Origin of the sequence: Dickeya undicola, from assembly GCF_000784735.1 — a bacterium.
In the GTDB taxonomy this organism is placed as follows: Bacteria; Pseudomonadota; Gammaproteobacteria; order Enterobacterales; family Enterobacteriaceae; genus Dickeya; species Dickeya undicola.
The window spans coordinates 1-57,671 of the sequence record NZ_JSYG01000025.1 but is presented as its reverse complement, the minus strand read 5'-3'; the positions used below and the strand labels follow the sequence as shown (position 1 = coordinate 57,671).

Here is a 57,671-nt window from a genome sequence, read left to right as displayed (position 1 = left end):
CTTACCGCAGTATCGGTAAAGTGTTGATTGATCGTGGTGAGGTGCCCAAAGAAGATATGTCGATGCAGGCCATTCGACAATGGGCTGACCGGCATACCGAAGCAGAAGTTCGGGAATTGCTGGTGCAGAATCCCTCTTTCGTGTTCTTTAAATCGATGGCGTCAATGCCGGTGAAGGGCGCTAGCGCGGTGCCGCTGGTAGCTAAAGCGTCTGTGGCGTCTGACCGTTCGCTGATCCCGGCCGGCACCACGTTACTGGCGGAAGTGCCGCTGCTGGATAATCAGGGCAAGTTTACCGGCAAATATGAGATGCGTTTAATGGTCGCGCTGGATGTCGGCGGTGCGATAAAAGGACAACATTTCGATATCTATCAGGGGATTGGGCCTGATGCCGGGCACGCCGCCGGGTTCTACAATCATTACGGTCGGGTGTGGGTATTGAGAAACGCGCAGTCTTCTTCTGCCATGCCGTTGCTCAGCGCTGGCAACAGCAACGGGGCTGTCGGGCTGGTTAGTCACGCCAATTAAATCAGTTGGTCCCGCCATCATATGTTGATGGCGGTGGCTGTCAGCCAATAATTTTAACCATCGGGATACAGGGCAGTGAGAAGCCCCGTGGTGAGTGGTAGAGGCTGACTTCATCGCCGGAAAAGCCCAGCGAGCGGTAAAACGGCGCGGCGTTCAGGCTGGCGTCGAGCCGAACTTCCGCCAGACTTGCTGCGCGAGCCAGCGTTTCCAGATGTTGCATCATTCGTTTGCCCACCCCTTGCCCCATCGCCTCCGGGGCAACAAACACCGCATCGATCATACCGGTGTGGAGGTTGACCATCCCTGTTGCTACGATCTGACCGCCTTTCTCCGCCAGGTGAAAATGGTGGGTGACGGTATTCTCGAAAGCCTCACTGAGGGGGCCGCTGGTCCAGCGCTGTAGCTGCTCTGGTGTATAGTCATGGCGGCAGCCGTGCAGAATGGCGCGGTTACGCAGGTCAAACGCCGTTGGCGCATCGCTCCGTCGGGCTTTACGCAGCGTGATCGCGGGAGGTTGCATCAACCGGCTCCTGTTGCGGTGTTTCGGCTGGGGGTAAAAAGCGCCGGGTCGTTGACCAGGTTGGCGGGGCTGCCAGCGGCAAATGCTGCCACATTCTCAAACGCGGTTTTAAAATAAAGCTCGTAGCTGTTGCGCTCGACATAGCCGATATGCGGTGTGGCCAGCACATTAGTTAGCGCCAGCAACGGTTCGTTTTCCGGTGTTGCGGGTTCGTGGTCGAAAACGTCCAGCGCGGCCTGTTTGTCGGGATGGGCGGACAGCTCGCGCCAGAGCGCGCCCGGCTCCACCAGTTCGGCCCGGCTCGTGTTGACGAACAGCGAACCTGGCTTCATCAATGCCAGGTCCGACTGCGTTACGCTATGGCGGGTAGCGTCGTTCAGCCGCAGATGCAGCGACAGGACGTCAGCATCGGCAAAAAATGCCGCTTTGCTGTCGGCGGTGGTAAAGCCGTGCTGGCGTGCCAGTTCACGTGACGTCTCGCTGCCCCACACCAACACCGTCATGCCGAATGCCGCACCGTACCGGGCGATACGCTGGCCGATTTTGCCGTATCCCCAGATGCCGAGCGTCAGGCCATGCAGCGTTCTTCCCAATCCCAACGTGCCGTTCTGTTGCCAGTGGCCTTGAGCTAACTGGTCGCGATAACCGGGCAGATGGCGCGACGCCGCCATGATCAAACTCCAGCACAATTCGGCGGGTGCCACCGGCGAGCCGGTGCCTTCGGCCACCGCGACGCCATACCGGGTACAGGCGTCGACGTGGATATGTTGGCTTACTTTGCCGGTCTGGCTGATTAGCTTCAGGTTCGGCAGTTGGGCCAGCAACTCATCAGTAATACGGGTGCGTTCACGAATTAGCACCAGTGCTTCAACCTCTTGCAACTGTGCCGCCAGTTGAGCGGTATCATAGGTTTGCGTCAGAATTTGTACCTGATGGCCGTTCAACAGCGAAAAGCAACCCAGCTGTCTGACGGTATCCTGATAGTCATCCAATATGGCGATGTTCATGCAGGGAGTCCTTGTCTGTTTTTATTGTGACTGAGGGCGGCAGGTCATGATGAATTCCCGGTCGGTTTGGTCGGTGACCCGAAACCCCAGCCGGTGATACAGGCGGCGCGCCGGATTATTTTTCAGCACGCTCAACACCACCGGTTGACCCCGCGCCGATGCCTGCGCGAGCAGGGTTTCAATCAATAACTTGCCGAGGCCGCGGTTTTGAAAATCCGGGTGGATCTGAATCTGCATCAGATACCAGTGCTGTTCCTGCGGCATAAAGCGATATTTGAACAGCCCGGCGGGTTGCCCTTCCACCCGCACGAGATGAGCGTGTTCAAATTCGTAGCGAACACGCTGCATCAGGCTGTCGCTGTCTGTCGATGCGCCGATGTCCGCCAGATATTTCCCCATGGTTAGCCTGCGCAGTTGCAGCAGGAACTCGATATCCGATTCGGTAGCGGGGATCAGTTCAGGGTGCATGGTTTCCTCCGGCGGAACGCCGCCTAATGAGCGTTATCCGTTAAAGTGCCACAGCTCACCTGACGTCGTCACCTGTCAAAACGGTAAATAATGGCGGCAGGAGACAGGCCGCGCCTGTGGAGAGAAGTCACGAGTGAGATAGATTGCCGTTATCCGCTGCGCAAAGGGTTCTAACTGGGGTATCATCGCAGCCGTTTGTGATTGAGCGAAGGTGGACGATGAGTACGCAATTATCCGATGGTTTTATGCAATCCGATAGTTTTCTGCAATCCGATAGTTCTCTGCAATCCGAGAGTTATCTGCAACGTTTTGGCGGTACGGCGCGTTTGTACGGTCAGCGAGCGTTGTCGCTGTTTGCCGGTGCGCATGTGTGCGTGATCGGCATTGGCGGGGTTGGGTCCTGGGCGGCTGAAGCGCTGGCTCGCACCGGTATCGGCGCGATTACCCTGATTGACATGGATGATGTGTGCGTCAGTAACACCAACCGGCAGATTCATGCTCTGCGTCAGCACACTGGGCAGTTGAAAACCGAGGTGATGGCGGAGCGAATTCTGGCGATCAACCCGGAATGCCGGGTGACCTGCGTCGATGATTTCATCAGCGCCGATAATGTGGCGGAACTGCTGGACAACAATTTCAGCTATGTGATTGACGCTATCGATAGCGTGCGCCCCAAAGCCGCGCTGCTGGCCTGGTGTCGCCGCAATAAAGTGCCGGTGGTGACCACGGGCGGAGCGGGAGGGCAGATTGACCCGACGCGGATTGAGGTCGCTGATCTGGCGAAAACCATTCAGGATCCGCTGGCCGCCAAGTTGCGTGAGCGGTTGAAGCACGATTTTAATATCGTTAAAAACAGCAAGGGCAAGCTCGGCATCGACTGTGTGTTTTCCAGCGAGCCGCTGATGTACCCACAACCGGATGGTTCGGTTTGTGCGTCTCGCAGCACGGCTGACGGCGTGAAACGTATGGATTGCGCCTCTGGTTTTGGCGCGGCGACCATGGTGACCGCCACCTTTGGCTTTGTGGCGGTTTCCCATGCGTTGAAAAAAATGATGGCGCGTGATACCCGGCAAGCGCAGGCTGCCGCGTTGAATCAGGATTCGTGACGGGCAATATCGTGGATGCGGCTGGCTAGTGCGCTCAGCCCACCAGCGCGTGATGCGCTGAGTTCGGCGCGCAGCCCCAACCGGTCAAACAAAGCCAGCGGGTCGAGCTGTTGTAGCATTGGCGCGGTTTTGCCTTCCACCGCCGTCAATAGGATTGCCAACAGCCCACGCACGATGCGGCCGTCGCTGTCACCGTAAAAATGCAGGGTGCCGTCCGGTTGCTGTTGATATCCCAGCCAGACGCGGTTCTCACAACCAGACAACTCGATATGTTCCTGACGAAGTGCGTCCGGCAGCGACGGCAGGGATTTGCTCAGCAGGATCAACTGACGATAGCGTTCTTCCCAGGAACGACAGGCGTCAAAACGCGCGGTCAGCGTTGCTTCATCAATTTCAGTGCCAAACGGATGGCGGGTAGCGTCGGTCATCATCAATTAATCCATCAGTAATTCAAGCGCTTTTTGGGTAGCCTGGACCAGATGGTCCACATCCAGCTGCTGGTTATAAGGGGCAAATGAGGCTCGCAACGTACCGGGCACACCCAGCGCCTGCATCAGCGGTTGGGCGCAATGGTGCCCGGCTCGCAGGGCAATGCCGTCCTCCGCCAGCAGAGTCACCAGATCGTGGTGGTGTACACCGTCGATGGTGAATGACAACAGGCTGGAACCAGGGGCGCGAAAGCTGCGAAAACCGGGGAACACACTCAGTTGCTGTTCTGCATCACTCGCCAGCGCGACACTGTGCCGATCCGCCGCTGAACGGTCTTGTCGCTGCCACCAATCAATGGCGGCAGCCAGACCGAGTACCCCGGCAATGTGCGGCGTACCAGCCTCGAAGCGCTGGGGAATGGCTTGTGGCGTAAAACCGTCAAACGACACGGTTGTCATCATTTTTCCACCGCCTTGCCAGGGCGGCATGGTTTCCAGCAGCGCTGGTTTGCCGTACAGCACGCCAATACCGGTAGGGCCATACAGTTTATGGCCGGAGAACGCGTAAAAGTCGATATCCAGCGCCGTCACATCGGTTGCCGTGTGTGCAATACCTTGTGCGCCATCCACTATCACCACCGCACCGACCTGATGTGCCAGTGTAATCGCTCGTTTCAGGTCCGGCATACCGCCGGTCACATTCGACATTTGTCCGATAGCCAGCAGGCGGGTGCGGGCGTTGATCAATGAGGGTAACAGCGGAAGGTCGGGCAGACTATCCGCGCCAATCGGCAGCTTTACCACTCGCGCTCCCGTTTGTTGCGCCACCATCAGCCATGGGATCAGATTAGCATGGTGCTCAGCCTCGCTGACCAGGATCTCATCGCCGGGTTGTAACCGTGGGCGGGCGTAACATTGCGCCACCAGATTGATCGCTTCTGTTGTGCCTTTAGTCCAGACGATGCCGCGTGCCTGCGTTGCGCCAATGAAATCCGCTACTTTTTCCCGCGCCTGTTCGAACGTTTCCGACAACTGTCGGGCGGTGCGATGCTGGCTGCGGTGCACATTACCCGTTTCGCTGGCGTAGTAGTGCTGAACCGTGGTGATAACCGTGTCGGGCTTCAGCGCTGTGGCGGCGCTGTCAAGATAGACACCGGGTTGGCGAAGTGCGGGAAATTGCTGGCGAAAATACGGGGCATTAAACGGTTTCATGTCGATCCTCTGTTGAGCGGCAGATCCTGTCCCATTTTTGCGACTGAAACAAGTTTAGGACGATCCTGAACGAAAACCTCGCTCAGCTTGCTACCCTTAACCTTGCTTGGTTTGGAATTTAATAATGACGAATGCCTTAGTGAAGGCATTAAAAAATACCAGGAGTTAAGTATGAAGAATAAAATTGTAATTCTTGCCGCCCTGGCTCTGACGTTATCGTTGTCAGCCTGTTCCAGCAATTATGTGCTGCAAACTTCTGACGGGCAGACCATCATTGCTGATGGCAAACCGAAGGTGGATGAAGAAACTGGCCTCATCAGTTACACCGATGCTTACGGCCATCACCAACAGATTAATCGTGATGCACTGAGATCGATGACGGAAGCGAAGTGATCGGTCAATTCATTACAGGCAAAAAAAAGCACCGCAAAACGCGGTGCTATGCAAAAATCACTTAGACAGACAGGGTAAATGTACAGGAAATGAAAAGGTAGCATCGCTACCACGTCTGAAATGCAGACAGTAAACAAATAGCAAACACAACATCACAACCACAAGCCAAAAGCACATCGGTCAATCTTCAGCACTTTTCGTTCCGGCTCAGGGAAGTGGCGCTACTATAGGTATTTGCTGGTGCATCCTCAACGGACAATTTATAATGCATCGGATTACAAAAACTAATGGCAAATCGCGGTAGTCGTTACCGGGGTAAGCCGCATACGAAGAATCCGGTTTATGTCGAAACGATTGCCGCCTCTCAATGCTTTGCGCGTCTTTGATGCTGCTGCCCGCCACCTCAGTTTTACCCGCGCGGCCGAAGAGTTATTCGTTACTCAGGCTGCCGTCAGCCATCAGATCAAATCGCTGGAAGATTTTCTCGGTCTGAAATTGTTCCGCCGCCGTAACCGTTCCCTGTTGTTGACGGAAGAGGGGCAGAGTTACTTTCTGGACATTAAGGAAATCTTTTCAGCCCTTAATGAAGCGACCCGTAAGTTACAGGCTCGTAGCGCCAAAGGCGCGCTGACGGTGAGCCTGCTGCCCAGCTTTGCCATCCACTGGCTGGTGCCGCGTCTGTCGAGTTTCAATACGGAATATCCGGGCATTGATGTACGAATCCAGGCGGTGGACCGGGAAGAGGAACGATTGTCGGATGATGTGGATGTGGCTATCTTCTACGGTCGCGGCAACTGGCCGGGATTGCGGGTGGAAAAACTGTACGCGGAGTATCTGTTGCCGGTTTGCGCACCGCAATTACTGGCTGGGGAGCACCCATTGAAAACACCGGGCGACCTGATATGGCATACGCTGTTGCATGACGCCTCACGACGTGACTGGATGGCCTATACCCGCCAGTTGGGGATAACTCAGATTAATGTGCAGCAAGGGCCGATTTTCAGTCATAGTGCGATGGTGTTGCAGGCGGCCATTCATGGTCAGGGGGTCGCGCTGGCCAACAATGTGATGGCGCAGACGGAAATTGAAGCGGGCAGGCTGGTGTGTCCGTTCAATGACGTGCTGGTCAGCAAAAATGCGTTTTATCTGGTTTGTCATGACAGTCAGGCGGAACTGGGTAAAATAGCCGCCTTTCGCCAATGGATTCTGGCTCGCGCGGCCAGCGAACAGGAAAAGTTCCGCTTCCGCTACGACAACAGTTCACGCTGAATCCGCCGGGTTCAGCTTCTTTTTCTTGATATATGGAATAGATCAAACGATGAACAGCCGTTTCATGCTGATATTCGCCGCTGTCAGCGGGTTTGCATATGTGGCGTTGGGGGCGTTTGGCGCGCATGTGTTGAGTAAATCTCTGGGTGAAGCGGAAATGTCCTGGCTGCATACCGGGCTCCAGTATCAGGCGTTTCACACGCTGGCGATTCTGGTGTTATCGGTGATGATGCATCAACGGGCGAACATCTGGTTTTACTGGAGTGCGGCATTTCTGGCGCTGGGTACGCTGCTGTTTAGCGGCAGCTTATACTGTCTGGCGTTGTCGCACCTCAAACTATGGGTATTTGTCACTCCGCTGGGGGGCGTGTGCTTTCTGACGGGCTGGCTATTACTGTTAATTGGAGCCTTACGCTTAAAGAAAAAGGCTGAGTAGCATGAATAAAGTGATTTTGTACTGCCGCCCTGGGTTTGAGAAAGAGTGCGCGGCAGAAATTACCGACAAGGCGGCGCGTTATAACGTCTATGGCTTTGTTCGGGTCAAGGATAACAGCGGATATGTGGTGTTTGAGTGTTACCAGCACGAAGACGCCGATCGGCTGATTAAGGAATTACCGTTCCAGGAGCTGATATTTGCGCGTCAGATGATGGTCTGTGGCGAATTGCTGCGTGATCTGCCGCCGGAGGATCGCATCACGCCGATCGTCGGGATGCTGACCGGGGCGCTGGAACGTGCTGGTGAGTTGCGGGTTGAAGTGCCGGATACCAACGAAAGCAAGGAACTGATGAAGTTCTGCCGCAAGTTCACGGTGCCACTGCGCGCGGCATTGCGGGAAAACCGTATTCTGCTGGCGCAGGAGAAAGCCAGCCGCCCGGTGATTCATGTGTTGTTCATCGCCCCCGGTTGCTGCTATGTCGGTTATTCCTACAGCAATAACAATTCGCCGTTTTATATGGGGATCCCTCGGCTGAAATTCCCTGCGGACGCCCCAAGCCGCTCGACATTGAAGCTGGAAGAAGCATTCCATGTTTTCGTGCCAGCAGACGAATGGGATGAACGTCTTGCTAGTGGTATGTTCTCGGTGGATCTGGGGGCTTGCCCCGGCGGCTGGACCTATCAGTTGGTGAAACGCAGTATGATGGTCCACGCCGTTGATAACGGCATGATGGCACCGAGCCTGATGGATACCGGGCAGGTCATCCACCATCAGGCGGACGGGTTTCGCTTTGAACCGCCGCGCAATAATATCTACTGGCTGGTGTGCGATATGGTGGAAAAACCGGCTAAAGTCACCAACCGTATGGCTGACTGGCTGGTCAATGGCTGGTGCCGTGAAGTGATCTTCAACCTTAAGCTGCCGATGAAAAAGCGCTATGAAGAAGTGACCCAGAATCTGGCCGTGCTGGCGCAGCGGCTGGAGGAGAACGGCATCAACTTTGAGATTCATGCCAAACACCTCTATCACGACCGTGAAGAAGTGACCGTTCATGCCCGGCGTATCTGGGGTGCAACGCCCGGCCGACGCGACGAACGTTGAGTTTCCGCTGCTGTCCGGGCGTGATGCCTGTACGTATCGGTGGTTAACGCCGCCTAACCCGATGTGGGCAGGCGGAGCTGTTGCAGGTTGCCATTGAGTATCAGATCAGTTCTGAGCGTGGCGACCTGGCGGCAGCGGTAAGCCATGTCCTGCTGAGATTCCAACTTGCGGCGCCATTTCTCCGGTATCTGCTCCAACTGCTGGTATAGCGCCTCCAGTGAGCCTGCCTGTTGCAACAGTTGAGCGGCGGTTTTCGGCCCAATGCCGCTCACGCCGGGAATTTTGCTGCTACTGATCCCCGCCAGTCCCCAGAAATCCGGCAACTGTTCGGGTTGAACGCCGAACGCCTGCTGGATGAATGGCACGTCCAACCAGCGCTTCTGAAAGTAATCCCGGATGCGAATGGTTGGTGCCAGTAACTGACAGTATCCTTTGTCGGTCGAAACAATGGTGGCTTGGTGCCCTTGCGCGGCGACCTTAAAAGCCAACGTGGCAGCCAGATCGTCAGCTTCATTACCCGGTGAGTGCCAGCTCTCTACACCTGAGGCCAGGAAGGCATCCCTGATTTGTGGCAACTCCTGCGACAAGCTTTCCGGCATGGGCGTGCGGCCAGCCTTATACTCCGGCAATAACTGGTGGCGCCAGCTCTGGTCACGCTGCTCGTCATCAAAGACGGCAACGGCATGAGTAGGTTGACTGTGCTGAATCAACTGGCCCAACGCGTGCTGGCAGGCAGTTAGGCAAGGAGAACCTTGTACCGCATGAATGCGTCGGATCAGGTTGAGCGCGTCAACAATAAGCAGATGTACGGCCATAAGCGGTAGTCATATGAGTCGCCGTCGACACACGCCGACGGCGAACGGTGGTCAGGAACAGATTTCATAGCACGGGACGTAAGCGCTGCCAGGCAGCTTCATACGTTGCTGAGAAACGAAGTCCTGCAACAGTCTGTCCATGCTCTTCATGATGTCGGCATTGCCGTGCAGTTTATACGGGCCGTGTTCCTCAATAGCCCGGATCCCTGCTTCTTTGACGTTACCTGCCACAATACCGGAAAACGCTTTGCGCAGCGTGGACGCCAGCTGTTCAGCTGGTTGATCAGGGTGCAGGTTGAGGTTCGCCATGTTTTCGTGCGTCGGTTCGAACGGCAGTTGCAAGTCCGGTGCGATGCGCAGCGACCAGTTGAAGCTATAGGCATCGCCGGTGTGACGGCGGTGCTCTTTCACCTGTGGCATGGTTTTCTTCATCTGTCGTGCCACTTCGGCAGCATCATTGATGATGATGGAATAATAACGGCGTGCCTGTCGACCCAGCGTATTAACGATAAATTCGTCAAGAACCCGGAAATAGTCAGCACTTTCCTGTGGGCCGGTAAGGATAATTGGCAACACTTGTTCGCTGTTGGCTGGGTCCATCATGATGCCCAACAGATAGAGGAACTCTTCCGCCGTACCGACCCCGCCTGGGAAAATCACGATGCCGTGCCCAATGCGCACGAACGCTTCCAGACGTTTTTCAATATCCGGCATGATGATCAGCTCATTCACCAGCGGATTGGGTGGCTCGGCTGCGATGATGGATGGCTCGGTCATGCCGATGAAACGTCCGTCACGATAACGTTGTTGGGCGTGGCCCACGGCGGCACCTTTCATCGGGGCTTCCATCGCGCCCGGCCCACATCCGGTACAGATGTTCAGTTCTCGCAAACCGAGCTGGCTGCCGACTTTACGGGCGTACAGGTATTCGGTTTCATTGATCGAATGACCGCCCCAGCACACCACCAGATTTGGCTCCTCGCCTACATGCAGCGCTCTGGCATTACGCAGGATGGAGAATACAAGATTGGTGATATGGGTGGAGTCTTCGAGATCCAGGTTTTGATAACGCCCAGCGCTGGCGATTTGGCCGTTCACAAACAGGATGTCGCGCAGCACGGCGAACAGGTTGGCCTGCAACGAGCGGATAATTTGCCCGTCGACAAATGCTTCTTCCGGCGGGTTGACCAGCTCCAGTTTCACGCCGCGCTCACGGCGCAGTACATTGATATCGAAATCCTCGTAGCGGGAGAGCAACTCCTTGCTGTTGTCCGTCTGACTGCCGGAATTCAGGACGGCGAGGGAACAATTGCGGAATAGCCGGTAAAGATCGCTGCTGGCTGTGCTTTTCAGCATATCCACTTCCAGCTGCGACAGTAAATCCATGGACCCTAACGGGCTGATATGTGTGATCATACTACTCCCTGAAACGCAGTGTGCGACGACAGTTGTTCAAGACGCTTGCCCAACACGCAGGTGCGATGCGTTTGTGTGATACGTTTCTTTGCTATCTCACCTTAACGTGTCGAATAGCCTTTTGCCAAGGCGTGGTGACCTTCCAGCGATAAAGTTGCGCGGCGTTACGCACTTTGATGCGTATTCTGTCGACGTTAGGCGTTATAGTCGGGATAGAATGTGTATTGAGTGAAACCCGACAGACTCAGATTGAGAGGAAAGATGGAGCAGCAGGTATCACAGGCGCTGAATGCATTCACCCAGCGTTATGTCGAGTTATGGCAACGGGAAACCGGCCATCCGCCAGCCAGCGACGAGCTGTATGGTGTCGCGTCACCCTGTATTGTCACCACACAGGATAGTCGGGTGCACTGGTTGCCGCAGGCACCGGCTGTGCCAGCTCGGCTGGATGGTGTTGAACGGGCGCTGGAGATCCAACTACATCCGGATGCGCATACCTTTTTCACCAGCCAGTTTGCGGGTGACATGACGGCTCGCTTTGACGATCTGGACTGCACGCTGCTTCAGGTCTGGAGTGAGGACGATTTTATACGTCTGCAGGAGAACCTGATTGGTCACCTTTTGACACAAAAACGATTAAAATTGTCACCTACATTATTTCTTGCGACAACGCATTCTGAAATGGCGCTAATCTCTTTGTGCAACCTGAGCGGCGAAGTGGTGCTGGAAGAGTTCGGTACGCGCCAGCGTCGCGTGTTGTCATCGGATCTGGTTGATTTCCTGCATAAGCTGTTGCCATTGATTCCATAATGCTGAATCGCGTTTCGCTTTTCGGTGTGTGAGAGATCTCTTACATTGCGTGTAAGCGATCTCTTATCTTTAATATTAAACTAAGATTTCCGTTTAATTTTTGCATTATTAATTAATGAATTAATGGTGTTCGTCAATAAACCGTGCTTTTTATGCGCCTATTAGGGCGTTTGGGTGGCTTGCTGATTCGGTTTAATTAATACATCTTATTATTCAGTTTAGTAACACGGTAACAGGGTATGTCGACCATGCCAGGAAGGCAGGAAGCTAACTTCTGTTACAACCAGACTCTTTTTTCAGGATGAAATGAGGGACACCTCCAGGAAGGAGAATGAGAGCCGGCTTGGGAATGCCGGTGGGGCAGGAGCCTAAAGGAATGCGATCACGGATGATTATGATGGAACGAGCGTCACGGATGAAAGAAGGATCGCCAGCAAGGATTGTGGGTTAGGACGACCAATCAAGGACAAGTTTTCAAGGACGAGCAGGGAAGCAACAAGGTAGCGGGACTGCTGCAAACGAACTAAGAGGGAACCGAGAAATCGGTTCCCTCTTTTCGTTTGCTGTGCCACTCAGTGTGCGCATTGCGGTGTGGGATGTCAGAATCAGACAACGATGCTATGCTTTGCCGCCCTGTTACCAAGCCTGATGAGACTTCGGCCCATGAGTGTAGAGATTCGCATCCGACAATCGCTGTTTGCGATAGAACATGCCCTGAGAACAAGCCCGTTATGGCCGACTTCTGCACCTGATGAGGCGGCATTTGCCAGCCAGGAACCGTTCTGCATTGATACGATGGCGGCCGAGCAGTGGCTGCAATGGGTGTTCTTACCGCGTATGCACGCATTACTGGACAGCGGCGCGCCGTTGCCGACCCGGCTTGCCATCCTGCCTTACTTCGAAATGGCGTTCGACGGGCGCTTGGATGATGTTGGCGAATTGCTGACGCAGTTGCGGGCGTTGGATGAATTGTTTGAGGAATGAGGATGCTGGAGATTGTCTATCAGGATGAGCATCTGATTGCGGTGAACAAACCGGCTGGTTGGCTGGTGCACCGCAGCTGGCTGGATCGCAAGGAAAAAGTGGTGGTGATGCAAACGGTACGCGACCAGATTGGTCAGCACGTGTTTACCGTGCACCGTCTGGATCGTCCTACCTCTGGCGTGCTGTTGATGGCGCTGTCCTCTGAGGTGGCACGGTTACTGGCGCAGCAGTTCGAGCAGCACCAGATGGAGAAAACCTATCATGCAGTGGTTCGCGGCTATGTGATGGAGGACGGTGTGGTTGATTATGCGCTGACAGAAGAGCTGGACCGCATCGCCGATAAATACGCCGACCCGAATAAAGCGCCGCAGCCTGCCGTCAGCCACTATCGGGTACTGGCGCGTGCCGAGATGCCGGTAGCGATTGGGCGTTATGACACTTCGCGCTACAGTCTGCTGGAATTAAGTCCCAAGACCGGGCGTAAGCACCAGTTGCGGCGACATATGGCGCATTTGCGTCACCCTATTATTGGCGATACTACCCACGGCGACTTGCGTCAGAACCGCGGTATGGCGGCGCATTTTGATTGCGCTCGCCTGATGTTGCACGCCAGCCGTTTGTCGCTGACTCACCCGGTGACCAACGAGCCGTTGGTCATCTCAGCACGCTGGGACGAGCCCTGGCAGGGCGTAATGACGCAATTTGGCTGGCAAGGCAATCTCCCTGAGGTTGAAAGGGTTGAGTTTCCTTTGGTGTCGGGTCAGGATAACGACCTGACGTCAGCATAAAACAGGAGAATCAGCGTCATGGCGCAAGTCGGTATTTTTGTTGGCACGGTGTACGGCAACGCGTTGCTGGTGGCGGAGGAAGCGGAGAGCATTCTTAAGTCGCACGGGCATGAGGTAAAGATTTTCGAAGAAGCGTCGGTCGATGACTGGCTGGCTTACAGCCAGCAGACGGTACTGGTGGTCACCTCCACCACCGGTCAGGGGCAATTGCCGGAGTCTATCGTGCCGTTGTACGAAGCGCTGCGTGAAAAAGTCGGTTATCAGCCTGATTTGCACTACGGATTGATTGCATTGGGTGACAGCAGCTACGAGAATTTCTGCGGTGGCGGTCATCAGTTTGATGCGTTATTGCAGGAGATGGGGGCGAAACGCGTGGGCGAGTTGCTGGAAATTGATGCCACCGAACATCCGGAACCTGAAGTGATTTCCTGCCCGTGGGTGGAATCCTGGGGCGCGCTGCTGGACAAGTAATTGCCGGGAGCCGCTGGTGAAAACGGGGCCTCCAGGCCCCGTTTCTTATGCGCAATAGGCTGTGTTGCAGCCTTATCGATGACGCGGCTTAGCGTTGCGTCAGTTTTTCCAGATCGGATTCGATTTCGCTGATCTTGTTGGTGACCACGCTTTCCAGATGACGCAGATCGGACAGAATCTTGCGCTTCAAATCCACCTCAACCTGATCGCGCTGGCAAATTTGATCAAGCTCGTCCACCACGTAACGCAGATTGGGGCTGATCTCGTTGATTTCTTTATAACCCTGCCCGGCGTTGTCTGCGACGATGGTTTTGCGCTGGCGCGGATATTTGAACTTGACGCTTTTAGCGAAAAATTCCCCTTTATCCTTGCGAAAGTAAATTTTCAGAATATCGTTGCTGGCTTCCTGGCGGAGGCTATAGCGGTCGATATCTTCCGGGTTGGAAATCCCAAGACTTTTCAGATTGTCGTACATAACGCCACCTTTCTTGTTTTACGTCGGCTTGAAAAACCGGGCCAGTATTGTTGGTCGTGACGGCTTGATGCCGTAAAAAATGGCGGGTCATAGCCCGCCATTCAGTTTAGTCGATAGTGGTATTAGTCGATAGTGCGCAATAGCTCATTAATTCCCACTTTACCGCGGGTTTTTGCGTCCACTTTCTTCACGATCACCGCGCAGTAGAGGCTGTAGCTGCCGTCTTTAGACGGCAGGTTGCCGGATACCACGACTGAGCCCGCCGGTACTCGGCCGTAATGCACTTCGCCGGTTTCACGGTCGTAAATTTTGGTGCTCTGGCCGATGAATACGCCCATTGAAATTACCGAACCTTCTTCTACGATCACGCCTTCTACGACTTCAGAGCGAGCACCGATGAAGCAGTTATCTTCGATAATGGTCGGGTTAGCCTGCAGCGGCTCCAGTACACCGCCGATGCCAACACCGCCGGACAGGTGCACGTTTTTGCCAATCTGTGCGCAGGAGCCGACAGTGGCCCAGGTGTCTACCATCGAGCCTTCGTCAACGTAGGCACCAATGTTGACGTAAGACGGCATCAGTACGGTGTTACGGGCGATGAATGCGCCCTGACGGACACTGGCAGGAGGGACAACGCGGAAACCTTCACGCTGGAAGCGCGCTTCATCGTAACCGGCGAATTTCATCGGTACTTTATCGTAGTAACGAGTCTCGGTGCCTTCCATCAACTGATTGTCATTGATGCGGAAAGAGAGCAGCACCGCTTTCTTCAGCCACTGATGCGTTACCCACTGGCCGTTGATCTTCTCAGCCACACGCAGCGCACCACTGTCCAGTTGGCTGATAACCTGATTCACCGCTTCGCGCGTTACCGTGTCCACATTGGCCGGGGTAATGTCTGCGCGACGCTCAAATGCGGTTTCGATGATGTTCTGTAATTGCTGCATCCTGTTTCTCTTTCGTGATTAATCAAACCAGGCCGCGTGCCGCTATGCGGGACGAGGCTTAACATTTAAGAAGCTACTTTATCGTTTGGGTCGAGGGCTTCTGTCAACCGTTGTTGCAACTTAAGCCGTAATTCGGGGCTTAATGCCCGTCTTTCGCTATCTGCCAGAATAAACAGGTCTTCTACGCGTTCGCCGATGGTGGAAATACGGGCACCATGCAGCGACAGATTCAGGTCGGCGAACACTTCGCCCACCCGCGCCAGCAGGCCGGGCTGATCGAGCGCGATTAACTCCATGTAACTGCGTCGGTCGGTATGCGTCGGTAGAAAACCGACTTCCGTCGGCACGCTAAAGTGGCGCAGGCGGGAGGAGGGCCGACGTGCTCGCGGATGCTGATAATCCCGTTGGGTCAGCGCCTGTTCGATGGCATGGCGGATCATGTCGTGACGATCCGGTGCCAGCGGGCTGCCGTCCGGTTCCAGTACGATAAAGGTGTCCATCGCCATACCGTCGCGGCTGGTGAAGATTTGCGCGTCGTGTACGCTCAGGTTACGTCTGTCCAGTTCACCGGCGACCGCGGCGAACAGGTAAGGACGGTCCGGGCTCCAGATAAAGATTTCGGTGCCACCACGACTGGCCTGGTGGCTGATCAGCACCATGGGTTTACTGACGTCATGCTCCAGCAGGTGACGCGCGTGCCAGGCTAATTGATTCGGGGAGTGACGCAGGAAGTAGTCGGCGCGGCAGCGGCTCCAGATGTGGTGCAGTGCCTCCTCGTCGATATTGTCCATACGCAACAGCGCCAGCGCCTGTAAGCGATGATGACGCACCCGTTCGCGCAGGTCCGGCGAGTTCTGCATACCACGACGTAACTGTTTCTCGGTCGCGAAATACAGTTCGCGCAACAGACTCTGTTTCCAGCTGTTCCACAGCGTCTCATTAGTGGCGCAGATATCCGCTACGGTCAGGTTCAGCAGGTAACGCAACCGGGTTTCGCTTTGCACCTGTTCAGCGAATTGCTGGATGACCGTTGGGTCCTGGATGTCACGCCGCTGTGCCGTAACTGACATCAGCAGATGGCAGCGTACCAGCCAGGATACCAGTTGGGTTTCCCGTGAGTTCAACCCATGCAGCGCGGCAAACTCCAGCGCGTCTTTGGCCCCCAGTTCCGAGTGGTCGCCACCACGACCTTTGGCGATGTCATGGAACAGGGCAGCTAGCAGTAACAGCTCTGGCTGCGGCAGTCGCGGGTAGAGCTCCACGCATAGTGGATGCGCCGCGCGAGTGGCTTCTTCGGTAAAACTCTCCAGTTTCAGCAGCACCCGGATGGTGTGCTCATCCACGGTATAGGCGTGGAACAGGTCAAACTGCATCTGCCCGACAATGTTGCCCCACAACGGCATATAGGCCCACAGTACACTGTGGGTGTGCATCGGCAGCAATGCCCGGCTGACAGCGCGCGGGTGGCGCAGAATATTCATGAACAGGTTGCGGGCTTCTGGAATCGTACACAGCGGCTGGTTCAGGTGACGACGAGCATGGCGCAGGTGCCGCAGGGTTGTTGAATAGATGCCGCTGATTTCCTGATTGCGGACCATCAGGTAGAACATGCGGATGATGGCTTCGGGCTTGCGCTCGAACAGGGTTTCGTCACGCAGGTCGATAAGCTGGCCGCGCAACTGGAATTCCTCGTCCAGCGGACGGGGTTTCTCGCTGGCATCCAGCGCCAGGATGGCTTCGTCAAACAGTTGCAGCAGCATCTGATTCAGTTCGCCTACCCGACGCGTCATACGGTAGAAGTCTTTCATCATGTGCTCTACCGGCGCATTGCCTTCGCCCTGATATTGCAGCAGTTGCGCCACGTTGAGCTGGCGGTCGAACAACAGGCGGTTATCGTAACGGGGCAGGATCAAATGCAATGCGAAGCGAATGCGCCACAGAAAACTCTGGCACTCGTTCAACTCGTTGCGTTCAGCTTCGGTCAGAAAACCGAACCCGACCATTTCGTTGAGCGACGTGGCACCAAAGTGACGACGGGCGACCCACAGCAGGGTGTGGATATCCCGTAGCCCACCGGGGCTGCTCTTGATATCTGGCTCCAGATTGTAACTGGTGCTGTGGTAGCGCTGGTGGCGTTCCCGCTGCTCGGTGATCTTGGCGGGAAAGAAGGTTTCCGAAGGCCAGAATGCGTCGCTGAAAATGTGTTTTTGTAGCGTCAGGAACAGTGCAACGTCCCCGCAAATCATGCGGGATTCGATCAGGTTGGTGGCGACGGAAATATCTGCCCGGCCTTCTTCCAGACATTCGTCGAGTGTGCGCACGCTATGGCCGACTTCCAGCCGCAGGTCCCACAGCAACGTGATAAAGGTGCCGATCGCCTGTGACTGAACGTCCGTCAGCTTGTGCTGGCTCAGGACCAGCAGGTCAATGTCTGACAGTGGATGCAATTCTCCGCGCCCGTAGCCGCCGACCGCCACCAGTGCGGTTTGCGCTGTACTTTCAAAACCGTAAAAGCGCCATAGCCGTTGCATCAGATGGTCAATAAACAGCGTGCGGGCGTCGATCAACGCTTCCGCGCTAACGCCCGCTTTGAATTCCTCTGCCAGCCAGCTCTGGAACTGTTCCAGATGGGTTTTCAGCGTCTGACATTTCAGCATGTCGTCGGTGAACGTCAGAGGTGAAGCCGGTGCCGGATGAACCGTGGTGGTGGAACCGGGGGTATCGTGCGAAAGGTCTTTGTCGATCATGTTGCGCCACCATAAACATAAAAAAAGCCGGCATCAGCCGGCTTATGCTCAATTATTCCTGATGCGTGATGATGTTGGGGATGGTGTCATCCTTACGCAACGTCATTATTTCGCAGCCGTTTTCAGTCACCACAATAGTATGCTCGTATTGCGCCGACAAGCTGCGATCCTTGGTTTTTACCGTCCACCCGTCTTTCATGGTGCGGATGCGGTAATCGCCAGCGTTGACCATCGGTTCCACGGTAAACGCCATGCCCGGCTGCAACACCACGCCGCCGTCGTCAGCGTCATAATGCAGCACCTGCGGTTCTTCATGAAAACCACGGCCGATGCCATGACCGCAGTACTCGCGCACCACGGAGAAATCCTGCGCTTCTACGAATTTCTGGATTTCGCGGCCCAGCGTGCGCAACCGGATGCCCGGTTTAATCATCCGTAGCGCCAGATACAAGCTTTCCTGCGTCACCTTGCACAGGCGTTCTCCCTGAATGGTCGGCTTGCCAACAATGAACATTTTGGAGGTATCGCCGTGAAAATCGTCTTTGATCACCGTGACGTCGATGTTGACGATATCGCCGTCCTTGAGGGTTTTGTCATCGCTCGGAATACCGTGACACACCACTTCATTGACAGAAATGCAGACGGACTTAGGAAAGCCGTGATAACCGAGGCAGGCGGAAATCGCATTTTGCTTGTTGGTGATGTGGTCGTGGCAAATGCGGTCCAGTTCGCCGGTGCTCACGCCTGGAACCACATACGGTTCGATGATTTCCAGCACTTCCGCCGCCAGGCGGCCGGCCACACGCATTTTTTCGATGTCTTCAGAGGTTTTGATTGAGATAGCCATAGAATTCAGTCCACTGGTATCGCCTTTTCCGGCGAAAGAGGGTCGGTAAATAGTGATTTATGGTATCAGCCCAGCCTGACACTGCCAAATCATCATTCCGTAACGGGGCTGTCATCCAGGGCTTGGGGCATTACAGTAGAATGCAACAAAAGTTGGTGTCCGGGGGCGGTTTATGGTATAAAGCGCGCCGGTGATCCGGCTGGCGTTCAGGTAACTGAATACTGACTGGTTCAAACTGAACTCACTATGTGTATAACACACACGTGTCGACACATTCGCCGGGGTGCCAGAATGGTTTTCCATTCAGGTCGGCGCAATGGGACACGTGGAGGCATAACCCCATACTTAATCTACAGAGGTAATCATGGCAACTGTTTCCATGCGCGACATGCTCAAGGCTGGCGTACACTTTGGTCACCAGACTCGTTACTGGAACCCGAAAATGAAACCGTTCATCTTCGGTGCACGCAACAAAGTTCACATCATCAACCTTGAGAAAACTGTACCGATGTTCAACGAAGCCCTGGCTGAGCTGAGCAAAATTTCTTCCCGTAAGGGCAAGATCCTGTTTGTCGGTACTAAACGCGCAGCAAGCGAAGCGGTAAAAGAAGCTGCTACCGGTTGCGACCAGTTCTTCGTGAACCATCGCTGGCTGGGCGGTATGCTGACTAACTGGAAAACCGTTCGTCAGTCCATCAAACGTTTGAAAGACCTGGAAACTCAGGCTCAGGACGGCACGTTCGACAAGCTGACCAAGAAAGAAGCGCTGCTGCGCACCCGTGAACTGGACAAGCTGGAAAACAGCCTGGGCGGTATCAAAGACATGGGCGGTCTGCCTGACGCGCTGTTCGTTATCGACGCCGATCACGAACACATTGCTATCAAAGAAGCAAACAACCTGGGTATCCCGGTATTTGCCATCGTTGATACCAACTCCGATCCGGATGGCGTTGACTACATCATCCCTGGTAACGACGACGCCATCCGTGCAGTAACCCTGTACCTGAGCGCTGTTGCCGCCTCTGTCCGTGAAGGCCGTTCTCAGGATCTGGCTGAACAGGCAGAAGAGAGCTTCGTCGAAGCTGAATAATAAGGCCAGCTCTGTTGAGCCCTTATTAACCAGGTATTGACATATGTTGGTTAGGGGGCCTTGTCAGGCCCCCTTTTTACTTATCTCTTACTTATCTCCCCCACGAGATAACCGAGGAAAAGATAATGGCTGAAATTACCGCTGCCCTGGTAAAAGAACTGCGCGAACGTACCGGCGCAGGCATGATGGAATGTAAAAAAGCTCTGGTTGAAGCTAATGGCGACATCGAGCTGGCAATCGACAACATGCGTAAATCCGGCCAGGCTAAAGCTGCTAAAAAAGCAGGTCGCGTTGCTGCTGAAGGCGTGATCCTGACCAAAATTGCCGCTGACGGCAAATATGGCGTCATCGTTGAACTGAACTGCGAAACTGACTTCGTAGCAAAAGACGCAGGCTTCAAAGCGTTTGGCGAAGAAGTTATCGCTGCTGCGCTGAACGAGCGCATCACTGATGTTGAAGTTCTGAAAGCGAAATTCGAAGAACAGCGTACCGCGCTGGTAGCGAAAATCGGTGAAAACATCAACATCCGTCGTATCGCTGTGCAGACCGGCGACGCGCTGGGTTCTTACATGCACGGTGCGCGTATCGGCGTTATGGTTGCCGCTACTGGTGCTGACGAAGAGCTGATCAAGCATGTTGCCATGCACATCGCCGCCAGCAAACCGGAATACGTTCATGCTGAAGACGTTCCGGCTGACGTGGTTGCCCGCGAGCATCAGATCCAGCTGGACATCGCCATGCAGTCTGGCAAGCCGCGCGAAATCGCTGAGAAAATGGTTGAAGGCCGTATGCGTAAGTTCACCGGCGAGATCTCTCTGACCGGCCAGAACTTCGTTATGGACCCGAACAAAACCGTTGGCCAGTTGCTGAAAGAGCACGGTGCTTCCGTGAGCAGCTTCATTCGCTACGAAGTGGGTGAAGGCATCGAGAAAGCTGAAGTTGACTTTGCTGCTGAAGTCGCAGCAATGAGCAAGCAGTCTTAATAAAAATGGAGCCGCCACTTGGCGGTTCCTTTTTATCCAGCCAAACTATTCGCGATACCTGTAATTCGTGATACAAGCAATTTCATGGCATCTGGCCCCTACCGATGGTGCGCCGGGTGTAGCAGTAATAACCCCCAGTACGATGACAGCCTGTTAGGACAAGAACACCATGGCAACCAACGCAAAACCCGTATATCAACGTATCCTGCTGAAGCTGAGTGGCGAAGCCCTGCAGGGAGCTGAAGGTTTCGGTATCGATGCGAGCATCCTCGATCGTATGGCCCAGGAAGTGAAGGAATTGGTTGAGTTGGGCATTCAGGTCGGTGTGGTGATCGGCGGCGGCAACCTGTTCCGCGGCGCTGGTCTGGCCAAAGCAGGCATGAACCGTGTGGTGGGTGATCATATGGGGATGTTGGCTACCGTTATGAACGGTCTGGCGATGCGTGATTCGCTGCATCGTGCTTATGTCAACGCCCGTCTGATGTCAGCCATTCCGCTCAATGGCGTGTGCGATAATTACAGCTGGGCTGAAGCCATCAGCCTGCTGCGTAACAACCGCGTGGTAATTTTCTCCGCCGGTACAGGTAACCCCTTCTTCACCACCGACTCCGCAGCGTGCCTGCGCGGGATTGAAATCGAAGCTGATGTCGTGCTGAAAGCCACCAAAGTGGATGGTGTATTTTCGGCTGATCCGGTTAAAGATCCTAACGCGACGCTCTATGAATCATTGAGCTATCAGGAAGTGCTGGAGCGTGAACTTAAGGTGATGGACCTGGCGGCCTTTACGCTGGCACGTGACCACAATCTGCCGATCCGGGTGTTCAATATGAATAAGCCGGGAGCACTGCGTCGTGTCGTGATGGGCGAAAAAGAAGGGACGTTGATCAGTAATAACGGCTGACGTCTAATTTAAGGTAATATCTTGTTTTGGTGATATACCCAAATAATTCGAGTTGCAGGAAGGCGGCAAGTGAGTGAATCCCGATGAGCTTATTCAGGTAAGTGATTCGGGTGAGCGACAAATCTGCCGGGAGCTGATTTGAACGCAGCCAACACACCTGCAACTTGAAGTATGACGGGTATACAAGATTGCGCCATACATCGCCAGCCTGCCGCTGGTAATCAATGATTCGCTGGGTCATGCAAGTCGCGCGTGACCTGACTGGCAACCAGTTTTCAAGGGTTCACAACGTGATTAATGAAATCAGAAAAGACGCTGAAACGCGCATGGATAAATGCGTAGAAGCTTTCAAGAACCAGATCAGCAAAGTGCGTACTGGCCGCGCATCCCCCAGTCTTCTGGACGGCATTCATGTTGAGTATTACGGTAGCGCAACCCCGTTGCGTCAGTTAGCTAACATCGTAGTGGAAGACACGCGTACGCTGGCAGTCACCGTATTTGACCGGACGTTGGGCCCGGCGGTGGAAAAAGCCATCATGGCATCCGATCTGGGTCTTAACCCGATGTCTGCCGGTACGGTTATCCGTGTTCCGCTGCCACCACTGACGGAAGAACGTCGTAAAGACCTGATCAAGGTGGTGCGCGGTGAAGCCGAGCAGAGCCGTGTAGCGGTACGTAACGTTCGCCGTGACGCTAATGACAAGCTGAAAGCGCAACTGAAAGATAAGACCATTAGCGAAGATGATGAACGCCGTTCTCAAGATGACGTTCAGAAGCTCACTGATAGCTTTATCAAAAAGATCGATGCCGTTCTGGCCGAGAAAGAAAAAGAACTGATGGATTTCTAATCCATCGGTCAGGTACAGCGCCGCGGCAGGTGCAGGGTCAGGCCCGCGCCTCCTGCGGCGTTTTGTTTTTCAGCTTTTGGATGCGGGATGTTTTGCGTAACGCCACGCATTTTCACACCAGCCTCATCGACAGGCCGGTGCTGACGTTACAGACTGGCACCACGCCTGTTATCAAACCCAGTTTTATCAGGTCATACTCATGAAGCAACTGACTATCCTCGGTTCTACCGGTTCTATTGGCGTCAGTTCCCTGGCCGTGGTCAGGGCCAATCCAGACAAATTTTCGATAGCGGCACTGGTTGCCGGACGCAATGTTTCCCTGATGACGGAGCAGTGCCTGGAGTTTTGCCCAGCGTATGCTTCGATGGCAGACGAAGACGCGGCTCGTGAGTTGCGTCTCCGCTTAAGCGAAGCCGGTAGCCAGACAACCGTGCTGTCAGGCGAGAAGGCAGCCTGCGAACTGGCGGCGCTGGATGAGGTCGATCAGGTGATGGCGGCGATTGTTGGTGCCGCCGGTTTGCTGCCGGCGTTGTCGGCGATTCGCGCTGGCAAGCAAGTGCTGTTGGCGAATAAAGAGTCTCTGGTGACTTGTGGCCGTTTGTTTATGGACGAGGTTTCTAAGAACGGGGCGCAACTGTTGCCGGTTGATAGTGAACACAGTGCCATTTTTCAGAGTTTACCTGAGCCAATCCAACGACAACTGGGATATGCTTCCCTGAAGCAATACGGGGTTGAGCGAATTGTGCTGACCGGTTCCGGTGGGCCATTCCGCGAGATTCCGCTTGCCGCATTGGATTGCGTCACTCCAGATCAGGCGTGCGCCCATCCAAATTGGTCTATGGGGCGAAAAATTTCGGTGGACTCCGCCACCATGATGAATAAGGGACTGGAATATATCGAGGCGCGCTGGCTGTTTAACGCCTCGGAAGCACAGATGGAAGTGGTTATCCATCCGCAATCAGTCATCCATTCCATGGTGCGTTATCGCGATGGCAGTGTGATGGCGCAGTTGGGAACGCCCGATATGCGAACTCCCATAGCCTATGCGATGGCCTACCCCGATCGAGTTTTTTCCGGCGCGTCGGCGCTTGATTTCTGCCAGTTAGGGGCTTTGACCTTCTCTGCGCCGGATTTACAGCGGTATCCTTGTCTGCGTCTGGCGATAGACGCATGTAACCAAGGGCAAGCTGCTACGACGGCTCTCAATGCGGCAAATGAAATTGCGGTTGCGGCATTTTTACAATCCGGTATTCGTTTTACCGACATCGCCGCAGTCAATCAGAGCGTGATGGAACAGTTGACATTACCTGAGCCGCAAAGCGTTGATGATGTGTTGTCTATCGATACCTGGGCAAGACAAGCCGCAGAAAATGTACTGCGGCGTTATCAGTAACCTTACGCTGGTGTGTTTGTTCACATGCGCCTGAAATGGTATAGTCTGCGCCGCTTGATGCAGGTGGTTATCAATAAAAGCCACGGTGATGGAAAGCTGTGTGTTCACAGCTTTTTTTATGCTGTCAGGTTTGGCGCGACTGGAATAATCATTTTCTTGCTCGAGGAAATCAATACACGCTATGCCCTCCGAAAATCAACAAGGTAGTCAGAAGTTGTTACCTAACGGTCCGCGCCATGTAGCGATAATCATGGATGGCAATGGCCGCTGGGCTAAGCAGAGGGGAAAGCTGCGGATCTTCGGTCATCAGGCAGGAGTGAAGTCAGTACGCCGCGCGATCAGTTATGCCGTTGGCCAGAACCTTGAAGCCTTGACGTTATACGCATTCAGCAGCGAAAACTGGAATCGCCCGGAGCAAGAGGTTGCTGCGCTGATGGAGCTGTTTGTGCGTGTTTTGAATAGCGAAGTCAAGAAGCTGCACAAGCATAATGTCCGTCTGAGAGTTATCGGTGATATCAGTCGCTTCAGTAGCCGATTACAGGGGCTTATTCGCCGTTCAGAGGCAGTGACGGAAAATAATACTGGCCTTACTCTGAATATTGCTGCGAATTATGGTGGGCGTTGGGATATTATCCACGGGGTCAGAAAAATCGCTGCACAGGTTCAGGAAGGGACGTTGTGTCCTGACACTATTGATGAGTCGACGCTGAGTCGCTACATGTGCCTGAATGATCTGGCTCCGGTTGATCTGCTAATAAGAACCAGTGGAGAACATCGCATCAGCAATTTCCTGCTGTGGCAGATTGCATATGCAGAACTCTATTTTACCGATGTTCTCTGGCCGGATTTTGATGAACAAACCTTTGAAGGTGCCATTCATGCCTTTGCTCAACGTGAGCGTCGCTTTGGGGGAACCACGCCTGACGATGCGAATGCATCGTAGGGGGTATTTTTGCTGAAGTATCGCCTAATTACTGCGCTGATTCTTATTCCTTTGGTTATTGCGGCGCTTTTTTTCCTGCCGCCGTTGGTTTTCTCTCTGGTTACGCTGGCTGTCTGTATGCTGGCTGCCTGGGAGTGGGGTCAACTGGCTGGTCTGGTTTCTTACACACAGCGAATCTGGCTTTCCATTGCCTGTGGCTTCGTGCTGGCGGCGATGCTATTGACCCTGCCTGATTATCATTATTCCGTTACGCTTGTACCGGTCTGCCTTTCTCTATGGCTCTCCCTTGCCTGGTGGAGCGTGGCATTGTTAATGGTTCTGTCTTATCCGTCTTCCGCTGCGGTATGGCGTCATTCCCGCGTATTGCGCCTGTGTTTCGGCCTGTTGACCATTGTGCCTTTTTTTTGGGGCATGGTGGCATTGCGCCAGTTCGAATATGAAACCAATCCTTTTAGTGGAGCCTGGTGGCTGCTGTATGTGATGGTGCTGGTTTGGGGGGCTGATAGCGGTGCCTATCTGTTCGGCAAACTGTTTGGACGGCATAAACTGGCACCGAAGGTTTCGCCGGGGAAAACCTGGGAAGGATTTATCGGTGGGTTGGCAACGTCGGCGGTGATTGCGTTACTGTTTAGTCACTATGCGCCCTTGTCTATTTCTACCTTTACCTTACTGATTTGCTCTGTAGTGGCGACGCTGGCTTCGGTATTAGGCGATCTGACTGAGAGCATGTTCAAGCGTGAGGCTGGTATCAAGGACAGTAGTCATCTGATTCCGGGCCACGGTGGGGTACTGGATCGTATTGACAGCCTGACTGCAGCTATTCCGGTATTTGCCTGCCTGATGCTGTTGCTGTTCAAGGCCGTTTAGGAACACAGGTAGAATCTGTCTATGCTGAATATTCTCTGGAGCCTGGCCGCATTTATCGTCGCACTCGGTGTGTTGATCACTGTGCACGAATTTGGGCATTTCTGGGTTGCCCGCCGCTGTGGTGTTCGCGTCGAGCGTTTCTCCATCGGTTTTGGCAAAGCGCTGTGGCGCCGTCGTGATCGTCAGGGAACCGAGTATGTTGTCGCGCTGATTCCGCTGGGCGGCTATGTGAAAATGCTGGATGGCCGGGTCGATGAGGTGCCAGCGGGTCTTCAACATCAGGCTTTCAATCATAAGACTGTCTGGCAACGGGCGGCCATTGTCAGTGCTGGACCGATCGCTAACTTCATTTTCGCCGTGTTCGCCTATTGGCTGGTGTTTATCATAGGCGTACCGGGTGTTCGTCCGGTGGTCGGCGAGGTTTTACCCGGTTCGATTGCTGCACAGGCCCAAATTTCGCCAGGGATGGAACTAAAGTCGATTGATGGCATCGAAACGCCTGACTGGGATAGCGCGCGTTTGGCCCTGATTGGCAAGATTGGCGAGCCTGACGTGGTGATTGAAACCGCGCCGTTGGGTGTCGCACAGACTGAGAGCAAGCGGCTTGAATTGCAAGACTGGCATTTCGATCCCGAAAGGCAGGATCCGGCGATATCGCTGGGAATTGTGCCCAAAGGGCCGCAGGTTGAAGCGGTACTGACGCAGGTTCAGCCGCATTCCGCGGCTGAAAAAGCAGGTTTGCAAGTCGGGGACAGGATCGTTAAAGTCGATGGTCAACTGCTGGCTCGTTGGCAGCAGTTTGTCATTGCCGTGCGTGATAACCCAGGCAAGCCGATTACGCTAGAGGTGGAGAGAGGCGGTGGCTCGCTGTCCGTTGCTCTGACGCCTGATAGCAAGACGGTGGGGAAGAACCGGCTGGAAGGGTTTGCCGGTGTGGTGCCGAAAGTCACCCCTTTGCCTGATGAGTATAAGACCGTGCGCCAGTATGGGCCGTTCAGCGCCATCTATGAGGCTGGGAATAAAACCTGGCTGCTGATGAAACTGACCGTCAGTATGCTGGGTAAGCTGATTACCGGTGACGTGAAGCTGAATAATCTGAGCGGCCCGATCTCCATCGCGCAGGGAGCAGGCATGTCGGCAGACTACGGATTGGTGTATTACCTGATGTTTTTGGCGCTGATCAGCGTCAACCTGGGGATTATCAATCTGTTCCCTTTGCCAGTACTGGATGGTGGTCATCTGCTCTTTCTGGCGATTGAAAAGCTGAAGGGCGGACCGGTTTCCGAGCGTGTGCAGGACGTTAGCTACCGCATTGGCACGGTGTTGCTGATGATGTTAATGGGACTCGCACTTTTCAATGATTTCTCCCGCCTTTAGGTGTGGAACAGGTTAGGAAAAACGCATAACAACGATGGCGATGAAAAAGTTGCTCATAGCGTCGCTGCTGTTTAGCAGCGCCACCGTATACGGTGCAGACGGGTTCGTAGTGAAAGATATTCATTTCGAGGGCCTGCAGCGAGTTGCCGTTGGTGCGGCATTGCTCAGTATGCCTGTCCGGGTGGGAGATTCCGTCACTGACGAGGATATCGGTAATACCATTCGGGCTTTGTTTGCGACCGGAAACTTCGAAGATGTCCGTGTCCTGCGGGACGGGGACTCGCTGCTGATTCAGGTCAAGGAGCGTCCGACGATTGCCAGCCTGACCTTCTCCGGCAACAAGGCGGTGAAAGAGGAGATGCTCAAAGAGAATCTTGAGGCCTCCGGTGTTCGCGTTGGTGAAGCGCTGGACCGTACCACCTTGTCCAACATCGAGAAAGGGCTGGAAGATTTCTACTACAGCGTAGGTAAATACAGCGCCACGGTGAAAGCCGTAGTGACGCCGCTGCCCCGCAACCGCGTTGACCTCAAATTGGTGTTTACCGAAGGGGTATCTGCCAAGATCCAGCAAATCAATATTGTCGGCAACAAGTCCTTCAGCTCCGATGAATTGATTTCCCGCTTCCAGTTGCGTGACGAAGTACCGTGGTGGAACGTGGTTGGGGATCGCAAGTACGAGAAGCAGAAGCTTTCCGGCGACCTGGAAACCCTGCGCAGCTTTTATCTCGACCGCGGTTATGCACGCTTCAATATTGATTCCACCCAGGTCAGCCTGACGCCTGACAAGAAAGGTATCTACATCACCGTCAACATCACCGAAGGCGATCAGTACAAGCTATCCGGCGTGGTGGTGCGTGGTAATCTGGTTGGTCATGCTACCGAAATTGAAGACTTGACCCGTATTCAGCCGGGCGAGTTGTATAACGGCACCAAAGTGACCCGGATGGAAGAGGACATCAAAAAGCTGCTGGGCCGCTATGGTTATGCTTATCCTCGTGTGGTAACCCAACCGGAAATCAGCGATAGCGACAAAACGGTGCGTCTTAACATCAATGTGGATGCCGGTAACCGCTTTACCGTTCGTCGAATCCGTTTTGAAGGTAACGATGTATCTAAAGACTCTGTACTGCGCCGTGAAATGCGCCAGATGGAGGGCGGCTGGCTCGGCAACGATCTGGTGCAGCAGGGTAAAGAGCGATTGAACCGCCTCGGCTATTTCGAGAGCGTGGATACGGAAACCCAGCGTGTACCGGGAACACCGGATCAGGTCGACGTGGTGTACAAGGTTAAGGAACGTAACACGGGTAGCCTTAACTTTGGTGTCGGTTTCGGTACTGAGAGTGGGGTGAGCTTCCAGGCTGGTGTCCAGCAGGATAACTGGCTGGGGACGGGGAACTCGGTGGGTATCAGCGGTACTCGCAACGACTATCAGACTTATGTCGAACTGTCGATGACTGATCCGTACTTCACAGTAGATGGTGTTAGCCTCGGCGGCCGTATTTTCTACAACAACTTCAAAGCGCTGGATGCGGACCTGTCCGACTACACCAACCAAAGTTACGGTGCGGGCACGACGTTGGGCTTCCCGGTTAACGAGAACAACTCGTTGCGCGTTGGTGTTGATTATGTACACAACTCCCTGTCGGACATGAAACCGCAGGTAGCGATGTGGCGTTATCTGAACAAAGCCGGTGTGGATCCGGATCCAAGTACCACGTCGAGTGCCAGTTTTGACGCCAACGACTTCTTCCTGACGTCTGGCTGGACCTACAATAACCTTGACCGTGGTTACTTCCCGACAGCGGGCAACCGTGCCAACCTGAATGCTAAGGTGACCGTGCCGGGTTCGGACAACGAATACTATAAACTGACCTTCGATTCGGCGAGTTACTTCCCGATCAGTGAAAGTCATAACTGGGTGCTGATGGCGAGAACCAAAGCCGGTTATGCTGATGGTCTGAGTGGCAAGGAAGTGCCGTTCTACGATAACTTCTTTGCGGGCGGCTCCAGCTCGGTGCGTGGTTTCCGTTCCAATACTATTGGTCCGAAAGCGGCTTACTATACCGGATGTACTACAGAGAGCGTGTCATCTTGTAGCATTGACTCCACCAAAATGAGAGATGCGGTGGGGGGGAATGCGATGGCTGTCGCCAGCGCAGAACTGATCGTGCCGACACCGTTCGTTAGCGACAAGTATTCCAGCTCTATTCGTACATCTTTCTTCGTCGATGCCGGTACAGTGTGGGATACTCATTGGGAAAACACCGCCCAGACGCTGGCAGCGGGCGTGCCGGATTACAGTACGCCGGGAAATATTCGTATGTCTTCAGGTCTTGCCGTGCAATGGATGTCGCCGTTGGGGCCGCTGGTGTTCTCGTATGCCCAGCCGTTCAAGAAATACGAAGGGGATCGCTCCGAGCAGTTCCAGTTTAACATCGGTAAGACCTGGTAAGAACTGCCCGGTGTGTAAGGTTGAAAGGAAGATGTACCGGCATCCGGCGGCGATTTGAGCGTACCTTGGCCGCCGATGTCGCGATTACGATAAGCGCGATCAGCGCAGAAATACTTAGGGTGAGGAGTTTCAAAGTGAAAAAGTGGTTGTATGCCGCAGGGTTAGGTTTAACGCTGGCTGTATCTGCTGGCGCTCAGGCTGCCGACAAGATTGCGATTGTCAATGTTTCCAGCATTTTCCAACAGTTGCCGCAGCGTGAAGCCGTAGGCAAACAGCTGGAAAACGAGTTCAAAGGCCGTGCTTCTGAACTGCAGTCCATGGAACGTGCTCTGCAGGAAAAAATGCAGAAGCTGCAGCGTGATGGTTCTACCATGAAAGCCAGCGAACGCTCCAAGATGGAAAGTGACGTGATGGCTCAGCGTGAACAATTCTCCAGCAAAGCTCAAGCATTTGATCAGGACAACCGTCGTCGTCAGATGGAAGAGCGCAACAAAATCCTGAGCCGCATTCAAGACGCGGTTAAAGCCGTTGCTACCAAACAGGGTTATGACGTGGTTATCGATGCTAACGCAGTTGCCTATGCTGACAACGCGAAAGACATTACTGCAGATGTGCTGAAACAGGTTAAATAATTCATGTTTTCAATTCGACTGGACGCCTTGGCTCAACAGTTGGATGCACAATTACACGGTGATGGCGATATCGTCATCACCGCTGTTGCTTCTATGCATTCAGCGCAGGCAGGACAGATTACGTTTTTATCCGATAGCCGTTATCGTGAGCAACTGAACAGTACCCAGGCTTCCGCCGTGGTGCTGACAGAGGCTGATTTACCGTTTTGTGATAAAGCAGCTCTGGTAGTAAAGAATCCTTATTTGGCCTATGCGCGTATGGCGCAGTTGATGGATACAACGCCGGCGCCTGCACAGGGGATCTCACCTTCCGCGGTGATTGCCCCTGATGCGCGTTTAGGAGATGGGGTTTCGGTAGGCGCGAATGCTGTTATCGAATCCGGCGTGGAACTGGGTAATGGCGCGATTATCGGAGCAGGTTGCTTTATCGGCAAGAATGCTCGTATCGGTGCGGGAACCCGGTTGTGGGCCAATGTTACGATTTACCATAACGTCGTGTTGGGTGAACAGTGCCTGATTCAATCTGGTACGGTCATCGGTTCTGATGGATTTGGTTACGCTAATGATCGTGGTAACTGGATCAAAATTCCCCAGCTGGGAACGGTCATCATCGGCGATCGTGTCGAGATCGGTGCCAGTACTACCATCGATCGTGGTGCGTTGGACGATACCATTATTGGTAACGGTGTCATCATTGATAACCAATGTCAGATTGCACACAACGTTGTGATTGGGGACAATACCGCGGTTGCTGGTGGGGTAATCATGGCGGGCAGTCTGAAGATTGGCCGGTATTGCATGATTGGCGGTGCCAGCGTGATCAATGGTCACATGGAGATTTGCGACAAGGTCACAGTCACAGGGATGGGAATGGTCATGCGGCCTATCACTGAGCCGGGCGTTTATTCTTCCGGTATCCCATTGCAGCCGAATAAGGTCTGGCGTAAGACCGCTGCGTTGGTGATGAACATTGACGAGATGAGCAAACGGCTTAAAGCCGTTGAGCGTAAGCTCGAAGACCGTTAATCACCCGTATTCGCAGCCTCGCGTTTCGGACGCAAGACTGGCGCCATGTGCGCAATTTTTATTTGCGGCCTGCATGTTGTTCCTCCCGAGTCGGGGAATGTGCAGGCCGTGTTGTTGATGCTATCGTATTTATTGACAGGAAGAGTATTTTGAATACAGACACGCATACTCTGCATATTGAAGAGATTCTGGATCTACTACCGCACCGCTATCCGTTCTTGCTGGTGGATCGTGTACTGGATTTTGAGAAAGGAAGATTCCTGCGCGCGGTAAAAAATGTCTCTTTTAACGAGCCGTTCTTTCAGGGGCATTTCCCTGGTAAACCGATTTTTCCCGGCGTGCTGATTCTGGAAGCGATGGCTCAGGCTACCGGTATTCTGGCGTTTAAAAGCCTGGGTAAACTGGAACCGGGCGAGTTGTATTATTTCGCCGCTGTAGACGAAGCACGTTTCAAACGTCCTGTTGCACCGGGCGATCAGATGATTTTGGAAGTTGAGTTCCTCAAGGAACGTCGCGGTATTGCGCGCTTCAAAGGCGTTGCCAAAGTTGATGGTGAAATTGCTTGTGAAGCAGAAATGATGTGCGCTCGTCGTCGGGAGGGCTGATTTGTGATTGATCAAACCGCCTTTATTCACCCCAGTTCCATTGTTGAAGACGGTGCTGTTATCGGTGCTGGTGTTCACATTGGGCCGTTTTGCCATATCGGTGCGCAGGTTGAGATCGGCGCGGGTACGGTACTGAAGTCTCATGTCGTCGTTAACGGTATCACCAAAATTGGTTGTGATAACGAAATCTATCAGTTTGTAACGATAGGTGAAGTCAATCAGGACCTGAAATACGCAGGCGAGCCGACTCGTGTTGAAGTGGGCGACCGTAACCGTATCCGTGAAAGCGTAACCATTCACCGTGGCACTGCGCAGGGCGGTGGGTTGACTAAAGTCGGTGATGATAACCTGCTGATGATCAATACACATATCGCTCACGACTGTGTTGTTGGCAATCGTTGTATTCTGGCGAACAACGCTACGCTGGGCGGCCATGTCTCCGTTGATGATTTTGCGATTATTGGCGGTATGACGGCGGTACATCAGTTCTGCGTAATTGGTGCACATGTGATGGTGGGCGGCTGTTCCGGTGTGGCGCAGGATGTCCCGCCATATCTGATCGCGCAAGGCAACCATGCCACGCCGTTCGGCATCAACATTGAAGGGCTGAAACGCCGTGGGTTTGAAAAAGAAACCCTTCATGCTATCCGCAACGCTTATAAGTTGATCTATCGCAGCGGTAGAACGCTGGATGAAGTGAAAGGTGAACTTGAAGCGCTGGCGGCAGAGCACCCGGCGGTACAGGCATACCTTGATTTCTTTACCCGCTCAACACGCGGCATTATTCGCTAAATTATGACGTCGCGTCCCCTGACTATTGGACTGGTCGCCGGAGAAACCTCCGGCGATATTCTTGGCGCAGGTTTAATCCGCGCGCTGAAAGCACACGTACCCAATGCTCGTTTTGTCGGCGTGGCTGGACCGCGTATGCAGGCGGAAGGTTGTGAAGCCTGGTACGAGATGGAAGAGCTGGCGGTGATGGGTGTGGTTGAGGTGCTAGGACGCCTGCCGCGCTTACTGAAAATCCGCCGTGACCTGACGCAGCGTTTTTGCGAGTTGCAGCCAGATGTGTTTGTCGGCATCGACGCTCCTGATTTCAACATTACTCTGGAAGGGCGCCTGAAGCAGAATGGCATTAAAACCATTCACTATGTCAGCCCATCGGTGTGGGCATGGCGTCAGAATCGTGTGTTTAAAATCGCTAAAGCTACCAATCTGGTGCTGGCGTTTCTGCCGTTCGAAAAAGCGTTTTACGATCGTTTCAATGTCCCTTGTCGTTTTATCGGCCATACCATGGCGGATGCGATGCCGTTGCATCCGGACAAAGCCGCGGCACGACGAGAGTTGGGGTTAGCGGAGGATGCGCGCTGCCTGGCGTTATTGCCTGGTAGCCGAAGCGCTGAAGTGGAAATGCTGAGCGCTGATTTTTTGAAAACAGCGCAATTGCTGCGGCAGGCCTATCCTGAGCTGGAGGTTGTGGTTCCGCTGGTCAACCAACGTCGCCGCGAGCAGTTTGAACAGATTAAAGCTGAGGTTGCGCCAGAAATGGATGTTCATTTGCTGGATGGACAGGCGCGTGAAGCGATGATCGCCAGCGACGCGACGCTGCTCGCGTCCGGTACGGCGGCGCTGGAGTGTATGCTGGCGAAGAGTCCGATGGTGGTGGGGTATCGGATGAAACCCTTCACATTCTGGCTGGCGAAACGACTGGTGAAAACACCGTGGGTGTCGTTGCCCAATTTGCTGGCCGGGCGCGAGCTGGTCAAGGAATTGTTGCAGGATGACTGCACGCCAGACAAATTGTCAGCGGCGCTACTGCCCTGGCTGGCGGGCGGTGATGCAGCGCAGCAATTGCAGCAGGTCTTTTTGCACCTGCATGAGCAGATTCGATGCGACGCCGACGAGCAGGCGGCGCAGGCGGTACTGGAGCTGTGGCAGTCATGAGTGAGGTTTTTATTTACCCCGATGCGCATCGTATCGCGGGTGTGGATGAAGTAGGGCGAGGCCCGCTGGTGGGGGCCGTTGTCACAGCGGCGGTGATTCTGGACCCCAGTCGGCCGATTGTCGGCCTGGCTGACTCCAAAAAATTGAGTGAGAAACGTCGTTTGTCCCTGTACGACGAAATCCGTGATAAAGCGTTGGCCTGGAGTCTTGGCCGTGCTGAGCCGGAGGAGATCGACTCGCTCAATATTCTGCACGCTACCATGCTGGCGATGCAGCGTGCGGTTGCTGGATTACCCATTACGCCGGATTTTGTGTTGATCGACGGTAATCGTTGCCCGTCATTACCGATGCCGTCGCAGGCGGTGGTCAAAGGAGACAGCCTGGTGGCGGAAATCAGTGCGGCGTCGATTCTTGCCAAGGTAACGCGAGACAGTGAAATGAGCGTGCTGGACCAGCAGTTTCCAGAGTATGGATTTGCGCAGCACAAAGGGTATCCTACGGCGTATCATCTTGAAAAACTGGCGACGCTGGGCGCCACCCCTCATCACAGGCGCAGTTTCGCTCCGGTTAAACGGGCTCTGGGCCTGGCATAACGCAAACGCACAACTGGCCTGACGCGCATTGTCTGACCGGTTACTAAAGAGATTATGGGATCTGAAAATGGCCGAACCACGTTTTGTTCACCTGCGTGTTCACAGTGACTATTCCATGATCGATGGGTTGGCGAAAACTGGCCCGTTGGTAAAAAAAGCAGCGGCGCTGGGGATGCCAGCGCTGGCAATTACCGATTTTACGAATCTGTGCGGACTGGTGAAATTTTATGGCGGCGCGCATGGTGCCGGTATCAAGCCAATCATCGGTGCGGATTTTTATCTACAGAGTGAAGAGCTGGGCGATGAACTGGCACACCTCACCATTCTGGCGATGAACAACGAAGGTTATCAGAACCTGACGTTGTTGATTTCTCGTTCCTATCAGCGCGGGTACGGCGCTGCTGGGCCTACGATTGATCGGGCGTGGTTGGTGGAGCATCAGGCCGGATTGCTACTGCTGTCCGGTGGGCGTCACGGCGATATCGGCAAGTTTCTGCTGCGCGGTAATCAGGTGCTAGTAGAACAAAGCGTCGCCTTTTATCAGCAGCATTTTCCACAACGGTTTTATCTGGAGCTGATCCGAACCGGTCGGCCGGACGAGGAAAGCTATCTTCATGCGGCGGTAGAGCTGGCGACCGTGCACGGTTTGCCGGTCGTTGCTACCAACGAAGTCTGCTTTATCAGTCAGGATGACTTCGAGGCCCATGAAATCCGCGTGGCGATTCATGATGGCTTCACGCTGGATGACCCAAAACGTCCTCGTCATTACAGTACGCAGCAGTATATGCGTACCGAGGAGGAAATGTGCGAGCTGTTTGCCGATATCCCCGAAGCGCTCATCAATACCGTAGAGATAGCTAAACGCTGTAATGTCACTATTCGGCTCGGCGAGTATTTCCTGCCGCAGTTCCCGACCGGCGATATGTCGACCGAAGACTATCTGGTGATGTGCTCCCGAAAAGGGTTGGAAGAGCGACTGGAATTCCTGTTCCCAGACGAAGAGGTTCGCGCCCAGCGCCGCCCGGAGTATGACGAGCGCCTGGAAATCGAACTCGGCGTTATCAATCAGATGGGCTTCCCAGGCTACTTCCTGATCGTAATGGAATTTATCCAGTGGTCGAAGGACAACGATGTGCCGGTAGGGCCAGGACGAGGTTCTGGTGCCGGTTCACTGGTGGCGTATGCGCTGAAAATCACCGATCTGGACCCACTGGAGTTTGACCTGTTGTTCGAACGCTTCCTTAACCCGGAACGTGTGTCGATGCCTGACTTTGACGTCGACTTCTGCATGGAAAAACGTGATCTGGTGATTGATCACGTGGCAGACATGTACGGCCGCGATGCGGTATCGCAAATCATCACCTTCGGTACTATGGCGGCCAAAGCGGTTATCCGCGACGTGGGCCGGGTGCTGGGGCACCCGTATGGCTTTGTCGACCGCATTTCCAAACTGGTGCCACCCGACCCCGGCATGACGCTGGAGAAAGCCTTCGCCGCTGAACCGCAACTGGGCGAAATTTACGAGGCAGACGAAGAAGTCAAAGCGCTGATCGACATGGCGCGCAAACTGGAAGGGGTAACCCGCAACGCCGGTAAGCACGCCGGGGGCGTAGTGATTTCGCCTACCAAGATTACCGATTTTGCGCCGTTGTACTGCGACCCGGAAGGTAACCATCCCGTCACCCAGTTCGATAAAAGCGATGTGGAATACGCCGGTCTGGTGAAGTTCGACTTCCTTGGCTTGCGCACGCTGACCATCATCAACTGGGCGCTGGAGATGATCAACGCCCGGCGTGGCAAGCAGGGGTTGGAGCCTGTGGATATCGCCGCCATCCCGCTGGACGATAAGAAAAGCTTCGACATGCTGCAACGCTCGGAAACCACAGCGGTATTCCAGCTTGAATCGCGCGGCATGAAAGACCTGATCAAGCGCCTTAAGCCGGACTGCTTTGAGGATATGATCGCACTGGTGGCCCTGTTCCGTCCGGGGCCGTTGCAGTCGGGCATGGTGGACAACTTTATCGACCGTAAACACGGGCGTGAAGCGATTTCCTACCCGGATATCGAGTGGCAGCATGAGACGCTGAAGCCGGTGCTGGAACCGACCTATGGTATCATCCTGTATCAGGAACAGGTGATGCAGATTGCCCAGGTGCTGGCGGGGTATACTCTCGGCGGCGCGGATATGCTGCGCCGTGCGATGGGTAAGAAAAAGCCCGAAGAGATGGCGAAGCAGCGCTCGGTATTTAAAGAGGGCGCGGAGAGGATGGGCGTCGACGGCGAACTGTCGATGAAAATCTTCGACCTGGTGGAGAAATTTGCGGGTTACGGCTTTAACAAGTCGCATTCGGCCGCTTACGCGCTGGTATCCTACCAAACGCTGTGGCTGAAGGCTCATTATCCGGCGGAGTTCATGGCGGCGGTGATGACCGCGGATATGGACAACACCGACAAAATCGTTGGACTGGTGGACGAATGCTGGCGTATGGGGTTGAAGATCCTGCCGCCGGATATCAACAGTGGTCTGTACCATTTTCACGTCAATGATGACGGCGAGATCGTCTATGGTATCGGTGCCATCAAGGGTGTGGGTGAAGGGCCGATCGAAGCCATCATTGAAGCGCGTAATAACGACGGCTATTTCCGCGATTTATTTGATCTTTGCGCCCGGACCGATATCAAAAAACTGAACCGGCGGGTGCTGGAAAAATTGATCATGTCCGGCGCGTTTGACCGGCTGGGGCCGCACCGCGCTGCGTTAATGAATTCGCTGGCGGACGCCATGAAGTCGGCAGAACAGCACGCGAAAGCGGAGGCCATCGGTCAGGCGGATATGTTCGGGGTGCTGGCGGAAACGCCTGAGCAGGTGGAGCAATCCTACAGTACGGTGCCGCCGTGGCCGGAACAGGTAGTGCTGGACGGTGAAAGGGAAACGCTGGGGTTGTACCTGACCGGGCATCCCATCAACCAGTATTTGAAGGAGATTGAACGCTATGCGGGAGGTGTGCGTTTAAAAGACATGCATCCCACGGAGCGGGGAAAAATGACCACAGCCGTCGGGTTGGTGCTTGCCGCACGGGTGATGGTGACCAAACGGGGCAACCGTATTGGTGTCTGTACGCTGGATGATCGCTCCGGTCGTCTGGAAGTGATGCTGTTTACTGAAGCGTTGGAAAAATATCAGCACCTGCTGGAGCAGGACCGTATTTTGATTGCCAGCGGACAGGTCAGCTTTGATGACTTCAGCGGCGGACTTAAAATGATGGTCAGAGAGCTTATGGATATCAGCGAAGCGCGGGAAAAATACGCGCGCGGGCTTGCTATCTCGCTGACTGACAGGCAAATTGATGACCAGTTGTTAAACCGTCTCCGTCAGTCGTTGGAACCCCATCGATCGGGGACGATTCCGGTGCATCTCTACTACCAGCGCCAGGACGCGCGTGCCCGGCTACGTTTCGGTGCGGCATGGCGTGTCACGCCCACCGATGGGTTGCTGAATGATTTACGTACCCTGGTTGGTAATGAACAGGTAGAACTGGAATTTGACTAAAATAGGAATACTATGAGTCTGAATTTTCTTGATTTTGAGCAGCCGATTGCAGAGTTGGAAGCAAAAATTGATTCCCTGACCGCAGTCAGCCGCCAAGATGAAAAATTGGATATTAATCTGGATGAAGAAGTTAAGCGTCTGCGTGAAAAGAGCGTAGAACTGACGCGCAAAATCTTCGCCGATCTGGGTGCCTGGCAGATTGCCCAACTGGCACGCCATCCACAGCGTCCTTACACCCTGGACTATGTTCAGCATATTTTCTCCGATTTTGACGAACTGGCCGGTGATCGCGCCTATGCCGATGACAAGGCGATCGTTGGTGGTATCGCTCGTCTTGATGATCGTCCGGTGATGATTATTGGTCATCAGAAAGGCCGTGAAACCAAAGAAAAAATTCGTCGTAATTTCGGGATGCCAGCACCGGAAGGTTACCGCAAGGCACTGCGCCTGATGGAGATGGCTGAACGTTTCAAACTGCCGATTATCACCTTTATTGATACGCCGGGTGCGTATCCGGGTGTCGGGGCGGAAGAGCGCGGCCAGTCTGAAGCGATCGCTCGCAACCTGCGTGAAATGTCCAGCCTGCGCGTACCGATCGTCTGTACGGTGATTGGCGAAGGCGGCTCCGGCGGCGCGTTGGCTATCGGTGTCGGCGACAAGGTGAACATGCTGCAATACAGCACCTATTCCGTTATTTCACCGGAAGGCTGTGCCTCGATTCTGTGGAAAAGCGCCGACAAGGCACCGCTGGCGGCAGAAGCGATGGGGATTACCGCACCGCGTCTGAAAGAGCTGAAACTGATTGACTCGGTAATCCCGGAACCGCTGGGTTCTGCCCACCGTGATGTGGCCGCAATGGCCGCATCGCTGAAATCACAGTTGCTGTCTGACTTGAAGGAACTGGATACGCTGAGCGAACAGGAATTGCTGAATCGCCGTTACCAGCGTTTGATGAATTACGGCTACTGCTGATTTATCTCGTTGTGTATTAAAGAAGTCCGCGATTGGGAACGATCGCGGACTTTTTGTTATGCTGATAACGGTGTTGTGTGATGTGCCATCATTATCATTGTGGTGGCTTATTGCTTCTCCCGCATTTTCTCCTCAACCACGACATGGCATCGCGAGCGTGGTGGCGTGCTATTCAGGGGAACCACTCTTATGCTGACATTGCTGGATGTGCATCATATTGCGGTTATTGCCTCGGATTATGAGCGCAGTAAGCGCTTCTATTGCGACGTACTTGGTTTTACGTTGCTACAGGAGGTCTACCGGGCGGATCGTGACTCCTGGAAAGGTGATTTAGCGCTTAACGGCGCTTATTTGATTGAACTGTTCTCATTCCCTTCGCCGCCGACACGCGTCAGCCGACCGGAAGCCTGCGGGCTGCGCCATCTGGCATTTGCGGTTGATGATATCAAACTGGCGGTCATTGCGCTGAACGAGGCGGGGGTGGACTGCGAAGCGGTGCGGACAGACGAGTATACCGGCCGCCGTTTTACCTTCTTTGCCGATCCCGATGGACTGCCGCTTGAGTTGTATGAACGCTGATACCGATATTTTCCCTGAACTGCTGGCGGCGATCGACGCGCAGATTGCGACAGATGGGCACTATCTGGTGGCTTACAGCGGCGGGTTAGATTCCTGTGTGCTGTTGCATCTGATGATGCGTTTACGCCAGCGCCGTTTAGCGTCTTTAACGGCATCGCAACAGACATTGTCGCTACGGGCGGTATATGTACATCACGGACTGAGCGCCTACGCGGATGAGTGGGCTGAACATTGCCGCACCCAATGCCAGCGCTGGCAGGTGCCGTTTGATGTGTTACAGGTTCAGGTGGATGCTCGCGATGGCGGCATTGAAGCTGCTGCGCGGGCTGCCCGTTATCAGGCGTTGCAACAGCATTTGCATGATGGGGAAATACTGCTGACGGCCCAACATCAGGATGATCAGAGCGAGACATTCCTGCTGGCGCTTAAACGTGGTAGCGGCCCTGCCGGGTTGGCATCGATGGCGGCGGCTGCACAATCGAATGGCATTCCACTGCAACGCCCGCTGCTGGGGGTGACCCGCGAGCAACTGACGGCTTATGCTGAGGCGTACCAGCTTACCTGGGTTGAAGATGACAGCAACGCCGATGAGCGCTATGACCGCAACTTTCTGCGTCGGCAGGTACTACCGTTGCTGAAACGGCGTTGGCCTCACTTCCCGTCGGCGGTGGCGCGCAGTGCCGCGCTGTGTGCGGAACAGGAGCAGTTGCTGGATGAGCTGTTGGCTGAGTCGCTGGCGGCGCTGCGCAATGCCGATGGTGCATTAAGTATAGAGGCGTTGACGCCAATGAGCGCCGCACGTCGGTTTGCATTGTTGCGTCGTTGGCTGGCGGAGCAGGGCGCGCGTATGCCGTCCCGTGAACAACTCACACGCTTATGGCAAGAGGTGGCGACCAGCCGCGACGATGCTAACCCTTGCCTGCAACTCGGTTCGTGGCAGGTGAGGCGGTTTCGTCACTACCTGTATCTGCTGCCGGTGATGACACCGGTAACCGCATATGTGCTGCCGTGGCAGCCAGCGGCAGCGCCCTTACCGTTGCCGGATAACCTCGGGCAACTGCGGGTATCGACGCGGGGAACCTGGATGCGGCAGCCGCGTCATGACGACGTGGTCACCGTGCGTTTCGGTTTTCAGGGGTATGTGCAAATAGTCGGACGCGCGCATGGTCGCCCTATCAAGAAGTTGTGGCAGGAATTAGGGGTGCCACCGTGGCTGCGGGAGCGCACGCCGCTGATTTTCTATAACGACCAGTTGATTGCGGCGGTCGGGCGATTTGTGACCCGTGAAGGCCAGGCGACGGCAGATGAGGACGGGTGGTGTATCGACTGGTGTGAGCGGAAATAAAAACGGACAACCTGCGTTGTCCGTTGCTGTAGATGAGGAGGGTTGTGTGTCAGGGCTCGCTGACCACCACTTTACCAATTTCGGGATGACTGAAGCTGAGAATATGGTCAAGGCGGAGTTCGCGTTTCTGCCCTGACTCTTCAATCACCAGATATTCGATATTTTTTCGAGAGATCATATCACTGGCTTTACCGACCACGACCTCGCCGGTACGCAGTTCAACCGTCAGCATCAAGTGCTGCTGGCAGGTGGCTTCCAGGTTATCGTAGTCATCACAATTGATGGGTTGATATTCATTACTCATTGACATAATCGCTCACCAATAAGTTAGCGGCGGCATAGGCCGCCTGTTCCCTGACAGAGGATGGTAATTCGCTGTTCGTCGCGATGCCATCCAGGGTTTTCAATACACAACCCAGCGCGTCGGGTATGAACCCCAGATCGCCGCTGGCGATCTCCGCGTACAGACGGCGTACTAATTCACTGTATTGTTGCATAATATCCTCCCTTAGAGCTTAACCCGGTAGAGATTCATGCATCATTCATTGTTATCGTGACTGCGATGTAATTCTACGAAGATAAACTCTCATCTTCTTTTCGACTATAGCATAGGCCCCGCCAGGTTATCAGCATAATGCAACAGCATAATTCTGCCGTTACCAACCGTAGCGCGCATGTGGCTGTGATGTACGTCGCAACTGGGGTAGACTAATGGCTCTGTAATCAGGGGTAGAGAATGGCCTTAAAAGCAACGGTTTACAAAGCCAACGTCAACATCGCCGATATGGATCGCGCGTTTTTCCAGGATGTCAGCCTGACGCTGGCCCAGCACCCTTCCGAAACCGACCAGCGTATGATGCTGCGGTTGCTGGCGTGGATCTGTCATGCCGATGACAGACTGCGCTTTACCAAGGGATTGAGCGCGGATGACGAGCCGGAGATCTGGCAACATAGCGACGACGGTCAACTGATGTTATGGATTGAACTGGGCCTGCCTGATGAAAAACGCCTGAAAAAAGCCTGTAGTCTGTCACCGGAGGTGGTGCTGTATGCCTATGGCGAGCGCGCTGCCCGAGTATGGTGGCAAAGCATGGCCGACAAGGTGGCGTCTCTCTCTAATCTGACCGTATATTTTCTTGATGATCAGCAACTGGCGAGCCTGGCCGCTCTGGCACAACGTTCCATGACATTACAGGCTACGTTGCAGGAAGGAACTATCTGGCTGTCTGACGATCAGAATAATCTGGAATTGTCGTTCAGTGGCTGGCAAATTGCTCAAGGTTAGGGATGATCTGACGCTATGCCAGCACAACACAGCAGGAGAATAAGGATGAAAAAACTGGCGACAGGGGTAGTGCTTGTTCTTTTATTATCGGGGTTGATAGGGTGCCATTCACGCCCTCAGATTCAGGAAGAGCCATTACGCCCGATGGCGCAATATTATCGCGGTAAGTTGCCTTGTGGCACGTGCGGCGAGATGGATACGTCACTGTTTTTAAATACGGACGGCAGTTTTGTTATGCAGGAAAGTTACCCGTCCGGGGTTGACGGCAAGACTACCGTTGCGGAGTCAGGGCGCTGGAGCCGTACTGCCGAACGATTAGTGCTGACCGATAACTATGGTGAGAAGCGCTATTTCCGCCCGTTGAACAATGGCCTCGAAGCCTTGGGCGATGATGGTCAGCCGTTGGGGGCGGCTACTCAGCGTTACCAGTTACTCGCCGTGGATAAGCAGGCGAAACCGGTAGAGCCTGTATGTCTGAGTCGGCTCCCTGGCCGCGAGATGCGTGCGATAACGGCTGCGGTTGAGCGTTATATGACGAAGCAACCGGATGGGCATGTGTTTTCCGTTGCGATGGAACCGGGAATTGCTGCCGTGCACGTGAGCTATTATTCATACTCCCGCGTAACAACCTATCCTGTGGTCTTGTAACCCAGCCTGTAGCCTTGGTTAAGCCAAGACAGCGTGAGCGGAGAACCCGAAAGTCGTTGTTCTCCGCTCAACATCTTTACCGCATTCCTTTCAGCTTATACAACCAGTCCAGCGCCTGGCGTGGTGTCAGCGTGTCGGGGTCGATCGCGTCCAGCGCCTCCAGCGCCGGTGATGGATCTTCCTGCGTGAGCAATGCGAGTTGCGAGCCATCGACGTGGCTGGCCGAAGCATGACCTGCCAGTGACTCCAGTTCTTTCAGCTTTTGCCTTGCTCGCTTGATGACCTCTCTCGGCACACCAGCCAGTGCTGCGACGGCAAGCCCGTAGCTCTTGCTGGCCGCGCCTTCCTGCACACTGTGCATAAAGGCGATGGTGTCGCCATGCTCCAACGCGTCGAGATGGATATTGATAGCACCTTCCATTTTTTCCGGCAGGTTGGTGAGCTCGAAATAGTGAGTGGCGAACAGAGTCATCGCTTTGATTTTGTTCGCCAGTGCTTCGGCGCAGGCCCAGGCCAGCGACAGACCATCGTAAGTGGATGTACCGCGCCCGATTTCATCCATCAACACCAGACTGTGTTCGGTGGCGTTATGCAAAATATTGGCGGTTTCCGTCATTTCCACCATAAAGGTTGAACGGCCGGAGGCCAGGTCATCGGCGGCACCGACGCGGGTGAATATGCGGTCGACCGGGCCAATCACCGCCTGTTCGGCCGGGACATAGCTGCCGATGTGCGCCATCAGCACAATCAGCGCCGCCTGTCGCATATAGGTGCTTTTCCCGCCCATGTTAGGGCCGGTGATGATCAGCAATCGACGCTGAGGCGACAGCGACAACGGGTTGGCGATAAAGGGCTCGCTCAGCACCTGTTCCACCACCGGATGGCGGCCGCCGGTAATCCTGATCCCCGGTTTATCGCTGAGGGTGGGGCACACGTAGTTCAGCGTGTCGGCGCGTTCGGCCAGATTGGTCAGAACATCCAGTTCCGCCAGTGCGCCTGCGCTTTGCTGGAGTTCTGCCAGGTGTGGCAGCAGCAGGTCGAACAGTTCGTCGTACAGGGCTTTTTCCAGCGCCAGCGCCTTGCCTTTTGAGGTCAGTACCTTGTCTTCGTATTCTTTCAGTTCGGGGATGATGTAGCGCTCGGCATTTTTTAGCGTCTGGCGGCGCACATAGTTCATCGGCACCAGATGGCTCTGTCCACGGCTGACCTGAATGTAGTAACCGTGCACGCCGTTGAAACCGACCTTCAGCGTGTCGATACCAAGCCGGTCGCGTTCGCGGATTTCCAGTTTTTCCAGATAATCGCTGGCACCATCGGCCAGCATACGCCACTCATCCAGTTCGGCGTTGTAGCCGCTGGCGATGACGCCACCATCACGCACCAGCACCGGCGGCGCTTCTACTACTGCCTGTTCCAGCAGGTCGCGCAACTCATCAAAATGCCCGACGTGCTCGCGCAGTTGTTGCACCGCGTCAGCGCTGACCGTTTCCAGCAGTGCGTGAATGTCCGGCAACTGTTGAAAGGCATGACGCATTCTGGCCAGATCGCGCGGACGTGCCGAACGCAGCGCCAGACGTGCCAGAATACGCTCCAGATCGCCCACCTGACGCAAGAACGGTTGCAGTTCGGCCGCGACATCTCGCAGTGTACCTATGGCCTGTTGACGCCGCAGCAGCGCCTGAACGTCACGAACCGGCGCGTGCAGCCAACGTTTCAGCATCCGGCTACCCATCGGGGTAACGGTACGGTCCAGCACCGAGGCCAGGGTATTTTCACCGCTGCCGGACAGGTTCTGCGTCAGCTCCAGATTACGGCGCGTCGCCGCATCCATTATGATGCCGTCCTGCTGGCGCTCTACGGTGATGCCGCGGATATGCGGCAGCGAGGTTCGCTGGGTATCTTTGGCGTATTGCAACAGACAACCCGCAGCGCGCAGCCCCAGGTGTGCCTGTTCTACGCCGAAACCGGTCAGGTCGCGGGTGCCAAATTGCAGGTTCAACTGCTGGCGGGCGGTGTCCAGTTCAAACTCCCACAACGGGCGGCGGCGCAGCCCGTGGCGATGTTCAATCAGGGACATCGCTTCAAAGGTTTCCGGATAGAGCAATTCCGCCGGATTGGTGCGTTGGAGCTCTGCCGCCATGGTTTCCCGGTCAACCGGCTCCACCAGCCGGAAACGACCGGAGCTGATATCCAGCGTGGCGTAGCCGAATCCCCGGCCTTCCTGCCAGACGGCGGCGAGCAGGTTGTCCTGTTTTTCCTGTAAGAGCGCTTCATCGCTGATGGTGCCGGGGGTGACGATGCGCACCACTTTGCGCTCCACCGGACCTTTGCTGGTGGCCGGGTCGCCAATTTGTTCGCAGATAGCCACCGATTCGCCCAACTGCACCAGTTTGGCCAGATAGTTTTCCACCGCATGGTGAGGTACGCCAGCCATCGGGATGGGTTCCCCCGCAGAAGCGCCGCGCTTGGTCAGCGAAATATCCAGCAACTGCGAGGCGCGTTTGGCGTCGCCATAAAACAGCTCATAGAAGTCGCCCATGCGGTAAAACAGCAGAATATCGGGGTGCTGGGCTTTCAGCTTCAGGTACTGCTGCATCATCGGCGTGTGGTCTGATAGATCCTTGTCAATAGACTCATTCATATTGATTTTACTCGTTTTTTAAGTCTTTTAGGTACTCAGGTGACCCCATGTGAAACCCTTAAAAACCCATGTGAATCGTTAAATTTGTATACCAGAAGTATTCTAGCTACTATCTCGTATACATACTTGAACTGCTGGTATACATCGATGAAAATGACACTCAATCAGTCGATTATAATCAATAAGTTATCTATCGACGTCAAACCAAGTCTCGATCAAGATGGGCGAGTAGTGTACTTACCCAACATAGACAGAAAACCTTATCTTATCACTGACAGCCATCGTGATTCACCAGTCGGTTTCGGTGTCAAAATCAGTGCAACGAAAAAGACCTATATCATTCAAAGACGAGTATCATCAGCAGACAATCGACCTGCAACAGGTGGCAAGGCACCAAAACAGGTTATTAGATCTACCATTGGTAATGTCTCGGATTTCGCCAGCATTGATCAGGCACGCGAGACTGCTCGCAAATTCGTTGAAACGATGAAGTTGACGAAAAGGAATCCGAATGCAGTGAAGCGGGAGTCTGATGCTTCTGAACTCACTATCAGTGAAGTGTTTGCTCAATATCGTCAACACCTTCTTGGCAGGTCTAAACCAGCTAAACCCAACACACTTAATGTCCTGAACAAAGCAGAAAACAGGCTTTCTGAATGGTCAGGGCTTCGAGTGAAGGATTTAACAGGCAATGAAATTCTTCGTAAGTTTGATGAAATCGCAAGTAGAGCAAGGACAGCATCTGAGCAAACATTCAGGTGGGCAAATGTAGCTGTCAGACATGCAATCGAGATCGAAGCAAGTAATGCACAGACTCAACAAAGACAACCATCACTGTCATACAATCCATTTTCAATTCTAAAAGTGCAGAAAAAATTTAGGACTCGATCAGAACTGGAAGATAGCTACAAAGCAAAAGGTGTCAGAAATCCGCTTTCGCCAAAAGATACTCTTGGACGATTTTTAACAGCATTGTACAACAAGAGAAGCTTCAACCGGCTTGGGTGCGATTATCTGCTACTTACCGTTCTCTTAGGTGCTCGTAAGGAAGAAACAGCTTCTCTGTGTTGGCGAGAGTCTCTTACAAAGGAAGAAGCTAAAACGACAAGCTATGTTGACCTGAGTAACAGAACTATCCGTTTTTACGACACTAAGAATCGAAACGATCACGAGCTTCCGATTTGTGATGCTGTCAAAAGAATTTTGGAAGATAGAAGAGACATAGTAAACGATACGGTAACCCGGAAGGAAAAACAGAAGTGGGTTTTCCCGGCCCGTTCTTCTCGAAGTAAAGTTGGTCACTATTCCGATAGCAAAAGTCTAAGGGAATATATCTGCCAAGAGGCGGGAATCCTGAAGCTTGGTATGCATGATCTACGAAGGACATTTGGTAGGGTTGCTGAAGAACTTGTTTCATATGCCGTCGTTAAGAGACTGCTCAATCACAGAAATACAACAGATCCAACAGAAAGGTATGCAGAACCTGATCAAGAACGGATTTTTGAAGCATTACAAAGGATTGAGTTGCATATGCTTATGACTGCTCCTAAATTATACAATGTGTTACTTGCTTCGGCTAAGTATCCTCCATTACCTGAAACGAGGGAGTGAAGATGAGTGTGGTGGAAGTTTTGCGGGAGTATTCAGAGGTATGGAAACTATTTGGTCAAATGCCTGATTCTGCCACTGTAAATAGTGAGCTTGCTTCTGTCTTTCTTGGCATAAGCATCAAAACCCTTGCCCGATATAGACAAAATGGGGGAGGGCCACCTTATATCCAATACCAAGCAGAAGATACGAAAGCGAGAAATCAGCGGGTTCTCTATGTATTAGGTGATCTGCGAGTTTGGAGAGATATCCATAAAGTAAGTAGTTCAATGCATGGTGCTCAGGTTCGTGGCTTGGCTTTTACATCATTGACCGATTTTATAGAAGAACATCCTTTTATTGTTAAAAATAAAATCATCCAAAAAATGAAAATAAAAAGGTTAGGAGTTAGATATTCAGATACTGACATATACGATGATGTCATCTTAGGGCATATACTTTGTGTGGAAGAAAAAGTTTTAACAAGCCAAATATCTAATAACGATTTTCAAATTATTTGGATTTCAATTGAAGAGGCTTTGAAAAAACATTGGGAACATAACGATAATAAAAATATATTTTTAGAATGTTTTAAGCTGTGCTCACAAGAAATCATTACAAACGCAGAAATAATTAGTGATTATAATTTTTTAAAACAGCAATTGAGGTGATAATGAAAATTACACAAATGGAGATCAAAGGTTTTAAGAGCTTTGATAATGTAGGGCAAACTATAAATATAAATTCATTCACCAGCTTAATTGGAGGGAATGGAACAGGTAAAACGGCTGTTCTCCTCGCATTGACAAGGATGTTTGGTGTCAAAAGCTCCGATAGAATTATTCAAGTTGATGATTTTTATGTTCCTCCTGGAGATGAAATCGATACTCAAGATGAAAGAGAGCTATCAGTTCGTGTAAAATTCGAATTTGCAGACCTAAAAGATGGTGAGGACGATTCGGTTGCTGATTTCTTTAAGCATTTAATTTCAAGTGCAGCAGGAGAGATCCCATTCTGTATAGCAAAATTAAAAGCAAAATGGACAAAGACTAATCTTGCTGAGGGCGATATAGAAAGCGATCTGGTATGGGAGATAGGGGAGTCTGAAAAAAATATAACGGCATATGAAAGATCCAAAATTCATGTCCACTATGTCCCTGCTTACCGAGATCCTGCCCAACAACTGAAGCAAACAGCCGGAACCATCATGCACCGTTTGATAAATGCAGTCGAATGGTCTGAACAAATGGGGGCAACAGTTGATGAGGTTGCTGTTTCAATCGGAAATCAGTTCCAAGAAGAAGTTGGAGTCCAGACAATAACATCTTCATTAGGCAGAAATTGGAAATCCCTTTTCACTGGTGGTTACTTCGAAGAACTTCAAATTAAGCCAGTAGTGAATGGTATTGAAGATGTATTAAAACATATCGATACTGTATTTTTACCAAGTCCAGATACTCAACCATTACCAACTGAAAGATTGAGTGATGGTATGAAATCATTATTTTATTTATCTTTAGTTAAATCTGCATTTGATATTGAAGATGAGATAATAAGTTCTGACGGCAAACAATTATCGATATCAGTAGAAGCATTAGATCCTCCAAATTTAACGATAATATTAATAGAAGAACCCGAAAACCACCTTTCACCACAATACTTAGGAAGAATAGTTAAGCTGTGTGAAGAGATATCAGAAAATGATCGAGCACAAGTTGTTTTGACAACACATGCACCATCTTTACTTAATCGGGTAGAACCGGAGAATATAAGATATTTTCGTCTTAATGATAATAAAAATACAGTAGTCAAGGAAATATTATTACCAAGCAAAGGTGAAGGCGATGCAGAAAATGTTGATACCTTCACATATGTTAAGGAGGCCGTAAAAGCATATCCAGAAATTTATTTTGCAAAAGTTGTCATACTTGGTGAAGGGGATAGTGAAGAAATTGTAATACCTAAAATAGCACAAGTAAATGGGATAGAGCTTGATACTTCATTGATAACATTTGCTCCTTTAGGTGGGCGATATGTAAATCATTTTTGGAAATTACTCAATGAGCTTTCAATTCCACATGTTACTCTTCTCGATTATGATTTTAGGAGAGGTGGTGGTGGTTGGGGAAGAATTAAATATGCAGTCAAACAATTAATTTCTATTGGTGCGGATAAAAATGAATTATTGAGGGTCACTTCAGGAATTTTAAGCGATGAAGATCTTGAAGAAATGCATACGTGGGATGAGAATCCAGATAATGAATCGGGATGGATAGAGTGCCTGAAGGATTATAATGTTTATTTTTCCTATCCCTATGATTTAGATTGGATAATGCTTTATAAATTCTTTGAGGATTATAAGACATTTGTTCCAGAAAATGGAGGCCCAAGATTGCCAAAGGATGATGATCCTGAATATAACAAGAAAGTTGAAGCAGCAATAGCTTCAGTTTTGAAAAAAGAAGAAAAAGACATTGATATTAAGAAGTTCGATGACTTTGAAAAATATTTTTGGTATCGCTACTTATTTTTAGGAAGAGGTAAGCCATTATCGCATAATTATGTTCTATCCAAAATGGAAGACGATAGGTTAAGAGATAATAGTCCTGAAGTTCTTGATGAGCTTATCGAAACTGTTAGAGGATTACTTTAATGCCGACTATTAAAGATGCAGATTGGGTTTTAAAGGATATCCAAGAAGTTGAAGACGAGGCTATGAAGGTAATTCGAAATAGCACAGAACATAACCTCGTTCTTGCTGGACCTGGTGCTGGTAAGACAGAATTATTAGCTCAGAAAGCCTGTTATTTGATTGAGACAGGAAAATGCAGTAAGAAAAAAATTATCGCATTATCCTTCAAAAAAGATGCGGCAAAAAATCTCCAAGATAGAGTAAACTCACGGCTTGATTCAAAATATAGACATAAATTTGAATCAACCACATTTGATGCATTTTGTAAAAGTATCGTTGATCGGTTTAAAAGCACTATTCCAGAAGCTTATCGTCCATCAGATGACTATGAAATAATCTTTCCGAATAATAAAGATTTAGTTGAAGAAATTAAAAGAGAGGCCGTAGGCTTTGAAGGATTAACATCTGAAGAATTAAATAAATTACAACCTTATAATTTTGAAGAGAATTATATAGTAACTCCTTATGATAAAGCATTAGAACATACTGTTGATGGCAGGATAAGACGGTTTGTGTGGTTACACTTATTAAAACCAAAATCAAGGCTTTCATTCAAGATGATAAATTTTCTTGCTAATTATATTATTAGTAGGAATCAATATTTATCTAATGCTATAAATTCAACATATGACTATGCTTTTATCGATGAATTTCAGGACACAACATATAGGCAATATGAGATTTTTAAGAGCATTTTCTTGGGTAAGAAAATAAAAATAACAGCAGTAGGTGATACAAAACAAAGAATAATGGGTTGGGCAGGTGCAATGCACAATGCTTTTGATGTGTTTAAAAAAGACTTTGGAATTGAACAACCTAATGAGTTAGTTAGCAATAGAAGATCATTAAAAAACCTCATAAATTATCAACGCATGATGGAAGCTTTCATGAATCATGCTGATATAAAGCCTGATATGATGTTGATTGAAAATGAAGGTTCAGCTAAGTTACTAGAATTTGACGAAAGTAGTATTGAAGGGGGATATATAGCATTATGTATCCAGCAATGGATTGCTGAAGGGGTAAATGAAAGAGATATATGCATACTGCTAAGAAATCCGGCTAAACAATATACAGACGATATCATTTCAGCATTGAAAAATTCAGAAATCCAATGTCGTATTGAGAATGAGTATCAGGATTTATTAAATGAAGCTGTAGTACAGTTAATTTTACAAATGCTAATGTTTGTCTGCAATAGGAAGTCCATAGAAAATTGGGGCTCAATAATGGACCTTCTGTGTAACATAAAAGGAGTAAGTAAAAGAGGTGATGTTACACGGTTGGAAAGAACACTTAGTCAATTTATTAAATCCCATCGGGTTATAAAAGGAGAGATTGTTGATTATTTATATTCGTTATTAAGTATATTTGGGATAGATGAAATAAAGTCTTACTTTCCGCAGTATATGAGTGGAAATAGTTTGGAATATAGTGTGGAATCTCTTTCTCGGCACCTCGAACAGTTAGATGTAAGAGATAAGACATCAGATGCTATTGATTTGTTACTTGGTAATAAAACGATACCTCTTATGACCATCCATAAAAGTAAAGGGTTAGAGTTCAGGAAGGTCATCGTTGTGGGTCTTGAACCCGGTGCTTATTTTGGTAATGAAGAAGAGCAAATAGAAAATCAAAAAACTGTCTTTGTGGCATTTTCAAGAGCCATTGAAGAAGTATTAATGACTCGTTGTAAAATAAGAAACAATAATTATGGCAGGCCTTTCAGACAGAGTTGTAATGAAATACCATTAATAACAGATATGATAACTTATTGTGGTATCGAGGCTGAGAGCTATCCAGGTTGAATAGATGATGGCGATTTCAGATCGCCATCATTTTTTATTTTGCTTTTTGCATATTAAATTTAAAATTGCTTCCAATTTCGTTAATAACTTCTAATGTTAACTGGCTTTTTGAAGATTTTATTATTTTATAGGATTGGTTTTTCCCATCAGCCATATTCTCCTCAATAGTTGGTAACTTTTTATTGCTTATCACTTCTATTTTCAGTGGATCAAGACCCCTGTTATTTAAAACCAGCTTCATGGGTTTTGTTTTTAAGCTATTTAATGATGTAATTAACTCATTATCATATAGTTGCCAATCACCAGCACCGTCAGAAAGATAGTCTATGAATATATGGTCATCTGGAGCATAAGAGTCAATAGAGATACTGCCATGAAAGTTGTATTTTCCATTAGAGAAGAAGGTCGTTTTTCCATTAACCCTAACGGTATTACCTTTTACGGTGTAAGAGTAATCAGATAGCCAGCTTCCTACAATACTGTCATATCTCTGAGTAGAAGGGGAGGTCGGGTTGTAATGCGCATAGATTGCGAATGCTGTCGCAATGATCCCGCATAAAGAACCTGTAACTCCTATTATCTTCAAAAATGCAGAATTTTTTCGGCCCATGAAACATTACTCATATAATATAGATCGTTTGATGAGTAATTTTATCATCATATAGTTGCCTTTAACACAGTTGGTTAAGTTTTCGTACAACGTACATTTCAATATTTACTAATTTCTTATTTGTACATTACAAAACAAATTACACTTTTCGATTATTTATTTTAAATCAACAAGTTACTAACTAAGGTAAATATAGGGGACTATATATTCACCTTAAGGTGAATATATGGCCGATTCGTTATTGGAGCCACAATTAATAAGGCTGTTGAAAATAATGGAAAATAAATTTGTAACTTGCTAAAAAAATATGTTACCTATAAATAAAAATTAAATTATGGGGTAACAATGAAGAGTGAATATTTAGTTAAAAAGATAATGACGAAAGGGGGAGAAAGATTTTGTATGATATTAAATTCAAACTCTGGCCTGCCGCTATACTATCAAAATATATATCTTGGTTTGCTTGGGCGACAGAAAAATAAGTCGTTCAATACTATATTGAGAAACGCCTATGTTTTGATCCTTTTTGAAAAATACTTGATTAAGGAAAATATAAGTATACTCGATAGAGTAAGTAACAAGACTTTTTTAAACTATACAGAGTTATATTCATTATCAGAGTTTCTTAGAGTGAAAAGGAAGAAACGTAAAATAATTGATATGGTGACATACAAAAAGGTTAATGAAGAAAATCTACATTATCGACTTACAGTTATTAGCGACTATATATCATGGATTTATGATTCGTTTTATAGAGGTTCTGTGTATGAAACAAATTCATTGCTAAAATTCATTAAATCCAACTTTCAAAAGCATAAACCTAAGATAACTTCATATTCTTATATGAGCGATAATTTCAAATCTTTAGAAAAAGAAACTGTAGAAGCTCTACTGGAATGTGTCAGTCCTGAAAGCGAATACAATCCATTTGAGAGGAATTGTCGGAAAAGAAATCAACTTGCTATATTAATACTTTATGAAACAGGAATGCGAGGAGGGGAGCTTTTAAACTTAAAGATATCAGATTTTAAAAGAAAGCAAAGATATCTGAAAATATCCAAAAGAATAAATGACCCAGAAGATCCCAGAGTATTTCAACCACTCGTAAAAACGGTTGAGAGAGAGATTAATATCAGTGAAAGGTTATGTATGCAGATAAGTTCATATATTGAAGGTGAGAGATCATATCATGCTAAATGTAAGAATCATGATTATCTATTAGTAACTCATAAATCCGGAGTTACAGAGGGATTACCATTAACCATAAGTGCATATAATAAAATTATGAGAAAAATAAAAGAAATTGAACATGAAGGAAGCTCTTTCAGACACTTCACTGGACATTGTTTACGACATACATGGAACTATATATACAGCTTAAAGTATATAGGTGTAACAGACCCATATAAATTAAACGAGTTAGATAGAATCCGGTGCATTAGAATGGGTTGGAAAGTAAACTCAAAATCAGTTCTGATTTATAATAATAGATTTATAAGCGAAGAGGCTTCCAGGGCTTTCAAGGAAGCAGATTTACTGAAAGAAGAAAAAATAAATAATAATAAAGGAGGAGTGAATGGAGAAATCGATTTTAGAAAAGCTCTCGGTATTAAAAGTAAAAGATAGCGGATTTGAATTCAATGTAAAGAATAATATTTGGGTTCTTAGTAAAGACATAAAGTTGAATTTGTTATATTTAGAAAATACAATTAACTTATCTTTATTATCACTTGTAAAAGAAACTCTTGCATATACCGCTGTACATTTTAGCTCTGCTTATACGAGAAAGTTCTACTTTGCCATTAAGAAATTAATTGTATTTAATAATGGTGAGTTGAAAGAGTTTGAGTGTGGTTTGTTGAAACGGTTCTACAATACATTCTTAAAAATAAACTATACGCATGTAGAAAGTATGAAATACTTTCTAATAAAATTTCATGAGTTACACAATGAAGTCTTAAAACAAGAGGTTATAGATTTAATCTCAAAATGGAAAGTCGCAAAACCCAGGACAACTACGGCCTATAATGAAAGGCAAAAATGCTTAAGGCCACTGCCTGATAATGAAATGAAGCACTTAATATTTAGTATTACAAAAGAATATAATGAAGGCAACATAACCATGAATGATTATCTTTTGGTAATGCTACTAATTTATACTGGTCGAAGACCAATGCAGATAGCACAACTTAAGAGAAAAGACCTTTATATTAAAAATGAAGGTAATTATTTAAATATTCCGAGATTAAAACAAGGTAGGAAGTTTCGAACTGATTTCACTGAATTGAAAATTAGTGATAATTTATTTTGTTCATTATCCGAGCTTAAAGCCATAGTTAAAGCTTTTGCACAAAATGAAGCTCAGGATAAATTAATCAAAGAAGAATTAGATAATCTCCCATTATTTATTGATCCAAGCTTTTTTAATTCTGGTTATAAGATTAACGAATTTTATGAAAATAACTTTGTAAACTTGCATATGAGTTCAAAGACAATTACAAGTCGATTGCAATCTGTTCACCGTAGAGTTAGTGGTAATAAAAATTCTACAATAAACTCCCGACAGTTAAGGATTACTCTGGCAACAAGACTTGCTCAAAGAGGATATGGGTTAAGTACTTTAGCTAAAGTTCTGGATCATACAAATTTGAAATCCGTACTATCTTATGCGAAAAATAACGAGGAGTTTTCGTTCAGAATAGAACAAGCAATTAATGAATCAATAAGCCCCTATGCTTCTTCATTTCTAATGGATAGTGAGGGTATCACATTCAAAATGATTGAGGATTTGATTAATATAAAAAAACTAACTAATCAATTAATATCCAATCATTCAAAACAATCAGAAGTAGATCTATTGGTTGCTTTATTCGCAAATGTAGAGAGTAAGATCAATACAATAATAAAGGTTCTTAACACTGAAGAGGAGTAAATACCATGTATTTTAAAAATTATGATTTTTTCGCAAATGAAGTAAGAGTTCAAGCAGAAAGAGACAATATAATAAACTGGAGTAGCCTATCATGGGGGAAAGGAGTGGCTTTCAAAAAGTTTAGTTATAAAATAAATGATATAAATATGGGGGAGCACTTTCAACAGTTAGCGAAAGTCCTTATATATAGAGAATGTTTCCCTAATGTGCATAAATCACTGATTTATCTGACAACAATCAAGCTTATGGAATATTCATATATGGAATTAAAGGTTGATCTGCATATCGTTAACTTAAATTCTGAAATTATATTCAATATTGTAGATCAGGCTGAAAAACATTACTCAATCAATCGTGCATGTGCAATAGAAAAAACCCTGAAAGAAATTTTAGAAGTCTTAGCAACCAAAAACATAATAAACCCAAGACTCAGCAGGTTTAACACCAGGTTGAGAGGGATTTCAAATAAATCAGCAAGGGATATTTCAGAACAGAATAATGTTAAAAAGAAGTTACCCGAAGACGATGTGATTGATTTTATAGGTAGAGTATTTCGTTCTAAAGATAAAAGTGAACGAGATATATTTACCACCTCTATTATAGCTTTACTTCTTTGTGCCCCTACACGAATATCTGAGATCATAAACCTTGAAGTAGATTGTGAAGTTGAAGGGACTGATTCTGAGGGGAAAGCTACTTATGGCATTCGCTATTTCTGTGCAAAAGGGTATGGTGATAGTATTAAGTGGATTCCAAGTAATATGAAACCAATAGCCAGATTAGCTATCCAAAGGTTAAAAAATTTATCTCATACAGCAAGGGCTATCGCTGCTATCCGCGAAAATGGTGAATTAGAATTTTACAACCGGTTAGGAACAGAACCAGAGGCAAATGATTTTTATAAAAAGCTGTGCGATATCTTGAATATAAAAAACAAAGACTCCTTTAATATCAGGACACAAAATGTCTTGGTAAAGGTCGAAGAGGGGAGAATTAGTGCAAAAGAATTTTGGAACGAAGTTTTAAATCATGAGGAAAAAACAGATCATTGGAATGATTTTTTTATTCCCACCAAACTCAGCAATAAACTCTTACTGTTAGCTAAAGATCAATTGCATATGAAAAAGGGAAGTGACTTATTTCATGTTGCACCTGCAACTAAAAAATTATTTTTTGCAGACTTCAAGAAAAGATCAGGTGCAGGGAAAGATAGTGCTTTAAATTTTTTTCAAAGGCATAAATCGTTACAACCAGATGGTATGAAAGAAGTGTTTAGAAGCCATCAGCCAAGGCATCTTTTGAATACGCTTGCTCAAAGGGCTATGTTATCTGAGGTGGAAATAGCATTTTGGTCAGGAAGACGAAGTGTGGAACAAAATAGTGTTTATGACAACAGAAGTTGGGAAGAATTGAGAAATATCGAGAGGAAGGTCTTATTTTCCGAAGAAATGTTATCTGATTTAGGAGAAGGAGTTAGATTGGAACTAATTGCGAAGATCAAAGAGAATTTAGAATCATTGCGCAATAATTATGAATTATATAAAAGCCAGCATGATAATCAACGGGTGAAAATCCTTGTTAAGGAAATTAAAGAAATCGATCAAATCATAAACCATATCATTAGATATTACAATAAAGGTGACGAACATGAGCAAAAAGTTTAGTAGTAAAGATATTGAGTTTATTCTTAATAGAATAAACAGTTGGGAAGGGGATATAACTTGGATTAGCATTTGTGGCTCGCTTGAAGAGCATTTTGGGAAAAAACCATCACGACAAGCTCTTTCAAGACATGCAGTAATAGCTTATGCATATCAGCAGAAAAAGAAAAGTAAAGGTGAAACTGTTAAGCATATTAAAAGTCCTCAAAGTCTTGCCTATGCTTCGAATAAAATCAATAAATTAGAATATGAAAATGCGAGATTACTAAATGAGAATAATAGACTTCTTGTTATGGTTAGAGACCTTCAGATGGTCGCATACAGCAAAGGTCTTAGAGAAGATCAAATTTTTTCCCAAAACAAAAAATAATTTTAATATTAATAGGTTTTGTCTATTGATTTTTTTTAAATGTGTGATAATTATATATGTATTGTCAGGAAGACAAAATCAAATTTTGCAAGGATGCAACTTATGAACAAAACCAATTATAATTCAGTGGTGACACTGGAAGAACAGCTTGTTGTCATTGTAGATAAATACATATCAAAACGGTACCAGTCGCAAGATAAAAGTTTCTCGTACCAGCTATACATCCTTTTCGTAGGATATCATTTAAAGTATTTCTACCCAAGACAGCTATACACTCGTTCTAATCGCAACATAGACAACGTTATGACGATGTTCAGTTCTGTATACAAATGCCTGACGAGTAATCTTTTACAGCGATTAAACAATAAAGAAGCTGTTCTTCGTGAACTAAACTCTCTTGTTAACTACATAGATAGCAATCAAGAAAGAGCGGAAGAGATCTACGCAACATTTAAAGCTCAATATGAAATGAGAGTCATAGAGAAAGAAATAATTCATGAGATCATTTGTGTTAATCGTGTTAGATTGTAGACAATAAAAAGCCCCTAACGGGAGGGTGTACGTAATTC

General features: G+C 50.2%; 55 protein-coding genes (1 of these 55 running past the window's edge). 40 read left to right on the top strand and 15 right to left on the bottom strand.

Going from position 1 to position 57,671, the window contains the following annotated elements; all coding sequences use genetic code 11:
- Window positions 1-527 carry the end of a murein transglycosylase A gene (gene mltA, locus OB87_RS12695; RefSeq protein ID WP_033569828.1) on the top strand. It extends 625 nt beyond the left edge of the window, so the window shows 527 of its 1,152 coding nt (coding positions 626-1,152); its start codon lies off the left edge, out of view; it ends in the stop codon at window positions 525-527.
- 40 nt (window positions 528-567) lie between these two features.
- On the opposite strand, the gene OB87_RS12690 is transcribed toward mltA, so the two are convergent.
- Genes OB87_RS12690 through OB87_RS12680 form a run of 3 tightly spaced genes read right to left on the bottom strand, consistent with a single transcriptional unit; the run spans window position 568 to window position 2,522 of the window.
- Window positions 568-1,047, bottom strand: coding sequence for a GNAT family N-acetyltransferase (locus OB87_RS12690; protein ID WP_033569795.1), 480 nt, complete (start codon window positions 1,045-1,047; stop codon window positions 568-570).
- Complete coding sequence (locus OB87_RS12685; RefSeq protein WP_033569794.1) at window positions 1,047-2,054, bottom strand: D-2-hydroxyacid dehydrogenase family protein; 1,008 nt, start codon at window positions 2,052-2,054, stop codon at window positions 1,047-1,049. Before OB87_RS12685 ends, OB87_RS12690 begins: the two co-directional genes overlap by 1 nt.
- Window positions 2,055-2,075: 21 nt before the next feature.
- The gene (locus tag OB87_RS12680) at window positions 2,076-2,522 is read right to left on the bottom strand and encodes a GNAT family N-acetyltransferase (protein ID WP_033569793.1); all 447 of its coding nucleotides are present in this window, start codon (window positions 2,520-2,522) and stop codon (window positions 2,076-2,078) included.
- Between the two features lie 245 nt (window positions 2,523-2,767).
- On the opposite strand from OB87_RS12680, the gene tcdA reads away from it, so the two are divergent.
- Window positions 2,768-3,628: a tRNA cyclic N6-threonylcarbamoyladenosine(37) synthase TcdA gene (gene tcdA / locus OB87_RS12675; RefSeq protein ID WP_033569827.1), complete on the top strand. Its 861-nt coding sequence runs from the start codon at window positions 2,768-2,770 to the stop codon at window positions 3,626-3,628.
- Here tcdA and csdE read toward each other — a convergent pair.
- Window positions 3,616-4,059 carry a cysteine desulfurase sulfur acceptor subunit CsdE gene (gene csdE, locus OB87_RS12670; RefSeq protein ID WP_033569792.1) on the bottom strand — a complete coding sequence of 148 codons (444 nt, stop codon included), beginning with the start codon at window positions 4,057-4,059 and terminating at the stop codon, window positions 3,616-3,618. The genes tcdA and csdE overlap by 13 nt on opposite strands.
- A 3-nt stretch (window positions 4,060-4,062) precedes the next feature.
- Window positions 4,063-5,268, bottom strand: coding sequence for a cysteine desulfurase CsdA (csdA, locus tag OB87_RS12665; RefSeq protein ID WP_033569791.1), 1,206 nt, complete (start codon window positions 5,266-5,268; stop codon window positions 4,063-4,065).
- Between the two features lie 171 nt (window positions 5,269-5,439).
- Here csdA and OB87_RS12660 point away from each other — a divergent pair, with 171 nt between their 5' ends.
- From OB87_RS12660 to rlmM, 4 genes are all read left to right on the top strand, one after another.
- Entirely contained in the window at window positions 5,440-5,661 is a 222-nt protein-coding gene (locus tag OB87_RS12660; protein WP_033569790.1) for a YgdI/YgdR family lipoprotein, read from the top strand.
- 342 nt (window positions 5,662-6,003) lie between these two features.
- A complete protein-coding gene (locus tag OB87_RS12655) occupies window positions 6,004-6,930 on the top strand; it encodes a transcriptional regulator GcvA (protein WP_033569789.1) in 927 nt (308 codons plus the stop codon).
- A 49-nt stretch (window positions 6,931-6,979) separates the two neighbouring features.
- Window positions 6,980-7,366, top strand: a complete 387-nt coding sequence (locus tag OB87_RS12650) for a DUF423 domain-containing protein (protein WP_033569788.1) — start codon at window positions 6,980-6,982, stop codon at window positions 7,364-7,366.
- Window position 7,367: 1 nt separating this feature from the next.
- On the top strand, window positions 7,368-8,468 hold the full coding sequence (gene rlmM, locus OB87_RS12645) for a 23S rRNA (cytidine(2498)-2'-O)-methyltransferase RlmM (RefSeq protein WP_033569787.1): 1,101 nt from the start codon (window positions 7,368-7,370) through the stop codon (window positions 8,466-8,468).
- Between the two features lie 53 nt (window positions 8,469-8,521).
- Here the strand turns inward: rlmM and xni are convergent, their stop codons facing one another.
- Together xni and ppnN are read right to left on the bottom strand one after the other, a co-directional pair.
- On the bottom strand, window positions 8,522-9,283 hold the full coding sequence (xni, locus tag OB87_RS12640; protein ID WP_033569786.1) for a flap endonuclease Xni: 762 nt from the start codon (window positions 9,281-9,283) through the stop codon (window positions 8,522-8,524).
- 51 nt (window positions 9,284-9,334) lie between these two features.
- Entirely contained in the window at window positions 9,335-10,699 is a 1,365-nt protein-coding gene (gene ppnN / locus OB87_RS12635) for a nucleotide 5'-monophosphate nucleosidase PpnN (RefSeq protein WP_033569785.1), read from the bottom strand.
- Window positions 10,700-10,960: 261 nt separating this feature from the next.
- Here ppnN and syd point away from each other — a divergent pair, with 261 nt between their 5' ends.
- The 4 genes from syd to OB87_RS12615 all read left to right on the top strand — a co-directional run bounded on the left by syd (window position 10,961) and on the right by OB87_RS12615 (window position 13,752).
- Window positions 10,961-11,509 carry a SecY-interacting protein gene (gene syd, locus OB87_RS12630; protein WP_033569784.1) on the top strand — a complete coding sequence of 183 codons (549 nt, stop codon included), beginning with the start codon at window positions 10,961-10,963 and terminating at the stop codon, window positions 11,507-11,509.
- Between the two features lie 663 nt (window positions 11,510-12,172).
- Complete coding sequence (locus OB87_RS12625; protein WP_033569783.1) at window positions 12,173-12,493, top strand: YqcC family protein; 321 nt, start codon at window positions 12,173-12,175, stop codon at window positions 12,491-12,493.
- Window positions 12,494-12,495: 2 nt separating this feature from the next.
- A complete protein-coding gene (gene truC / locus OB87_RS12620) occupies window positions 12,496-13,281 on the top strand; it encodes a tRNA pseudouridine(65) synthase TruC (RefSeq protein ID WP_033569782.1) in 786 nt (261 codons plus the stop codon).
- Between the two features lie 18 nt (window positions 13,282-13,299).
- Window positions 13,300-13,752, top strand: a complete 453-nt coding sequence (locus OB87_RS12615) for a flavodoxin (protein ID WP_033569781.1) — start codon at window positions 13,300-13,302, stop codon at window positions 13,750-13,752.
- Window positions 13,753-13,840: 88 nt separating this feature from the next.
- Here OB87_RS12615 and OB87_RS12610 read toward each other — a convergent pair whose 3' ends face one another.
- From OB87_RS12610 to map, 4 genes are all read right to left on the bottom strand, one after another.
- Entirely contained in the window at window positions 13,841-14,227 is a 387-nt protein-coding gene (locus tag OB87_RS12610) for a DUF3461 family protein (RefSeq protein ID WP_013316746.1), read from the bottom strand.
- A gap of 122 nt (window positions 14,228-14,349) precedes the next feature.
- On the bottom strand, window positions 14,350-15,174 hold the full coding sequence (gene dapD / locus OB87_RS12605; protein ID WP_033569780.1) for a 2,3,4,5-tetrahydropyridine-2,6-dicarboxylate N-succinyltransferase: 825 nt from the start codon (window positions 15,172-15,174) through the stop codon (window positions 14,350-14,352).
- 65 nt (window positions 15,175-15,239) lie between these two features.
- Window positions 15,240-17,921: a bifunctional uridylyltransferase/uridylyl-removing protein GlnD gene (glnD, locus tag OB87_RS12600; protein ID WP_033569779.1), complete on the bottom strand. Its 2,682-nt coding sequence runs from the start codon at window positions 17,919-17,921 to the stop codon at window positions 15,240-15,242.
- A 52-nt stretch (window positions 17,922-17,973) separates the two neighbouring features.
- Window positions 17,974-18,768, bottom strand: a complete 795-nt coding sequence (gene map / locus OB87_RS12595) for a type I methionyl aminopeptidase (RefSeq protein WP_033569778.1) — start codon at window positions 18,766-18,768, stop codon at window positions 17,974-17,976.
- Window positions 18,769-19,132: 364 nt separating this feature from the next.
- On the opposite strand from map, the gene rpsB reads away from it, so the two are divergent.
- From rpsB to tilS, 19 genes are all read left to right on the top strand, one after another.
- Complete coding sequence (gene rpsB, locus OB87_RS12590) at window positions 19,133-19,858, top strand: 30S ribosomal protein S2 (RefSeq protein WP_033569777.1); 726 nt, start codon at window positions 19,133-19,135, stop codon at window positions 19,856-19,858.
- A gap of 125 nt (window positions 19,859-19,983) precedes the next feature.
- Window positions 19,984-20,841: a translation elongation factor Ts gene (gene tsf / locus OB87_RS12585; protein ID WP_033569776.1), complete on the top strand. Its 858-nt coding sequence runs from the start codon at window positions 19,984-19,986 to the stop codon at window positions 20,839-20,841.
- A gap of 169 nt (window positions 20,842-21,010) precedes the next feature.
- Window positions 21,011-21,742 (top strand): UMP kinase, encoded by a 732-nt coding sequence (gene pyrH, locus OB87_RS12580; RefSeq protein ID WP_013316752.1) that lies wholly within the window; start codon window positions 21,011-21,013, stop codon window positions 21,740-21,742.
- A gap of 290 nt (window positions 21,743-22,032) precedes the next feature.
- Window positions 22,033-22,590, top strand: a complete 558-nt coding sequence (frr, locus tag OB87_RS12570) for a ribosome recycling factor (RefSeq protein ID WP_024104878.1) — start codon at window positions 22,033-22,035, stop codon at window positions 22,588-22,590.
- Between the two features lie 199 nt (window positions 22,591-22,789).
- Window positions 22,790-23,983, top strand: a complete 1,194-nt coding sequence (gene ispC / locus OB87_RS12565) for a 1-deoxy-D-xylulose-5-phosphate reductoisomerase (protein ID WP_033569774.1) — start codon at window positions 22,790-22,792, stop codon at window positions 23,981-23,983.
- A 181-nt stretch (window positions 23,984-24,164) separates the two neighbouring features.
- Window positions 24,165-24,926, top strand: coding sequence for a (2E,6E)-farnesyl-diphosphate-specific ditrans,polycis-undecaprenyl-diphosphate synthase (ispU, locus tag OB87_RS12560; RefSeq protein ID WP_033569773.1), 762 nt, complete (start codon window positions 24,165-24,167; stop codon window positions 24,924-24,926).
- A 9-nt stretch (window positions 24,927-24,935) separates the two neighbouring features.
- Window positions 24,936-25,793 (top strand): phosphatidate cytidylyltransferase, encoded by an 858-nt coding sequence (gene cdsA, locus OB87_RS12555; RefSeq protein ID WP_033569772.1) that lies wholly within the window; start codon window positions 24,936-24,938, stop codon window positions 25,791-25,793.
- Between the two features lie 21 nt (window positions 25,794-25,814).
- Window positions 25,815-27,170 carry a sigma E protease regulator RseP gene (gene rseP / locus OB87_RS12550; protein ID WP_033569771.1) on the top strand — a complete coding sequence of 452 codons (1,356 nt, stop codon included), beginning with the start codon at window positions 25,815-25,817 and terminating at the stop codon, window positions 27,168-27,170.
- 34 nt (window positions 27,171-27,204) lie between these two features.
- Complete coding sequence (bamA, locus tag OB87_RS12545) at window positions 27,205-29,622, top strand: outer membrane protein assembly factor BamA (RefSeq protein WP_033569770.1); 2,418 nt, start codon at window positions 27,205-27,207, stop codon at window positions 29,620-29,622.
- A 134-nt stretch (window positions 29,623-29,756) separates the two neighbouring features.
- Window positions 29,757-30,254 (top strand): molecular chaperone Skp, encoded by a 498-nt coding sequence (skp, locus tag OB87_RS12540; RefSeq protein WP_024104884.1) that lies wholly within the window; start codon window positions 29,757-29,759, stop codon window positions 30,252-30,254.
- A 3-nt stretch (window positions 30,255-30,257) separates the two neighbouring features.
- On the top strand, window positions 30,258-31,280 hold the full coding sequence (gene lpxD / locus OB87_RS12535; protein ID WP_033569769.1) for a UDP-3-O-(3-hydroxymyristoyl)glucosamine N-acyltransferase: 1,023 nt from the start codon (window positions 30,258-30,260) through the stop codon (window positions 31,278-31,280).
- A 149-nt stretch (window positions 31,281-31,429) separates the two neighbouring features.
- Complete coding sequence (gene fabZ / locus OB87_RS12530) at window positions 31,430-31,885, top strand: 3-hydroxyacyl-ACP dehydratase FabZ (RefSeq protein WP_022632460.1); 456 nt, start codon at window positions 31,430-31,432, stop codon at window positions 31,883-31,885.
- Between the two features lie 3 nt (window positions 31,886-31,888).
- A complete protein-coding gene (lpxA, locus tag OB87_RS12525) occupies window positions 31,889-32,677 on the top strand; it encodes an acyl-ACP--UDP-N-acetylglucosamine O-acyltransferase (RefSeq protein ID WP_033569768.1) in 789 nt (262 codons plus the stop codon).
- Between the two features lie 3 nt (window positions 32,678-32,680).
- Window positions 32,681-33,829 (top strand): lipid-A-disaccharide synthase, encoded by a 1,149-nt coding sequence (lpxB, locus tag OB87_RS12520; protein ID WP_033569767.1) that lies wholly within the window; start codon window positions 32,681-32,683, stop codon window positions 33,827-33,829.
- Window positions 33,826-34,422: a ribonuclease HII gene (rnhB, locus tag OB87_RS12515; RefSeq protein ID WP_033569766.1), complete on the top strand. Its 597-nt coding sequence runs from the start codon at window positions 33,826-33,828 to the stop codon at window positions 34,420-34,422. The genes lpxB and rnhB overlap by 4 nt, the downstream gene beginning before the upstream one ends.
- A 67-nt stretch (window positions 34,423-34,489) precedes the next feature.
- Entirely contained in the window at window positions 34,490-37,972 is a 3,483-nt protein-coding gene (dnaE, locus tag OB87_RS12510) for a DNA polymerase III subunit alpha (RefSeq protein WP_033569765.1), read from the top strand.
- A gap of 12 nt (window positions 37,973-37,984) precedes the next feature.
- Window positions 37,985-38,944 carry an acetyl-CoA carboxylase carboxyl transferase subunit alpha gene (accA, locus tag OB87_RS12505; protein ID WP_033569764.1) on the top strand — a complete coding sequence of 320 codons (960 nt, stop codon included), beginning with the start codon at window positions 37,985-37,987 and terminating at the stop codon, window positions 38,942-38,944.
- Window positions 38,945-39,133: 189 nt separating this feature from the next.
- Window positions 39,134-39,523: a VOC family protein gene (locus OB87_RS12500; protein ID WP_033569763.1), complete on the top strand. Its 390-nt coding sequence runs from the start codon at window positions 39,134-39,136 to the stop codon at window positions 39,521-39,523.
- Window positions 39,513-40,868, top strand: coding sequence for a tRNA lysidine(34) synthetase TilS (gene tilS / locus OB87_RS12495; protein WP_033569762.1), 1,356 nt, complete (start codon window positions 39,513-39,515; stop codon window positions 40,866-40,868). Before OB87_RS12500 ends, tilS begins: the two co-directional genes overlap by 11 nt.
- Before the next feature lie 49 nt (window positions 40,869-40,917).
- Here tilS and rof read toward each other — a convergent pair whose 3' ends face one another.
- Both rof and OB87_RS12485 read right to left on the bottom strand, forming a co-directional pair.
- Window positions 40,918-41,178, bottom strand: coding sequence for a Rho-binding antiterminator (gene rof / locus OB87_RS12490; RefSeq protein ID WP_033569761.1), 261 nt, complete (start codon window positions 41,176-41,178; stop codon window positions 40,918-40,920).
- Window positions 41,165-41,365 (bottom strand): YaeP family protein, encoded by a 201-nt coding sequence (locus OB87_RS12485; RefSeq protein WP_013316770.1) that lies wholly within the window; start codon window positions 41,363-41,365, stop codon window positions 41,165-41,167. Before OB87_RS12485 ends, rof begins: the two co-directional genes overlap by 14 nt.
- Window positions 41,366-41,604: 239 nt before the next feature.
- On the opposite strand from OB87_RS12485, the gene OB87_RS12480 reads away from it, so the two are divergent.
- Together OB87_RS12480 and OB87_RS12475 are read left to right on the top strand one after the other, a co-directional pair.
- Window positions 41,605-42,153: a YaeQ family protein gene (locus OB87_RS12480; RefSeq protein ID WP_033569760.1), complete on the top strand. Its 549-nt coding sequence runs from the start codon at window positions 41,605-41,607 to the stop codon at window positions 42,151-42,153.
- 45 nt (window positions 42,154-42,198) lie between these two features.
- On the top strand, window positions 42,199-42,801 hold the full coding sequence (locus OB87_RS12475) for a copper resistance protein NlpE N-terminal domain-containing protein (protein WP_033569759.1): 603 nt from the start codon (window positions 42,199-42,201) through the stop codon (window positions 42,799-42,801).
- A gap of 76 nt (window positions 42,802-42,877) precedes the next feature.
- Here the strand turns inward: OB87_RS12475 and mutS are convergent, their stop codons facing one another.
- Entirely contained in the window at window positions 42,878-45,442 is a 2,565-nt protein-coding gene (gene mutS, locus OB87_RS12470) for a DNA mismatch repair protein MutS (RefSeq protein ID WP_033569758.1), read from the bottom strand.
- Between the two features lie 147 nt (window positions 45,443-45,589).
- On the opposite strand from mutS, the gene OB87_RS12465 reads away from it, so the two are divergent.
- From OB87_RS12465 to OB87_RS12450, 4 genes are read left to right on the top strand one after another with little or no spacing between them, the layout of a single operon-like run.
- Window positions 45,590-47,053 (top strand): tyrosine-type recombinase/integrase, encoded by a 1,464-nt coding sequence (locus OB87_RS12465; protein ID WP_033569757.1) that lies wholly within the window; start codon window positions 45,590-45,592, stop codon window positions 47,051-47,053.
- A 2-nt stretch (window positions 47,054-47,055) separates the two neighbouring features.
- Window positions 47,056-47,700 carry a hypothetical protein gene (locus OB87_RS12460; RefSeq protein ID WP_033569756.1) on the top strand — a complete coding sequence of 215 codons (645 nt, stop codon included), beginning with the start codon at window positions 47,056-47,058 and terminating at the stop codon, window positions 47,698-47,700.
- A gap of 2 nt (window positions 47,701-47,702) precedes the next feature.
- Window positions 47,703-49,682: an ATP-dependent nuclease gene (locus tag OB87_RS12455; RefSeq protein WP_033569755.1), complete on the top strand. Its 1,980-nt coding sequence runs from the start codon at window positions 47,703-47,705 to the stop codon at window positions 49,680-49,682.
- Complete coding sequence (locus tag OB87_RS12450) at window positions 49,682-51,529, top strand: UvrD-helicase domain-containing protein (protein ID WP_033569754.1); 1,848 nt, start codon at window positions 49,682-49,684, stop codon at window positions 51,527-51,529. Before OB87_RS12455 ends, OB87_RS12450 begins: the two co-directional genes overlap by 1 nt.
- A gap of 34 nt (window positions 51,530-51,563) precedes the next feature.
- On the opposite strand, the gene OB87_RS12445 is transcribed toward OB87_RS12450, so the two are convergent.
- Window positions 51,564-52,139, bottom strand: a complete 576-nt coding sequence (locus OB87_RS12445) for a hypothetical protein (protein ID WP_033569753.1) — start codon at window positions 52,137-52,139, stop codon at window positions 51,564-51,566.
- A gap of 345 nt (window positions 52,140-52,484) precedes the next feature.
- Between OB87_RS12445 and OB87_RS12440 the strand changes: the two genes are divergently transcribed.
- The 5 genes from OB87_RS12440 to OB87_RS21035 all read left to right on the top strand — a co-directional run bounded on the left by OB87_RS12440 (window position 52,485) and on the right by OB87_RS21035 (window position 57,633).
- Window positions 52,485-53,765 carry a tyrosine-type recombinase/integrase gene (locus OB87_RS12440; protein ID WP_200884292.1) on the top strand — a complete coding sequence of 427 codons (1,281 nt, stop codon included), beginning with the start codon at window positions 52,485-52,487 and terminating at the stop codon, window positions 53,763-53,765.
- Window positions 53,716-55,071, top strand: a complete 1,356-nt coding sequence (locus OB87_RS12435; protein ID WP_033569752.1) for a site-specific integrase — start codon at window positions 53,716-53,718, stop codon at window positions 55,069-55,071. Before OB87_RS12440 ends, OB87_RS12435 begins: the two co-directional genes overlap by 50 nt.
- A 5-nt stretch (window positions 55,072-55,076) precedes the next feature.
- Window positions 55,077-56,735: a hypothetical protein gene (locus tag OB87_RS12430; protein WP_033569751.1), complete on the top strand. Its 1,659-nt coding sequence runs from the start codon at window positions 55,077-55,079 to the stop codon at window positions 56,733-56,735.
- A complete protein-coding gene (locus tag OB87_RS12425; protein ID WP_033569750.1) occupies window positions 56,719-57,102 on the top strand; it encodes a hypothetical protein in 384 nt (127 codons plus the stop codon). Before OB87_RS12430 ends, OB87_RS12425 begins: the two co-directional genes overlap by 17 nt.
- Window positions 57,103-57,204: 102 nt before the next feature.
- On the top strand, window positions 57,205-57,633 hold the full coding sequence (locus OB87_RS21035) for a hypothetical protein (RefSeq protein ID WP_033569825.1): 429 nt from the start codon (window positions 57,205-57,207) through the stop codon (window positions 57,631-57,633).
- Window positions 57,634-57,671 lie beyond the last annotated feature (38 nt).

Bases quoted from the DNA above. Each gene is read 5' to 3' on its own strand.
- rof (WP_033569761.1), bottom strand. From the start codon at position 41,178: ATGTCAATGAGTAATGAATATCAACCCATCAATTGTGATGACTACGAT.
- OB87_RS12610 (WP_013316746.1), bottom strand. From the start codon at position 14,227: ATGTACGACAATCTGAAAAGTCTTGGGATTTCCAACCCGGAAGATATC.
- OB87_RS12485 (WP_013316770.1), bottom strand. From the start codon at position 41,365: ATGCAACAATACAGTGAATTAGTACGCCGTCTGTACGCGGAGATCGCC.
- ppnN (WP_033569785.1), bottom strand. From the start codon at position 10,699: ATGATCACACATATCAGCCCGTTAGGGTCCATGGATTTACTGTCGCAG.
- OB87_RS12435 (WP_033569752.1), top strand. From the start codon at position 53,716: ATGGAGAAATCGATTTTAGAAAAGCTCTCGGTATTAAAAGTAAAAGAT.
- OB87_RS12475 (WP_033569759.1), top strand. From the start codon at position 42,199: ATGAAAAAACTGGCGACAGGGGTAGTGCTTGTTCTTTTATTATCGGGG.
- mutS (WP_033569758.1), bottom strand. From the start codon at position 45,442: ATGAATGAGTCTATTGACAAGGATCTATCAGACCACACGCCGATGATG.
- rlmM (WP_033569787.1), top strand. From the start codon at position 7,368: ATGAATAAAGTGATTTTGTACTGCCGCCCTGGGTTTGAGAAAGAGTGC.
- OB87_RS12430 (WP_033569751.1), top strand. From the start codon at position 55,077: ATGTATTTTAAAAATTATGATTTTTTCGCAAATGAAGTAAGAGTTCAA.
- truC (WP_033569782.1), top strand. From the start codon at position 12,496: ATGCTGGAGATTGTCTATCAGGATGAGCATCTGATTGCGGTGAACAAA.
- csdE (WP_033569792.1), bottom strand. From the start codon at position 4,059: ATGATGACCGACGCTACCCGCCATCCGTTTGGCACTGAAATTGATGAA.
- OB87_RS12625 (WP_033569783.1), top strand. From the start codon at position 12,173: ATGAGTGTAGAGATTCGCATCCGACAATCGCTGTTTGCGATAGAACAT.
- glnD (WP_033569779.1), bottom strand. From the start codon at position 17,921: ATGATCGACAAAGACCTTTCGCACGATACCCCCGGTTCCACCACCACG.
- xni (WP_033569786.1), bottom strand. From the start codon at position 9,283: ATGGCCGTACATCTGCTTATTGTTGACGCGCTCAACCTGATCCGACGC.
- dapD (WP_033569780.1), bottom strand. From the start codon at position 15,174: ATGCAGCAATTACAGAACATCATCGAAACCGCATTTGAGCGTCGCGCA.
- OB87_RS12465 (WP_033569757.1), top strand. From the start codon at position 45,590: ATGAAAATGACACTCAATCAGTCGATTATAATCAATAAGTTATCTATC.
- rpsB (WP_033569777.1), top strand. From the start codon at position 19,133: ATGGCAACTGTTTCCATGCGCGACATGCTCAAGGCTGGCGTACACTTT.
- ispC (WP_033569774.1), top strand. From the start codon at position 22,790: ATGAAGCAACTGACTATCCTCGGTTCTACCGGTTCTATTGGCGTCAGT.
- bamA (WP_033569770.1), top strand. From the start codon at position 27,205: ATGGCGATGAAAAAGTTGCTCATAGCGTCGCTGCTGTTTAGCAGCGCC.
- rseP (WP_033569771.1), top strand. From the start codon at position 25,815: ATGCTGAATATTCTCTGGAGCCTGGCCGCATTTATCGTCGCACTCGGT.
- OB87_RS12480 (WP_033569760.1), top strand. From the start codon at position 41,605: ATGGCCTTAAAAGCAACGGTTTACAAAGCCAACGTCAACATCGCCGAT.
- tcdA (WP_033569827.1), top strand. From the start codon at position 2,768: ATGCAATCCGATAGTTTTCTGCAATCCGATAGTTCTCTGCAATCCGAG.
- OB87_RS12450 (WP_033569754.1), top strand. From the start codon at position 49,682: ATGCCGACTATTAAAGATGCAGATTGGGTTTTAAAGGATATCCAAGAA.
- OB87_RS21035 (WP_033569825.1), top strand. From the start codon at position 57,205: ATGAACAAAACCAATTATAATTCAGTGGTGACACTGGAAGAACAGCTT.
- tilS (WP_033569762.1), top strand. From the start codon at position 39,513: ATGAACGCTGATACCGATATTTTCCCTGAACTGCTGGCGGCGATCGAC.
- pyrH (WP_013316752.1), top strand. From the start codon at position 21,011: ATGGCAACCAACGCAAAACCCGTATATCAACGTATCCTGCTGAAGCTG.
- map (WP_033569778.1), bottom strand. From the start codon at position 18,768: ATGGCTATCTCAATCAAAACCTCTGAAGACATCGAAAAAATGCGTGTG.
- OB87_RS12460 (WP_033569756.1), top strand. From the start codon at position 47,056: ATGAGTGTGGTGGAAGTTTTGCGGGAGTATTCAGAGGTATGGAAACTA.
- OB87_RS12685 (WP_033569794.1), bottom strand. From the start codon at position 2,054: ATGAACATCGCCATATTGGATGACTATCAGGATACCGTCAGACAGCTG.
- dnaE (WP_033569765.1), top strand. From the start codon at position 34,490: ATGGCCGAACCACGTTTTGTTCACCTGCGTGTTCACAGTGACTATTCC.
- OB87_RS12680 (WP_033569793.1), bottom strand. From the start codon at position 2,522: ATGCACCCTGAACTGATCCCCGCTACCGAATCGGATATCGAGTTCCTG.
- lpxB (WP_033569767.1), top strand. From the start codon at position 32,681: ATGACGTCGCGTCCCCTGACTATTGGACTGGTCGCCGGAGAAACCTCC.
- rnhB (WP_033569766.1), top strand. From the start codon at position 33,826: ATGAGTGAGGTTTTTATTTACCCCGATGCGCATCGTATCGCGGGTGTG.
- OB87_RS12440 (WP_200884292.1), top strand. From the start codon at position 52,485: ATGAAGAGTGAATATTTAGTTAAAAAGATAATGACGAAAGGGGGAGAA.
- syd (WP_033569784.1), top strand. From the start codon at position 10,961: ATGGAGCAGCAGGTATCACAGGCGCTGAATGCATTCACCCAGCGTTAT.
- csdA (WP_033569791.1), bottom strand. From the start codon at position 5,268: ATGAAACCGTTTAATGCCCCGTATTTTCGCCAGCAATTTCCCGCACTT.
- lpxD (WP_033569769.1), top strand. From the start codon at position 30,258: ATGTTTTCAATTCGACTGGACGCCTTGGCTCAACAGTTGGATGCACAA.
- accA (WP_033569764.1), top strand. From the start codon at position 37,985: ATGAGTCTGAATTTTCTTGATTTTGAGCAGCCGATTGCAGAGTTGGAA.
- OB87_RS12660 (WP_033569790.1), top strand. From the start codon at position 5,440: ATGAAGAATAAAATTGTAATTCTTGCCGCCCTGGCTCTGACGTTATCG.
- OB87_RS12655 (WP_033569789.1), top strand. From the start codon at position 6,004: ATGTCGAAACGATTGCCGCCTCTCAATGCTTTGCGCGTCTTTGATGCT.
- OB87_RS12425 (WP_033569750.1), top strand. From the start codon at position 56,719: ATGAGCAAAAAGTTTAGTAGTAAAGATATTGAGTTTATTCTTAATAGA.
- OB87_RS12445 (WP_033569753.1), bottom strand. From the start codon at position 52,139: ATGGGCCGAAAAAATTCTGCATTTTTGAAGATAATAGGAGTTACAGGT.
- OB87_RS12500 (WP_033569763.1), top strand. From the start codon at position 39,134: ATGCTGACATTGCTGGATGTGCATCATATTGCGGTTATTGCCTCGGAT.
- OB87_RS12455 (WP_033569755.1), top strand. From the start codon at position 47,703: ATGAAAATTACACAAATGGAGATCAAAGGTTTTAAGAGCTTTGATAAT.
- OB87_RS12690 (WP_033569795.1), bottom strand. From the start codon at position 1,047: ATGCAACCTCCCGCGATCACGCTGCGTAAAGCCCGACGGAGCGATGCG.
- OB87_RS12650 (WP_033569788.1), top strand. From the start codon at position 6,980: ATGAACAGCCGTTTCATGCTGATATTCGCCGCTGTCAGCGGGTTTGCA.
- OB87_RS12615 (WP_033569781.1), top strand. From the start codon at position 13,300: ATGGCGCAAGTCGGTATTTTTGTTGGCACGGTGTACGGCAACGCGTTG.
- ispU (WP_033569773.1), top strand. From the start codon at position 24,165: ATGCCCTCCGAAAATCAACAAGGTAGTCAGAAGTTGTTACCTAACGGT.
- tsf (WP_033569776.1), top strand. From the start codon at position 19,984: ATGGCTGAAATTACCGCTGCCCTGGTAAAAGAACTGCGCGAACGTACC.